Source organism: Bacillus sp. CZDM1 (assembly GCF_055502545.1).
Genome location: NZ_JBUESO010000008.1, coordinates 228918 through 280601, shown reverse-complemented (window position 1 = coordinate 280601; position 51684 = coordinate 228918). Strand labels below are relative to the sequence as shown.

Genomic DNA, 51684 nt, shown 5'->3' with positions numbered 1-51684 from the left:
TTAGTAGAGGATTAATTTGGTAAAAAAGTGTTCAAACTTATCTGGCGGAAACTGTTAATAATAGTTTAGCAGTTACACCTCGGTCATTTAATACCGTAAAGATTCGAAAGGCAGAATCAAAATTAGGAGTTGAAACAACAACAATATAACAAAGAGTTGCAATAACACGAGGGAGAACCTTTATGGTCTGTTCATCCAAGTCATTTAAACAATTTATAAAATGCAATGCATTATCCCGAATGTGCCTTTGACTGTCTGTTTTTACCGGAGTTTCTTTATTAAGTCTTTGAGTTCCTCCTCGTTCTTGAATATATACTTTAAAGAAATAATTATCTTTTTTCCGTAAACAAAGTCGATAAGTATCAGAGGTATTTAGAATCTTTTTTCCTTTTTGAACAATCATTTCTTCAATTTCATCTGCATAATCTTTGCTTAAATAATCCCTTAAGACAGCTAATAATATCGTAACAGTTGTTAACCTTTGTTGACCATCTAATACATCTGAATTTGGACCATCCTTCTTCACTAAAACAATACTTCCAAGAAAATATGGCTCATTTACATTAATAAAATTTTTTTCGTTAATCTCAAAATGGTCTAAATAATTTATTAAATCATTCAGAAGTTCTTCAGCTACATCCGTTGTCCAAGAATAAGGTCTCTGAACTGAAGGAATAGTAAACAAATATTCATCAGAAAACACTTTATGTATTGGTTTCTCCTCTGCTGATAATGTCGATTCCACATTGTCACCCCTATCATCTCTCAATAAAACTATTTTACTATTTTTTTACTTTTTTATATATAATTTCTATTTAATATCCCTTATTGAAGAGTAAAATAGTCCCCACCAAGTTAATTTGGCAGGGACCATTATATGTTAAAATAATTAGTTTTTTACGACAGGCATCTGTCCAAACATGATGAGCATGGAATAAGCTAAACGACACATTGGTAACTTTTTTCTCTTAAAAGCAAAGTTGGAAAACCCGTTTTTATTTGCGTTCTTTTTCTGGCAATGTAGAGGGAACATTATGATGTATATCTAAAACCAAAAAATCTTTCCGTACTATCCTCTGTACGCATTAACTTCGCAATAACTGATTCATTTTTGTAGAGTTCGGTTATAGCAGTATCCTCTAACTCGTCAACGTTAACTGTAATGAAATACTGTCCCTTAGTCATTTCTTTAAGCACTTTATCAACGTATGTTAAAAGTCTATATTTGGCGAATCTATCTGGCTTTGAATAGGAACCATCGTGAATTAAAAATGTTATGTTTTCTCTTTTGTTAAGTCCATCAATAAACCAAGTCAAATCAAACATATTGATTTTTAAATGCAGTCTTCCGTGAGATTTTTCATCATCTATTCTGCAATTTATTTTGATTCGACCTGTAGTATCATTAACGCCAGTATTGTTGTTTAATTCAATATCTAATACACCATTCTCGTCATAAACTTCTAACACAAGTCTATTAAATAACTCTTTAAGATCTCTTACAGAATTCTCATAGGTCTTGAATATATCAAGCTTTATGTCAATTTGCTTTAAAATTTCCTGCTTAATCCTGTTGATTTCAGCAGTTACATCTGTTTTTTCTTGGTACATATGAATTTTCACTCGAATCTGAGCTAATTCTTCATATTTTACACCTTTATCATTCGTTATCTTGGTTAAATCTGTAATGATATCGGTATTCTTAAAAGATTTAGTGTAGTTTTGAAGTCTTGCACTTAATTCATCAAGCTTTTTCTGCTTTTGTTTGATATCATAATCAATTTCATTAATTTTATGATTGAAATATTTCCCTCTGCTTTCAACCATGAAATTATAAAATTTAAAAATTTCTTCTTTATTCTGCTTAACTTTCTCAGGAAAGAAATTAATTAATTGCTCATAAAAAGGTTGAATGTCATTAATCAGTTTAATTTCTTCTAACTTAGCTTCTAGGTCATTAATATTATTTTGATATTGTTTTTTTACATGTTTTAGTTCAAATAGAGAATTTCGCAACTCATTAAATTGAGCTTTGTAGGTCTGATATTCCTCTGCCTCCTTTTCAAATTTCTTTGAAATTTTTATTTTATCAATAATATCATCTAATTCTTGTATTTCCTTGGACAATTTCCTCTCTAGTAACTTTAGGTCACTAACTTCATTCTTTAAAGAGTTAATCAGACTTAACTTCTGGTTTAAATCCTTTTGTTTTTTCTTGTATTTCGAAATTTCTTTTTCAAAGTCATAAGGTAAATTGAATAAGAAAGCTAGATACATAGCTTCATACATTGGGGTTCTGTTTGGAAGACCTATTTTGGTAAAACCCTCTTTTTCATCCCTTATTATATATTCCCTAAGTGCTGAAAAGGATGGTTCTTCAGGTGTAAATCCAAGTAATACATCGTTTACATATTTTTTGAAATCCTTATCTTCCTTATCAATCCAATCTCTTAAATCAAATGATACATTTTCTGCACTCAGGTAGTATCCTTTTTCAGGTTGATTAATGAGCCTTCCTAGGAAAATATTTTGATTTTCAGAAAATACCTCAAGAACTAGTAAGATATCTTTTTCTGCTAGAGCGGGCTTTCCAATAAAGTCTTTTGGACAAGAACCCCCTAACAAAAAGTTCATTGCCTCAACCATTGTGGTCTTACCAACTCCATTAGCTTCTATACCTTCCACCTTTTTTTCACCCAAAAATAACGTTTAGACCACATCGATTAAATATGTATTCCTTTAGAACTTCTTTTGTTTGAAAGCTGTATATAAGCAACCTTTTAAGAATCATTTTATTTCTTCCTCATTACTAAATTGTTTTGTAAAGATATTAAATCGAGTGAATATAAGAATGTTAATGAAAGGTATAGAACTCTTTCAATATTTAAATTCAAAACTATGTTTTGTTTTTGTGCAAATTCAAGAAATAACTGGTCAATGTGTTTCTTTTTATGAAGAAGCTCATACAATATCTTGGAAGAAACTAAGACATTCTCTTCGATTGTTTGATGTTTTGATAAAAGAAAAAAATTCATTGATTTATAGCATCCCTTTGCCTTTTGTCTTCATTATAAATATCACATTCATAAATACTCCAAAAAATTAGTATTCGAATATACGACTTCAACCGATCCTCTGAATAATTGACTTTACTTTTATATTTATTAAATAGATTATTAATCATATGATGTAAAATCAAATCTCCATTGTCATAGCTATAAAGCACATTTAAATACTCAGTTACAATAACATCAGGTATAATAAAACGTTTATCAAAGCTAAAGAAGGAAGTTGTACCCAATATTTTATTTACATTTGGAAAATAAACTGAGCATCTGTCAAATTGGCGTTCCACGGTTGGGGAACAAAGCATATTAACAAATTTTTCAGTGATATCCTTTGGAATAAATTCTTCATCGATGATATTGGATTCCTTATTTACAATTGTATGAAATTCAATCAAAAACATTCGAAACTCGTCTTCATCAATTGCAAGATGAGTATCATCTGTTATTTCAATCTTTTTTTTTAGCCGCTGAATTTCAAATTTATAACTTCCATCTACAACTTTTCTTCCTACTGAGTTATCCTGATGCCAGTATTCACCTCGCTTATTCCAGCTATGGTAAATTACTTCCCCACTAGCAGAATTGGAATCGATAGTTCCAGTAATAATAATCGGGTCAGCATAATCATCAACAAATACTGAACCTGAAGTAAACATAGTGATATTATTATAGTTATCACTATCGTTATGATAAGCAGCTTTATGAACATGACCATTCAAATAAATATCAATTTGACTGTCTGAGAATCTGTGAAGTAAACTCTCCTTTTCATCTTTGTGAATACAATCAATCGTATGATGCCCTATTGCAATGTTTATAGAATCATCCTTTGGCAATAGTTTTAAGGCTTCATACAACTTATTTAACCCAACGAGAATTTTTCCTTCTACTCCTGCTGTTCCGGCAATAAGACAAGTATTTAAATGTACCACATTAAACCCTTCACGTTTCTTTACAAAATGGAGTGAATTCATTGGATAGTCTTCACCCATATATTTCTTATAAAAGTTAAAGAAAGGCTCCTGACTAGATAGTAAAGATTTATAAGTATCAACATCCAAACTGTTGACTTCATTTTTTGCATTTGGAGAACTCAAAATTTGGTCAGTCAATCTATCATTCATTGGGTTTCTTTTAATATCGTGATTACCTGGAACGATAAATACGTTTTTTTTACTAATTTCAATGGCTGTTATAACAGAGTCTAAAAATGACTCCACTTCAGATCCATAGCTACTTCCTTGGTGGGCAATATCTCCTGTTATAAATAATAAATCAATATCACTTTTCTTTTCATTAAGATAATCAATTAATTTATCTCTCATTACAGTTGTATCATAATTATTATATAAGTGATGTATATCCGATAAATGTGCCCATTTAAGTTTCATACTCTATCCCTCTTTTATTTCTTTTGTCCACACTAAAAATTCGACATTAATTTCAATAATCCTTTATATTTGGCATTAATCCACTTAAAAGTAATTTTCTAACTTACTACTAATACCAATTGAATAATAGGATATCCAAACAAGATTTACAGTTTTTCCACAAAGGAGTCATTAATAAAACAAACTCCTGCTAGAATTGGTTCTAGCAGGAGTCTAATCTATACATTCATTGTAAAGAAGAAAATTTTCAAAGTGGGAACGAGAACAAAGGCTCTCAAACAAATATTTAAACATACACCTGGGAATAATAGTATTTGTTTTATTTTTTTCCTCATTATTATAGTCCTATCCCACTTGCTGCATTATCTTCAAATAAGTTTGCCTTTTTAATGTAACGCTGCAAAGAATCGGAGCGCTTATGTCGAGTTTGTTTCATGATTTGGTGTTCAGCTTTCCCTGCTCTTGCTGCTGTAGAACAAAAACCACTTCTTAAACTGTGAGCACCAAACCTTTCTGAATCTAATCCAACTTTTTCACAACAACCCTTTACTATTAAACGAACCGATTGAGGAGTTAACCTCTGTAGTATTTTCCCGTGCCGGTTAATATTTCTAAACAACGGACCTTCTAAGATTCCTGATGCAACTAACCAATCTTCTAAACTGCGAACGGGACATGTTAACGGATTACTTCCGTAAGGCAGTGCTACTTCTTGCCCTTCTCCTTTTTGATCCGTTTTACTTCTACCTAAATGAAGGATTAATCCATCTCTTGATTTGTAAACATTCTCAACATTTAAACTAATTAGTTCACTTCGTCGTAGTGCTCCAGCCCATCCTAGAACCAGCAAAGCCCGGTTTCGTATACCAATTAGCGTATTCTGAGGAATCGCTTCAATGATTAGGCGCAGTTCATGTAGCCAAAGGGCATCCTTCCCCTCTTCCTTAACTCCAATATTTCGTTGAATACCATCCCATACTCCTTTCACAAGTGCAGTTTTGGTTGGGCTTTGATAATCAGCTGTTTCGTGTCGTTGGGAGATAGCTGTCATTTTTCGTTTAATGGAAGATGCTTTAAGTGTCTTCCCTAAAAACGTAATGTAGTACACGATGGTTTCTGGGTCAGCTGGGAGACTTTCTAACCCATTCTTCTGACACCATTCGAAAAATTGTTTCCAGTCAATTCCGTAAGCATTTTTCGTGTTTTCGGATTTGGAGTTTGCTAGGTGTATTTTTGCTTCTTTCTGAAGTTCCAGCATCTCAGTTGAGAGAGTATTCACTTCTCTTAATTTCAATCCCAAATTCATGGATTTTTCTCCCTTCCTAGGTATCGATAAGACGGTTTATGAATAGTTAGATTACTAAAAAAATCGGGAGGAGTTTGTCCCTTTTTAATTTTATAATATGCCTATATGAATTCATGGGTAAATTCAGGTATGTCTCATTAACTCACTTTTTAAGTCCAAATTATTATGGATATGCGTCATAATTCCTATTATATTTACAAATGATACTCTAACATTGCTACTGCATTAAAAACTATCTTTTATGGACACAAATCCCCCTAGCATTTTTGTTATATCCATAATTATCTATATATGTTCTTAAAATAAATATTAAGTGTACTTCCAATTTACTTAATTCAACTTGACTTATCTCGTTTTTCCCAAATGTTAAAAGGGGCTTAAACTCAAAATCATACATTCTTTTTCTATTAAAATCATTTTGCAATTGAGTATTTTGATGATTACCTATAATTAGGTCATACTGGTGCTTCTCTAACCTTTTTCTTATCTCAGTTGATTGTCCAATGTAGAATTTCCTTAGACCATTATTTTTATTTAAAACGATAATGATATAAAGCCCTATATCATAGTGAACCACTTGATTTGATGCATTTATTGGTCCGTTGAATCCGAAATTCTTGTTATATGTTACTAGAGCATGAATTAACTGATTTCTTTTTTCACGAATCTTTTTTGGAGAAGTCCCTTTGGGGAAATTTAATATGGTGGCATATTCCAGCTCATGGTTATGTGCGAATGCAAGGTTCAATCCTTTGCTTTCATGGCTGCCATCTTCGATCCTCCACATGTGATTACGAACCCGGTCATACATATTTTTCCTAGAGCATCCAAAATAAAATTTCTTCGTGTTAAAATCGACAATTCCATATACACCTGCCGAGCTATTAACAATCATTCAATCACCCTTCACAATATATTGTTTATACTTATGATTGTAAGATTCTGGAGACATAAGTATCAATGTTATGTCTTGTATAGATATAATAATGACCTTCAAATATTGTCAATAAAACACTTAAAAATAAGGCTTTATCTGCTTAAATATATTTCTAGTTAACTGTCCTTTTTAACTGTCATTACCTAGTAAAAAATGTGAAAAATCCGCATAGTGAATGAGATATAACACAAAATTTTAATAGCTGCTACAATTTTAAAAATTGTGGGAGTGATTTTGTTTGAAAGCAGGAAAATTCAAAAACTGGTGTATAAAGGAGATTAATCATAATTTCTATGTTTACAGCTGGTGCTATCGACCTAAAGCATTTCGAACACCCAGACGAAAACAAAGGTATTATTGGTGTTATCGCGGGAAGTTTGGCAGCAATGAAGTAAATAACTTTTTAAGAACATTACCAGAGGATGAACAAAAGCAAGTTCATTTGGAATTTGACAGGTTAGTAAAGCAGTCGCTCAAAAGAAATGAGGCTTTACAAGCACTTGAAAAAGAAGAGCCTTTTAATTCTGAAAAAAAAGCCATAATGATGATTTACAATAGTAAAAAACGGCGATTGGCGCTTAAGGATTTCAATAAAAAAATAAAATATGCGATAAGAGAAGTAAATAAAAATCTGACCAAGCCTAATAAATAGTCTTGGTTTTTAGCTATAAAATGATTCATGCTTATTTAATGTGTGTTAAGTAAAGGAAAAAATGATAGGATAGATATGGAGACAGCAGGGTTTACTTTTAATTTGTATTGATTTGAATTATAAAAATATTACAAAGGATTGAAGCACAAATAATGCCAAGTATATCGTTAATGGAATCTAAAATAAAAAGGCTACGATTAGACATAAGTGGATTAGAAGGGAAACGGGCAAGTGCAGTGAAGGACGAAAGTAACTCAATAAAAAAAATAAATAGTGCTAACTCAGCGTTAAAAAGAACGAAGAGCACATCCACAATTTCTTCAAAATTAAAAGAAATAGAGCGTGAAAATAAAAAAATTCAAAAAGCAAAAGAAGACCAGGCAAAATTTATGACTGAATTATCTAAAAAAAATATGGAATTAAATAAAGCATTATCAGAACTAAGTAAGACACAACAAAAAGAAGTCGAAAAAGTATATGCTCAGCAGGAAGATAAGTTTAATGAATTATTCTCCCAACAAAAATCCGACCTGGAAAGACTGACTTCTTTACCTAATTATGAATTAGAAGAATCTAAGGAATATGATGTTTTTATATCCCATTCTACGGATGATAAAGACAGTTATGTTTCGGAATTGGCGGAAAAGTTGAAATCAACTGGTGTTACAATCTGGTATGATACGGACAGCATAGGTTGGGGACAAAGTATAAGAAAAGAAATCGATAAAGGACTTGCTAAATCCAAGTATGGAATAGTAATTATTTCTCCGAGTTTCATAGAGAAGTATTGGACCAATTATGAACTCGACGGATTTTTAAACAAAGAAAGTACAACCGGGAATCAAATGTTACTACCTATTTGGCACAATGTTACAGCAGACCAAGTAAAGAAATACAGTTATTCCTTAGCTGGTAAATTAGCCCTTAACACAGCTTTAAATACAATAGATGATATAGTAGAAAATGTAAAAAAAATTATTAAATAATAATTATCAACTAATTCATAAGGAATTACTTATGGTTAATTTTACTTAACTAAAAAAGAGATGAATAGAAAAACATATTTTTATAATAAGATGTAACATACACGATTGTATTCAAAGCTTGTATATTACGCCTTATTTCTCTAGCCCCTTTGGTTACAGTAACAATCAGCCATTCACTCACTGTTTTGAGGGGGATTAGAGAAACTTCCTACTATGCCCTTGAAATTTTTTGATCAGAAATACCATCATTGTAAACACTATTCTAATGTACTAAATCCTTTTTATTGGCTGTTATTAAATTTGAAACGGAACAAAAAAGAACCCTTTTCTTTGTAGGGTTCAATTTTCCTATATTATCTTTGTTCCAAAGTATTTCTAAACATCCATGCAATTATTTACTTAATCATTATCTTGCTCATCGTCCCTTACCTCATCATCCCACTCAGTCCTGTAAGAATCTCCGTCACCATCATCATATAATTCCTCATACTCACTCATTGTCATGTTTTCTTCAAGACATTCATCACTACAATAGTAAAAAAGCCCATTTTCTATACAGTAGCCTTCATACATTTTTTTCCGCACTCCGAACAGATACGATATTCTCTTTTTGCCAGCATTTCTTCCTCCAAATTAATTTTACTGTAAACTATAGATTTTTAAGTAAAAATGATTTTCCTTGTTTGTTACTTGAATTTTTTAATATAGTATCATCGATTTCATTTAGGTCAATAAAAAGTATTGTAGTTGAAAAATTAACTATATAATCGTTAATTGAAAATTTATTAGTTAGAGGAACTTTAAGACATGAGGTTCATTCATAAAGAGGAAATTAGGGTCATTTCTTAACTTTCAGGTGCCCTTCGATAAAATATCCAATGATACATAAAAATAAAAAAAGGAGCTATTTTCGCCTATGAAAGTAAGATTAAGTCCGAATTCTTTTGATAACCTTATATTTATTTCCTTATATTCATTACCTTTACCACAGTAATCTCAGCCGAATACTAATCATTTTTTCTTTTATTTCGTTTCTTTGCTAAGAACTCTTTGGCTTTTACAATAACGGCTGCATTTCTTTCTTTGAAAAAGTTGTTCCTCTCTTGGAGAATTTTACTCGACGGTTTAATTTTTAAAATCTTTATTTCTGCCCTTACAGATTCAATGACTTCTAATGCTTCATCAAATTGTTCTATGTCACTATCTTTCTTATCTTCAATCATTTGCTCCAACGAACGGTTATCTATCATTGGTCTCAGTTTCTTCTGAAACTCCGCTGATTTTGCTTTTGATTCTTTTCTTTTTGCTACCCGCTCAATTCTGTTCATTTCTACTATTTCCTTGATAGATGGCAATTCATGTTTTTTCATTAATAACAACCTCCTCCTACAATGGTAACAGCATCAACCGAAAAGGAGCCATCTCCACTTCTGTTTCTAAATCCTTCTCAATCATTGAAAATACCTCGTTTTTAAAAAAAGAAAACACTTTTTTCATGCCAATGACTCTCATAAAGTTTTCAGGTTGTTCATATTTGTAAAACTCCGAATGGTATTCACATTGAATTGAAAAGTTTTCAGACATATCAGGTTCTATTAAATTACTTAATTTAAAAATATACTTCTCATGGTCATAATACATTTTAAATCGTATTTGGATAAAAAGAGTACCATCATAAACGAGATGTGCTCTTTCCAATAAAACAAATTTAGCTGGCAATGTCGCTATCATCAGTTCCACAGTAACACTTCCTTTTTCCTCTAATCATACCGAACGTTAGTTCCCTAGCGCAATAAAAATGACTTACAGATTACCACAAAATTCTTAAGCAATAATTTATGAATCGGGAAATGCATATCGTATTTACTACAAAAGACCAGTGGAAACTTATTAACAAGATGGCAGCATTAACTCTCCTTGACCATCAATGATTATTGGTGGTTGTTAACTGTATAATCATCAAGTGACGACTACCATTTTTTAGGTTAAAATTAACATAAAGAATCATATTGAGGTGAATAAAAATGAGAGAAGAACAGTTCATTTCGTTTTTAGAAAAAGATAATAACATTGAGAGTAAAATTAAGGCTGTAAGATCCAGAATAAGTAAAGCAAGAAGAGTAGAAGAGTTATTCCGTGTTAACCTAGATGAAGTTGTTAAAAATGACAAAGCTACTTATGAGTTACTAAAGAAATTAAGGGAATCAATTGATGTAAATACACAGGGCAGTCATGGGAATGCTGTTCGTAAATACTATCAGTTCATTAATCAAAAAAAATTCCCTACACTTGCTCGGTATGAACAAAAAATGAAATTTAGTTCAATAGTCTAATTGGCTGAGGAGAATGTATAATGCAGGGTTACGATAAGCTAACTGCTAAGCAAAAAGAGCTTTTCGAGGAAACATACGAAGCTCATACTTCTACAATGGATGAAGAATGGAAAAAGAGGCACTCCAGAGAAAAAATTATCGAGTTTAAATGGGATAATCATGAAGAACTATTAGAAGTTTATTTTAAATGGAATCACCCCAAAAAAGGATACTTAAAAGTTTATTATGACAATGGCGAATGGTATCACTTAGCTCCCGGCGAAATGTTTAAAATTTAATAAGGTGTAATATAAAAACGACAGAATAACTGTCGTCTTAAAAATTTCTTATTGAACATAAGCACCCGTGAGCTTAAGTACAATTTTTCACAACCTTGCTTTCTTTGATAAAAACTGCTAACCATATTCCACTCTTTTAATAAATGCGGGTGTTTTGTAACAAACTTTTTGCTCCTAATTTCCTGTTTTTTAAACAGATAGAACAATTCGTTGCGTTTTTTTCTCTTGTCCGATTGTAAACAATGGCTTTAAATTCATGCCCTTCTTTACATTTCCACCAAACTTCTTGTGCTGATTTGGTCGTCACTTCCCAAGGGTTAAGAATTCCATTCTTCTCATAATCCCATTCTTCGACTAAGTGTGGATGGGTAAAAGCAATACTTCTACATTTCGGACAGGTGGAAGGATTTTTATTGCTTCTTGTCCGATTATAAATATGGGCTTCCCAATCGTGACCGTTCGGACATTTCCACCATATTTTTTCATGAGAACCAAAAGAATATTGTTCGGGTAATTTGCCAATATTCTTTTTGTAGTTCCATTCATTTGCTAAGTCGGGGTGTGTATGAACAAGTGTATTCTCCCCCAAATCTCTATAACAATCGGGGCATCCAGAGGGATTGATAGACTTTGTTCTATTAGATACAACTGCTTCCCATTCATGTCCTTTCTCACATCGCCACCAAACCGATTGCTTTGCTCCCCTTGGTACTTTAAAAGGAGAAAGACCGTGATTTTTTTCATAATTCCATTCTTTCATCAATTCGGGATGGCATAAAGCTAAACTATTTTCCCAAGTTGTGGTTGAGATCTGACCGTAAATTGCCGTTCTTTCTGAATAAGAATCAATAATTAGAATTGAACAGAGTTTTACACCAAGATTTTTTTGAATGAAGTTAAGAATATACAAAATGGCTAGGTCAAGACTTTGAAAATATTCTTTTGAATAATGCTTATTAAAAGCATGGATAAATGTGTTAGGGTGTTCGGTCTGTGGCATTAAATTTCTTTTTTTCTCAAACTCTAAAATTCTTATCAACTTGATTCCTTGCTCTTTCAGAAACTGATTCTTTTGAAAATCTTTCTGCTTTTTATCTTGGTGATAGACCCTTCCATCATATTCAATTGCTAACTGTAAAGAAGGAATAAAAACATCCACTTCCACTTTTCCATTTACTTTATAACGGCTAACGGTATCGGGAAAGGCTCGTTTTACATACATAAATATAGCTTGCTCAGGAATTGAACTTTGAAACCCTTGTTTACATTTAATACAACCTTGTTGGTCAACTGTACGTGCTTTTACGGGCATTTGCCACTCGTGTCCTCTTTGACATTGCCACCATACTTTTTGTTGTGACCCGTAAGTAACCTCATAAGGAGTTTTTTTATTTTTGGTAGGATGCCATTCAGAAGCAATGTGTTGGTGTGTGACTGCTAAGTTATTATCTTTTCCCACTCTTTTATTACTACATTCGGGGCAACCTTGCCCTCTGTTTCGGTCAGCACATCTAGCTTCCCATTCATGACCTTTTTGGCATTTCCACCAAACTTTTTTATGAGAATTTGGGGGAATATCAAACGGTGTGAGAGAATTATTTCTTCTGGAGTGCCATTCTTGTGCCAATTTTGGATTAACCGCAGCAAGACAGTATTCTTTGCTAACTTTACTAGCCATACCAAAACTTCCTTTTATGTTAAATAGAAAAATTAGAAAACGTGTGAACGTAACCCGTTCACATATTTATCTTACACTATTTACTTTACTTTGGTTTAGGTCTTTATTTCTTTTCCTTATTGTGTTAAAGCACCCGTTAGCTTAAGTACAATATTTCACAATCTTGCTTTCTTGGATAAAAAATATTACTAAAACTTTTATTTAATTTTGTGTAAATATTCTAAATAAGTAAAAAAGCTTACTCAAAGAGTAAGCTTAACCGCTATAAACACTATCACATGTTCCAGCTTTTGGTTCATAAAAACAATGTTCTTTAAATTGACCAGATTGAGGTTGATCGTACCATGTAGGAGGACACCCTGGCGCCGTTGGATTAAAATACCAAAGAGCATATTTCGCTGGATGATCTCTCCAACCATCTATATTTTGTTGTGCTAATCTTCTTTCAGAAGTTCTTGATCTTTGATAAAAAACATTCCCTTTTTGCACTGCTTCAAAAGAATAGTTTCCTCCTTGTATTTGAAATATTACATCATGAATATTGTTTACATCTTTGAAATCTAAGCATTGTGCTACAACACGATTTATTATTACATTTCCAACATATAACATTCCTTGCTTTCCTTCGCCTTCTGCTTCTGCTCTCATCATTCTTGCCATTTCATCTACTTCATGACTTCTAGCTCTTGCTCTTGCCATTTCATCACCTCCCAAATTAATGTATGAAAAAAAGCCTACATTCATGTTATTGTTTATATAATAAGAATGCTTAGTTTTTTTAGCATACAGTTTTTAAGTAAAATGAAAACTATTGCATTCTTTTTATACCTTTATTCAACTATACTGCTTCGTTCGTATTATAAGGTCACCAGATATTTCTGGTTGACCATTTTTTATTTGGTCTTATTATATCAGTAGCCAGGGTAGAACGTAACTGCTCGTGGGGCCTTCGACCCCGTCAACTAAACGGTTCGCCCCCTTACTTGTAGAAACATGATTGAGGCTGGTTGGGACTTGGATCTCGTATAACAAGCGAAGCTGTGACACTGCATGGAGGAATTAGGGGTACTGGCAAATTACTAGTTTAGGAGTGTGATTGAGAATGAATCCAGTCGTTGGTCTGGATATTTCAAAAGGGGAAAGTCAGGTACAAACATTTTTGGATAAAGGCAAACCATATCGTAAGAGTTTTAAAGTTTCTCATACTCTAGAAGGTCTAAGTTTACTTGTAGATTTTCTTGAGGAAGTTAAGAGAGAAACAGGTAAGAAACCACCTGTTGTTTTAGAGGCAACAGGACATTATCACTCCTCTGTTGTTCAATACATAGAGGACCGTGGATATTTAATGATTATTATTAATCCATTGATTTCTTATAAGGCTAAAAGTTCAAGTCTTAGGAAGGTAAAGACAGATGCGGTTGATGCTTATCTTCTCTGCGAACTGTTTTATAAAGAAGAACTAGAGCCATATAAAAAGCGAGGAGTTCAACTTTTAAACCTTCGAAATCTAACAAGACAGCACGAGAATATAACTGGGGTATTAATCCAAACAAAGCTACAATTTCAAGCCATTTTGGACCAGGTCTTTCCTGAATATAGAGGGGTTTTTGGCGACTTATATTCAGTAGTATCACTCTTAACTCTTTCAGAGTTTCCCTCATCTGAAGATGTATTAGAGGCAAGTGTAGAAATCATAGCTGACAAAATCGCTCAATTATGTAAAAGTCGTTCATACAGATGGGCTAATGAAAAGGCTATTCAACTCAAAGCTGCCGCAAACCGAAATCCGTTTGAAAAGACTTTGTATCAGAGTCATATTTTGAGTCTTGGTATGTATATAAACATCATTCTTCAATACAAAGAGCACCTATCCAAGTTAGAGTCAGAGATAGATGCCTTCGCAAAAGAAGTTGAAGAATATAATATTATCAAATCTATCCCAGGTATCGGAGAAAAGATCGCTGCAACGATCATTTCAGAAATTGGGGAGATAGATCGATTTACTGATCCTAAAAAGCTGGTAGCTTTCGCTGGTGTTGACCCTAGTGTATTTGAATCAGGTAAGTTTACAGCTACCAGGAATCGAATCACAAAAAGAGGGTCCAGCAGGCTTCGCCACGCCCTATATATGGCTGTTCGTTGTTCTATACGTGACTGTCGTAAAAGCAAAACAAGTGATGAAATTATTCCTCGTAATAAGAAATTACGAGAGTTCTATGATAAAAAACGTGAAGAAGGAAAACCCTTTAAAGTAGCTGTTATTGCATGTGTTAATAAGCTCTTACATTGGATTTTTGCCCTTTTAAAGAATAAAACGACTTTCCAAGATATAGCTTAAAACCTATATCTAACTAAATAACACAAAACCTTCCAAAATTAGGCTAACGGAAGGTTATTTGGCATGCACATTTTTAGTATAGCATGAGATATTTTAAATTTTTATTGAAAAATATTGACAAACTATTAGCTGGTTTAGTTCAACAAAAGAGTGCAATACTCCAACTGACGTAATGCTTTAAACTATCGCTCACCATATAGTTTTATACAAAATCATAAACAATCCTTATCACCAAAAATGATTTTAGTTTACCGTTATTCATGATACGGTTCTCCGTAATGTATCTAAGTGAGGTTTTTATTCACCCTCTTTACAGTACACAGCTACTAATGCTGTTTCCACACAGTTTTTAGTCCCAGAAATCACTTTCTGTTCAATTACAAATAAACATTCAAAGGTCAATCCTTACTTCTTTGTTAAAACAAGTATAAAATGATGCCTACTTCAAATACTAAAAAAAATCTATTGAAGGATATGTTTCAATTGAAAATCCATCTAAATAAAAATAACTGCCCTAATTATGAAAAAATTAAATACATCCTCAACGAATCACCAGACTTAATGTGTAGAACACTTGAAGTTGGTGGAGATTGTCTCGAAGTTATTTTTATGAAAAATTTAATTAAACATGAGTTTCTAAATGAGTATGTAATTAAATACATTCAACAACTTCCAATAGAATACATAACTTTCTCTTACTTATTGAAAAACATACCAATGGACGAAGTAAAGACAAACTTTGATGAACAAGAGGTTATCTCTTCCCTCTTAAATGGATTCGTTTATATTTACTTATCAGTCGAAAGTAAAGCATTTATGGTAAATTGCACTAACCCTATTGAAAGGTCTATCGAGAAAGCTGAAACAGAATCATTGGTATACGGTCCTAAAATATCATTTACAGAATCATTAACTTCAAATATAAAAATTATAAGACAAAATCTAAAAGATTCTAATTTGTGTACAGATGAACTAGAAATAGGAGAACGTGCTAAAAAGCAAGTAAGAATTATATATATTAAAGATATAGCGGATGATGACATACTTAAAACACTTAAGGAAAGGTTTGAAAAAATAAAAACTGACGATATAAGTGACAGTTCAGTATTAGCACAATGTCTTGAAGATAATCATTACTCGTTTTTTCCACAGTTTATATTAACAGAGTTGCCCGATCGATTCCTCTATTCTATTTTAAACGGAAGGATTGGTGTTCTAATAGATAGAAGTCCCGTTGCCATTATAGGACCTGCTAATTTTTTATCATTTTTTGAATCAACAGAAGATATTTATTTAAGATGGTCCTTAAGTACTTTTATTAGATTTATACGATTATTTGCTATGGTTGGGTCACTCCTCTTTACAGCATTCTATGTTGCAACCATTACCTATCACTTTGAACTTATTCCATCTAAATTGTTAATAATAATTGGTCAATCCCGTTCACAAGTTCCTTTCCCCCCTTTGCTAGAAGCACTTTTATTGGAATTTTTAATTGAATTACTTAGAGAAGCAGGGGCACGCCTTCCTTCAAAAGTTGGTCAAACAATGGGAATTGTTGGAGGGATTGTTATTGGCCAAGCAACTGTGGAGGCGGGCTTGACTAGTAATATTCTAATTATTATTGTGGCATTTAGTGCATTGGGGGCGTTTATGGCTCCTATTTATGAAATGGGGACTGCTATAAGAGTTGCCAGATTTCCTTTCATCATTCTAGCTGGTGTTTGGGGATTAAATGGAATTATTATCGGTGTCTGTGTACTGATGGTCCACTTGTTAAAATTGACATCATTAAACAAACCTTATCTTGCACCTTTATACCCGTTAAGGATCGAGGATTTAAAATATTTCTTAATACGTCTCCCACATCATTTTTATATGAGACGTCCTATTGTCAATCGTCCATTAAATGCAATCCGCACCAGGTGGAAATCTAAAAAAACAGAAAAAGATTTGGATGAATTTTGAGGTGGATAATGAAATCAAATATTAGTTTTGTAAACGCCTATATTGCTTTCTTTATCATACACACTTCGCAAATTGGGATGGGCATCCTTGGTGTTTCTAGAATTATTTATCTTGAAGCTAGGCAAGATGCATGGATGTCCATTTTACTATCTGGTCTATACATTAGTCTTATCACTTGGATTATGATTAGCTTACTAAATAAATATGAAAACTGTAATCTTTATGAAATACACGAAATTTTGTTTGGTCGCTTTCTAGGTAGTATCATCAATACCTTTATTGTCATTTACTTCATTGCAGCCAATTACTCTATCATCATTGGTTATATAGAATTGTCCCTAACATGGGGATATGAAGGATTTTATGAATGGGGAGCCACTTTAGTACTATTATTACTAACCATTTATGCAGTATCAGGTGGATTCAGAGTAATTGCAGGGATATGCTTCTTATCCTTTATAATGACTATATGGCTGGTATTTGTGATGTATCAACCACTAGACTCCATAAAGTTTGCTAGAATTTTACCTATCCTGTCTGCTTCCCCTTCAGAATTGATGAAAGGAGTATTTAAAAGTAGTTATACCATGTTGGGTTTTGAGACTTTATATTTTATTTTTCCCTTTCTAAAGGAGAAAAATAAAATACTTTTTTTCAGTCAATTAGCAGTTTGGTTTACCACCCTCCTTATTTTATTTTCAACTGTTATTTCTATATTATTTTTCAGCCCAAAAGAATTAGAAAGGCATATCTGGCCTATTGTCAGTATGATAAGTTCTGTCCATTTTCCATTTATTGAGCGTTTTGAATTTATAGCCGTTTCATTATGGATAATAGTCATTTTTCCGAATTTATGTATATACCTATTTATTTCTTCAAAAGGAGTTAAACAAATATTTCACTTAAAACAAAAACACGGAATATGGGTAATTTCTATCATCATTTTTATTACCAGTCTTTTTATCACAAAAAGAGTCGACAATAACCTTTTTTTTGATCAAGTTGGTCAGGTTGGCTTTTACCTATGGTTTATCTATCCGATATTCTTATATTTCATTTCAATCATTAAATCTAAAATCTTTTCACGTTCTTAACGGAGTTGAAAAAATGAAAAAATGGTTTATTCTATTGTGTTCCCTTCTCTGCACTGCATGTATGCCCCCTGATAAAATATTAGAAAGGCAAGGGATTTCAACAATTATTGGTTATGACTTACTTGATGAGGATACATACAAAGGCACAATTAGCTTGTTACAATTCGACCCTAAAGAAGAAAAGACAAGTGTAACCATTTCTGCCGTCGGAACGACAAGCAAACAAATAAGACAAAGGTTAGAACAACGGACAAGCCACGACATTACTTCTGGACAACTAAGGACAATATTATTTGATAAAGATATGACTGAAATGTTAGGAATTGCTTCTTTTTTAGATACCATGCAACGTGACACCAGCATTGGGTCTTTAATATTTTTGTCAATTACAAACAATGCTGAGGATACGATTAATAATAATAACTATGAAGAATTCCCTGACATGGGATCATATATTTACCAATTATTAGATAAACACGAAAGGAAGGAAATGTTAATAGACTCCAACTTGCACGATTTTTTCTCCTCACTATATGATATTGGTATCGATCCTACCTTACCTATTATAGCGAATAAGAAGGGTGTAGCCCCCTATATCAATAGTGTTGCATTATTTAAGGATGATAAAATGGTGGGTTCTATCTCTTTGAAAAAAACCTTGTTCATAAAATTATTCACTAAAAGAGATGCTTTTTTGGGAGATATAACATTTAACATTCCTGTTGAGGTTTTAGAAAAAAAGGGAGTAACACTAGTCGAAAAGACAAAAGGAGATAAATTTAATATTACCATTCGCCCAATAAAGTACCGTGGAAAAATTGAATTTTCTAAAGAAGAGGCGGTAAACCTAAACGCCACTATTTCAGTTTCAACTATAGAATTACAGCCTGGTGTGACTTTAAAAAATAAGGAATCCATAAAAAAATTGGAGCAAATACTTGAGGAAGAACTAAACAAAGAATTAGGGGATATTCTTGAGGTGTTTAGGAAATTAGAAATTGATCCAATTGGCATTGGAAGAAAAATAAAAAGTATTCGAAAATATTCCAATACTAATGAAGAAGATTTGAGAGAAAAGTATTCCAGATTAAAGTTCAAACCAAATATAACGTTAGAAATAAAACGAACTGGGGCAGTTGATTAGTAAAGATAATAGATAAAGTCTTATTCTTCCATGTATCAATATGTAAAACCATAATTAACTACAATCCTTGTTCAACAATTGGGCCAGATTGTTGAACAAAGATCAAACAACACTTTCAACTAGTCGAGTAGAAAGGAACCTCTCTACCTTACGGTAGATTGTGTTCCTCCCCCTCACAGAACCGTGCTTGCGCTATTAACGCACACGGCTCCTCCTAGTTACCATTCACAAAACCTTGCTAATCTCTTAGGATCAGATTTTGCTAATTCTGCTATCCTTACTAGTTTTGTCTCCATTTATTATTCCTACCTCTGTGTGTAGTAAATGGGTCCCTAGCAAGGGTGATAACTGGTAGCTAGCCTTTCCTCCATCGGCATTACCCAACTTCATTGGTACTACGCTGCTATCCGACTCCCTACACCGGCATTTGGTTTCCTTACTTTTTATCGCTTGTACACCATACTCTTCTAACAAGAAAAGACTGGTAGGGTCTCCCGAGTTGCCGAATCATATCAATGTGTAACGTGCCAAGGTCTCTGACTCCAGAGAGGTTTTATCCATCTTGCCTTAAACGAAGGAAAAAAAATGTAGCTTTCTGCTGCAGGTAAAGCATCAGCCCTCTCGATTTACTAACATTATGGAGCTCAATCCCTTCAACCATTTGGCTTTCGGCCCGCCACCTAACTGTCTACGCTTAAAGACTAAAGTTACCTTTAGCCCTCCAAGACTCGCTACGAGCGAATGGCTAGTTCTTACTCGACGGGAATCCCACCCGTTATATGATACGACCTAGGCTCGGCCGCACACCTGCCCCGTTAGTTGCACTAAAAAGAGACCGCCATTGACGATCTCATAGTGTGACTAAAGCTATTCATTAGTTGAACAAATAAAGCTGTATGTAGTTTTACAATTCTATTTTATGTATAGATGTATGAGTTCTAACAACATTGTGTTTATCATAATCTTCTTGGAGGATTCCATAAACAGCACAGTCCTTGTATTGATTCTTCGAATTACGAATCATATGCCTTATCGTTCCTTCTTGTAGCATACCAACTTTACTCATAATTTTTCCAGAAGCTCCATTATCTAGGTTATGAGCTGCGGATATCTTATGAATATTCATATGTCTAAAACCAAATTCTACGACGGCTCTTAACGCTTCAGTCCCATATCCCTGATTCCACCATTTGTATCCAATTGAATAACCTACCTCGCAATTTTCAGTTGTATTATCAAAATTAAAGAAGTCAATTGCTCCAATTAGTTCACTGTTAGCTTTAAGTTCTATACCCCAGTAACAAAATTCTTTACTGCCATAGTCACTTACAATCTTAGTCACCCTCTCAATTGTTTCCGAAACTGTCTTATGTGCACCTTTAATTAGGTTATCTGTAACACTTTCGTCTGAAAGCCAATGGTCAAAGACACTTTGGGCATCTGAAAATTCCAATTTTCTAAGGATTAAACGGTCAGTTTCTATTTTGGGTGTTCCTGCAAAGTTAATCATCCTGTCATCCTCTCAAAAAACCTTATATTATAAAACCATTTTCTAAATCCTTTTCTATATTTCATAATATCCTTCTTCCACTAAACTGCCCCGTTAGTGGAACAAGAAAAAAGCCGCCGAAGCAGCTGGTGGTCTTAAACTATCGCACCCGTTCGTAATATAAGGTTCGTAATATAAGGTTAGCCAGATTTTTCTGGTTGACCTTTTTTTATATAGTTTTATTATATCGGTAGTCGGGGGAGGACGTAGCACCCGTGGGACTTTGATCCCGTCAAGTAAACTGTCCACCCCCTACTTGTATAATCATGTTTCAGGCTGGTTGGGACTTTGATCCCGTTTAACAAGCGAACCTATGACATTACAAGGAGCATTAGGGGTTACCGACTAATTTCTATTTCTTGGAGGAGGAGAAAATTAATGAATCCAGTGATTGGTCTGGATGTATCAAAAGGAGAAAGTCAAGTTCAAGCGTTTTTAGATAAAGGTAAACCATATCGTAAGAGTTTTAGTATTACTCACGATCTTAAAGGATTAGGATGTTTATTAGAGTTCCTTCAAGATGTTGAAAAGGCTGCTGGTGGTCATCAACCTTCGGTTGTTTTAGAATCAACTGGTCATTATCATATTCCCGTTATTCAGTTTCTAGAGGAACAAAATTATGTTTATATTATCGTCAATCCTCTTATCTCTCATAGAGCCAAGAGCTCCAGCCTTCGAAAGGTAAAAACTGATGCAATTGATGCTTATCACCTTTGTGAACTGTTTTATAAAGAGGAACTAGAGCCTTACAAGAAGCGTGGTGTCCAACTATTAAACCTTCGTAATCTGACAAGACAACAAGAGAGTATTGCGGAAATATCAGCTAAAACAAAGATACAGCTTCATTCTTTAATTGATCAGGTTTTTCCTGAGTATCGAGGTGTATTTGGAAGCCTATATTCGAAAGTATCATTGCTTACTTTACTAGAGTTCCCTACTTCTAAGGCTGTATTAAGTGTGAGTGAAAAAAAGTTAACGGATAAAATAGCTTCATTATGTATGAGTCGTTCGGAGTCATGGGCAAAGGAAAAGGCACAGAAGTTAAGAGAAGCAGCCCTTCGTGATCCTTTTCAAAACAATCTCTACGATAGTCATATTTTTAACCTTGAAATCTTGGTTAAGATTGTTCTTCAATACCAAGAGCATCTATCCAATATTGCGGATGAAATAGATGCCCTCGCTAGCGAAATTGAAGAATATGAAATCCTTCAATCTATCCCTGGAGTCGGTGAAAAAATCGCTGCAACAATTATTTCTGAAATCGGAGAGATAGATCGGTTTAATGGTGCCAAGAAGTTAGTTGCATTCGCTGGAATAGATCCTAGTGTGTACTCTTCAGGAAAGTTTACTGCATCGGTAAACCGTATAACCAAACGTGGCTCGTGTAGGCTTCGCCACGCCTTGTATATGGCTGTTCAAAGTGGTATTCGGGATTCCCGTAAAAAGAAAACGACTGATGAGATCATTCCACGCAATAGAAGACTACGAGAGTTTTACGATAAGAAACGAGAAGAAGGAAAACCCTTTAGAGTAGCGATTATTGCATGTGTAAACAAACTCTTACATTGGATTTACGCCTTACTAAAAAGCAGAACTTCTTTCCAAGATATAGCATAGGACCTATATCTAACTAAATACAACAAAACCTTCCAATAAGAGAATTCAGGAAGGTTATTTGGCATGAACATTTTTAGTATATCATGAGATTATTAAACTTTTTATTGAAAAATGTTGACAAACTATTAGCTGGTTTACTTTAAGTACACTTTTTCACAATCTCTCTCAGTATCGTAAATTCTTAAAAATCTTTAAAACACTGGCTTATTATTGTTTGCTATAATAAAACATAGAAAATTGTAATCTAAGAGGTGAATCAAAATGTATTGGACTCCATTATTTGAAAACGATGTACCAGTAGCACACTTCTGCTCTTAGTGGAGTGAAGGTGACTACATCTCTCCGTTAGGGGCATTGTCGACCTAATCAAAAAAACGGAGGGTACAAAAAATGAGAAATACCTTAATAGGTTCTTTATATTTAATACTAGCTTCAAGTATTTGGGGCGGAATGTACGTTGTTGTTAAAGTTGTAGTATCGGTTATACCTCCACTGGAACTTGTGTGGATGCGATATGTAGTAGCTATTGTTGCACTTCTCATTATCGGCTTTATAACAAGACAAAAATGGCGAATCGAAAAACGTTATTTCTTAGTTATCATAGCCATTGGAATCATTGGTAATGCCATTTCAATCGTTGCTCAGGAAACTGGTACTATGCTATCCACAGCACAAATGGGAGCCATTATAACTTCTTCAACACCAGCTTTTATGGTTATTTTTGCTCGCTTAATCCTTAAAGAACGGATGACGTTAAGAAAGGGAATCTCCGTTTGTTTAGCGACAATTGGAGTATTTCTCATTGTTGGAATTGGCGATGTGAGTATGTCCGGTACACTTGGAGGTATTGCACTTCTTATTGCAGCTTTAACATGGGCACTCATGTCTGTACTTGTAAAGCTTTTGCCTAGTGATTACTCACAAATTGTAGTAACCACTTATTCTATCTTGGTAGCGTTAATTGTGCTAACTCCTTTTGTTTTGCCCAGGTTACACGAAATTAATATCTCCCAACTGACTCACCCGACCATTTGGGGTGGACTCTTGTATTTGGGTATTGTTTCAACAGCAGGTGGATTTCTACTTTGGAATCGTGGATTACAAATACTTAACGCCTCAAGTGGAGGAATATTTTTCTTTTTTCAACCCGTGGTTGGAACATTACTTGGATGGCTTATACTGGGAGAGAACATAGGTTTAACGTTTTGGATTGGCTCCATCCTAATTCTCACAGGTGTTTTATTCGTTATCAACGAGAAAAAATAGTATTTAGAACCCCTTCAATTGTATTTGAAGGGGTTTTGCTTGTTTATCAGCATTAATCATAAATTTGGCTTATAGAACTAAACTGCCCAGTTAGTACAACAAGAAAAATGGGAATCACCGTAGCGTCCCCTTCTTTAACTATTAATAAAGTAAACAAAGGCTATTATTTACTTGTTAATATTAACTTTCGTGATTTGGCATCATATATTTTATAGCTAATTTCAAACATATGGTCTTTTGTTACTGTCACCTCGCAATAATAAGGGATTGACTTTCCATAAGCATCAAGTTCAGGTATATCATTGAAAGTAAACATCTCACCTGTATCGAGCATTTTAAAGTCCGCTACTGAAGAACGACCTGATGAATCTATTTCGATAACGCATTTCCCACTTACTACATCATATTCCTTTAGAACAACATATTTGAGGCTAGGGAGAGTAATAGCTAAAAACAAAACACCCAATAAAAAGACAACAAGGCTTTTACCTATATTTATTAATCGAAAGTCTTTAGTACCATACATAACAACTAAGGCAAATACTGCTCCTATCACAAATAAGGCTCCAAGTAAGAGTATAAAATAATAAACGAACATTTTATGCACTTCCCATTACTATAAAATGGAAGATAATATTACCACTTCATTCATTAAACTGCCCCGTTAGCCAACCATGAATCAGAGATTCACCACCGAATATGCAAAAAAATTTCGTTCTTACATGGTAGTTCAACAATCAAGTAGTCAATCTACGAAAAATAAACCCATAAAGCGAAAGCACCGATTACAACTGGAACAAGTGATAACAGTATAAGAATTATTTTTGCAATAATGTAGGATTTACTTGCTATTTTGTGAAAAAGAATCATATCCTGTTCTGCCCAAGAAGCATAGGTATCATTTCTTATCCATTTCCACTTCTTAACTTCCTTCCAATGTTCCTCTTCCGTATAGTTTAACAAGACCAATATGAAAAAAATTATTCCTGGAATTAAAAACAACAATCCAACAACTAAAGCATCCATTTTTCTCAATTCCTTCTTATAATTTCACTTTTCTATACGTTTTCCCATTCTATAATGTTTCAACCCTTCTCAAGTAACCTGACCGTTACTTCAATAAGAAATAGGAGCTGCCGGTCGCAACTCCTTGTTCCACACAAGCACCCTATAGTTTAAGTACATTGTTTCACAATGTTAGAGTAAATGTTTTCCAATCCGCTTATGAAGGAAACTGCTTCCTCTACTACTTAATCTTTTTTTGCTTAATTATTACAAATACAATTGGAACACACGTACCCAAAATCGTTATCGGTAAAAACCATTTACCAAACCCATTTTCCCAGCCTAAAGAAATGGAAACTGATTCAAATAAGATTAAAGCAAAGATGATTAGACAAATATTTTTTATTTGATTTACCAGTTTGCGACTTAGTAAATAAAACTTTTCTGCGTTGGATTCATTAAACCGTTTAGGATAATTGTGTACTTCAGGGAATTTTTCTATAAATTGCATTAAAACCATAACAAATGCACCGACAATAGGTATGATGAAAAGTTCCCATTTTGATCCCCAACGATCTACTTCACCCGAGGCATTATAATGTGCAGGAACTTCTTCTGGAAGCATACTCCAAATCATAATCAAAAAGATTATCGAGCCTAAGTAAAATGTGTATCCAATGATATCCCAAGCCCATTCACTTTTTGTTTTTGAAATTTTAATTTTGGGTCGCTCCCAAGAATTTGACATTTCATTCCCCCACCTTCCTATTAAAGCTACGACAGTATGGCTACCCCAATTGCACTCTCCAATGTATTCACACCTAAACGCACCTCATAAAATGCTTCTCAATTATAATCTCTTTCCCTACTGTGTTAATTACGTTTGGTAAATAAAATAGGTTTCACTTAATTTCTTGTTTCACTATCCTGCATCGTTTGTTCAATAAGTAAGTTCCACAAAAAAAGCGTTAATGTTAGCTAACCTGCCTCGTTTGTAGAATAAGTACAACAAAGGTACGACAATCTTCCTGGATCATCGCACCCGTTAATTGAGTAAGACTTAATACCTTACCTCTCCATTTGGTCTGCTAACATTAAAGTAAATACAGTCAAAATATGAAGAACAGCTAATACTGCAAAATGGTATCCCTCAATTCCATTCAAAAATTGATATACAACTGGAAATAATACTGTTTCCATACCAAATAACATAATTACAAACCCGATTCGTCCCGCTAATTTCTTTTCGTTTTTTGGCAGAAACACTTCATTATTACCCGCAATGAATGAAGTTTTACCTTTTCGTTTTATAGAAAAACCGACATATACAATTACTGAACCTAAAGCCATTAACATTAAGGAAATCACCAGCATATTCTACCTCCTAAAAGAAATAGATGTATCTGTATCTTTCACTAACCTTCTTCGATAGCGTAATAAGAGCTTAAACAAAAAAGCACTAATCCTACCGTGGATCAATGCTTCTCATTAATTATTTTTCATTAAATCCGTTGCTCCTTTTTTAACTGTTGAACACTTATCATAAGACCCGTGAGTCCGGCAAAAAGAGATGGAAAAATACTGTATATTAAATAATTCCATTGACCAGTTAGCAAAGAAGTTATTAGAAAAATAACTGGTAACCCGCCTAATACAAATAAAGATACAAATAGTCCAAGCTTAGGATTGTTTTTCATTTAACATCACCTCAGTTTCATATTTATATCCATATTATACCATATACAATAAAAATTTAATTCAACTCCCTCAGTTTGATACGAATATCTCTTGAATGCTCACTTATTCGCAGGATTTCATAACCTCTATAAATAGAATGACGGGTAAATGGAATAAATTCAGATCATTTGGCTTCGTGAAGGCATAGTTAAATAAAGGAGTTAGCTACTACTCCATATTTTACCATATAATGTACATCTCCACGCCGCCCCTGGAGGCTTTCCCTCCCATGTCTCAACGGGTCAATTGCCCTATCATTCCTTCGTCATGCCTATCCAAGGGGTGGAGGCCAGTTATGCTAACCTGATGGGTCACAGTGCCCTTTTGTTGAATAAACCTGGTACTCCGTACATATTTGAAATCCTACGAATAAGACAACATTCAAAATTAAAGTCAATTTTTTAATTGGTATATCTTATAAACTAATGTTTTATTTCTAAGCAGCTAAAGGGATTAATTCTTGAATTTTATTAGGACAGTAAGACTCGTTTCGTCGTGCTATTCCTACAAAAATCCTTGCTAGTTTACCGATCAGTTTCATTATTGATTTCATTTTCTTTATCTTCTTGACCTTCACATTATGGGAATGTAGGGCTTTAAATTCAGGGTTATTCATCACAAGGCTCATAGTTGCTAAGTAGAGGAAGCGTCGTAGTCTTGACCTTCCACGCTTTGAAATCACAATCTGACCTTTCCATTTGCCTGAACTTGCTTCAGCTAGATGTAATCCCGCATGTCGTAATAGAGAGTTTCCGTGAGAGAATCCACTTAGATCTCCTGACTCACCTAGTATCCCAGCTAATGAAATTTCACTTATCCCTTTAATCGTAAGTAGTTTTTTTGCAAATGGTATTTTATAGAGAACTTCTTTAACTTGTTGTTCAACTCTTTCGAGTTGTTTTACAGCGAGGTCATATTCTTCTATTAATTGTTCTAGATGGAATTTATAAGCATCAAGTGCTTGTCCCGTTCCTATAGAAGTTTTTGCTAGATTGATCAGTAATTGAGCTTTTTTAGGTCCTGGTTGTCTTTTCATTAATGACTTCCACCCCCTCTGGACATCTAGTGAATCCATTGAAGATATTTCATCTGGAGTTGGAAACAAACGAAGGGTTGCGATTGCTCCTTTGCACGAAACATCGTTAAACACTTGTCGCAACTCTGGAAAGACAACATCTACCCATCGATTTATTTGATTTATAGACATTACGAGACGTTTAACAATTACATCACGGTTAGACATTAGAACTCTAAGTTTCTCAAATGATTCTGAAGATGGACGAATAAAGGAATAGTAGCCGTTTTTGACCATATCCGCGATAACCAGTGCATCTTTTTTATCACTCTTAGATTGGGTATTATCACGATTCTCTTTATTCGTTTTTACTAAGTGGGGATTGACTGTAACTACCTCAATGTCTTTTGTATATAACCATTTTGATAGGTTAATCCAGTAATGACCTGTAGGCTCCATACCTACTATTGCTGTATCTAAGTTTTTTAGTCTTTTTAAATTTTGGATCCAGTTTAATAGATTAACGAATCCCTCTTCATTATTTTCAAATATAAGAGGATCTCCAACTACAATTCCTCGGAAGTTAACTGCTCTTGCAACGTGTAGTTGTTGAGCAATATCAACACCAACAATAAGGTGTGTATCGGAAATTCTTTCTATTAGTTGATTTTGTTTGTCTTGCATTTTAAAATTCATATTAGGGCTTCCTCCTTAAGAATCTGAGTTAGATTGGACTCTATACTCGTATCTTACTGAGGGGCTCAATTTTTTTCAAACCTGATATTTAACGATCTACAGGAATGCTAACCTGCTCCGATAGCTTAAGTAAAAACTTTCACATTCTCACCTCTATATTTCAACAGTATGAAGTGGTAAACTGTCTGTCATTCATTGATATACTTTTTGTCATTCAGTGGTAAAAACTATGTCAAGGATGGTACATTTCAATGGCTGTAATCATGGGAATTTATTTGGCTCCTCTAAGGAAAAGGTTGTGACTTATTAATAGGGAAAAAAGACTGTAATTTGTAACATGTCGATTAAAAATAATTAGTTCGAGAGGATATAATTTTTAATAAAGATTAATTCAATCCGTCAAGGTCCAAAAAGTTGAAGGTGGGTTATAGGATGACAACTCTATCTCAAAGAAAGTTGATACGATCACTACGAAAAGAAGGGCGTTATGCAAAAACAATTGCTACTATAATGAATTTATCCATAGAAGAGGTGCGTGATGCACTCCAATTTCTAAAAATCCCAAAAAAAAGGGCGATAAAAGGGCAACTCCAAAATAAACAAGTGCTTAAAATTTGTGTTGAATATGATATTTTGCTGGAAAATGGTTATGAGAAAAAATATATTCATGAGGAATTAGCTAAATGGTATAAAGTAAAACCTATAACAATTCAAAATATTGTACTTGGTTTAGCTTATAAGAAGGTAAAAAGAAGAGGATTAGAGCAAAAAAAGTAGAGGAATAAATACTTGATATTATGCGCTGAAAAGGCACTACTAGGTGAATGGTGCTTATAGTCTCGTGCTATGTTCAAATTTTATCCTACTTTTGTGCTGGTATCATCTCTTGAACCTTTATACTTGGTAAAGTAGCAGTAAAGAAGAAAATGCCTCCAAAAGGTTAGAAAACTAATGTAAGAACTTTTTTTATTAAGTTCTTTTTTATCAAAAAGATGATTATTTAACAAGTATGATACTGCTTGCCCAAAAATAATCGCCATTCAAACATTCACCTGTTTTTTATTTTTCTCCGAGAGACTGATGATGTTTTGGTATGTAAAGAATGAGGCTACCCACTCAGACCCGTCATCAAACTTAACCATTACATCTGAAGTATTATCTTCTTCATTTCTATTCTCTTCTGCTCACTGTTCAGTTTCAATCCAAATAGAAAAAGGTTTTCCTTCCCAATAAGCCTCTTTACTAATTTCACCATATAATCACTAGTAATAATGCTAAAAAGCAGTGCGATTTCGGGTAAGAACTCCACCACTTTTATACTTGTTTTTATATATGCTTTTTCCTATACGGGTACTCCAAAAGAGAACGCTTATTCTAATGGTTCATATCTTTTCTTCGTTTTATTCCAAAGAAATACTCCCTCAGCAACAATAGCAACATCCGCAAAAACAGGCAGATACTTAGATTTACCTCTTCTCCTAATCATTTCATTCATTATGTCGCTGACATCCTTAATACTAGCTACAGTATAACCATTTTTTCTCTCTTCTTTAGGAGCCGGTTTTTCTGAAAAACGATAAATATTCCCTTCAATATCTTTGTAGATGAAATAAGTTTCCTTTATCTCATTGTTATTGATTGGGGCGTATAATTCTTTATCCTCTCTCCACCAAAATGCTCCTTCATTTACAATAACAATATCAAATTGAGGAATTAACTTTCCATTATTCTTTGCCCGTATAGATGGTCCCTCTGCCTCAAGATAATTTAAAATTAAATTATAGTTTGCCAGTTCTGTTTCATCATTTCCACCTATTAATCTAATATCCTCCGTGACAAACATAAACAATTTTCTTCATGTTTATTGAAAACCCATGCTACATGCTTTGTGTAGGATTTTATCAATAATGTAAGCGCCCACACGCTTTATCGACTTAAAAAGTAAAAATATTAGGAATATTAAAACTCCCTCTTGTTTTTATAATCAACTATGAAATTTAAAACAAATGTTCTTAAATAATCCACCTTCGCATAAAAATATATTGATGATGATTTTCATTGTTTCACGTCCACGAAAAGAGCCGGTAGTTGCTACTACTGGCTCACTTTTTTATTTATTTTTCTTTCAGCTGCTTTTGCTAGCTCTCCATCTTCCATAGCAAATTCATCTTTATATTCCTCAAATTTGCGACTTAAATACTGATTTTTAGCTTTGGTAGGTCCTATTCCCAGTTCCTCACGCATCCCGTCTATAACGCCCTTCTGAGCTTGCTCCCAAGTGATAGCAGCCCAATCATTATGATTTAGTCCTTTAATAAATGCTTCCTGTCTATCGTCTTCCCTCATTTCGGATAAATAACGCACTATTTCTTTGTTTTTTAAGAATCGTTTGAATTGAATTAATGAATATTCCTCAAATAAGTTTTCTTCTAGTTCTTCTGATACTTTAAATTCTTTCTCAAATTCTTTTAAATCTTCTTCCGTAATATTGCCGTTTTCGAGATGCTTCTTTGCTTTTTCCATTGCAAGTGCTTTTAAATGTTTTTCATCCATAATCATACTGTAAGAACCTAAGCAAATTGTTACATTGTTTCTGCTCATATTTTGATATGTAGTCCCGCTATCTTTACTTGGCTTATGTTTCTTTACATTATTTTTGTAATTAACACTGCTGTAAATTTGGTAGTATAACACGAGGTTCCCCGACCTTTTCACGTCTTTTAATGAAAAAAATCCCATCTTAATTACTCCCTTCTCATTTAAAGCCCTTGATATTGTAATCGTATTTTCAAAAAGAGCAATAAAATTATTGGGATGTTTAAATAACAGCCAACAATTGTTATTTACCAAATAAATTTGATAAACCTTTTCTTATTCTAAGGAATTGTTAACAGCTGGGATGGAATTATTTTAATAAATGACTTGCGTTGGGAGGCCGATCAACTTGTTGCACCTGAAAATACAAAAGGAATTTCAAAATTAAATTCATTAATCACCAAATGATAATAAATAGAAAAAATATAAGAAATATTACAATTTGATGGTATATTTCATTAAAAAAACTACGATAGGAAAAATTAATTACAAATTTTCCGATTTAATACTTCTTTTTGCAATTTAAACCTGATTAATCCTGAATGCATTTTTTTATTATATTAAGAGGATTTTTTTATTTCTCCTACAAATTTAAAGTTGTAAACGTAGCGTTTACTTCAATTAATTAGTATGTTGAAAGGGGAAATAACAATATGAATTATACAATTGGAAGAGCTGCAATTGATATTGGCAACGACAGTCTTAAGGCTCTTTTTAATAACGATAGTGAACAAATGCATATTCCTAATCTCGTAGCAGAAATGGCAAATAACCGAAACATTAAAGAATTTGAAAAGGATGTTCTCGATGGTATCCATGTAGAAATTACTTCAGTTTCTCTGAAACGTAAAAATGGGGTATATGCAGTCGGGAATTTAGCTCGGCAACAACACAATTATTCTGAATTAGCCATCCATTCTAAAAAAAGTGAAAATGACCAGTCAGTTATTCTATTACTTACCTCACTAGCAATACATGCTGCTCAATCGGGGGATTTTCCAAATAAAGATGAAATAATTGAAGCTAAATATAATCTATCTACTGGTTTGCCTATGATGGCAACCTTAGAGGAGAGAAAGTTATTCAGGGATAAACTTCAGAAAAATACCCATGAAATAAAATTTTTACATACACCACTACTTCTTGGAAAAACAGTTAGAATTTCGTTTGAAAAGGTATTCGTCAACTTAGAAGGGCTAGCGTCTTTTATTAATCTCTCGAAGAAAAACGAAGAGTTGACTCAACAGGAATTGATGATTGTGGACATTGGTGCATTAACAACAGATATAGCCGTTATCGGTAAAAAAGCAACTGTCAATAATTCTGTATCTACTGGGTATTCAGAGGGAATCTCTCCTTATCTTGATAGAATCATCAATCGAGTCCGTAGTGAAATTGGTTATCCAATCAAAACAAGAAAAGATATTGTAGAAATTATTACAACTGAAAACACCTTAGATAAAAATCATGTTTATCTCTTCGGTAATCGTACTAGCATTGCACACATCGTTGAAGAAGAACTTACGACTCTGGCACGAAAACAGTATTCCTATATGTTAGATGTATGGAACAAAGTACCAAGCATAAGATTCTGTTATTTTGTGGGTGGTGGTGCAATTGTACTAAAAGATTACATTGAATCTATTATGTACAAAGATAGCGATAACCTTCCCATAAGGTTTCTTAACACAAATGATAGTATTTGGAGTATTTGTGAGTCTTATTTTTCAATACTTGAAACTTGGCTAAATAAGCAACAGAAAGAGCGAATGTATCATGGCAATTAAAAAAGGCGGAGTCATATCTTTCCGCCTTCCACAAGATACTTCAAATGAAATTCTTAATTACTTAAGCCAATTAAAAATTACAACAGGAAGAACATTTTCTTCTCGCATACTTCAGATTTTCCTTAATGGGTTAGCCAAAGAGCTTCAACAACACACTAGGGATGATTACATATTTCTTAATATCCCTAAAGAGTTTCCTTTTGAAAAGAGGAGATGGCTTCAATCTAAAGAAACTCAGCAACACTTATTGTCACTTCTAATGCACCCAATACAAGAGTTACCAGCTACAGATTTGGTTTCAGAAAAATTCATTATTGAACAATCCCAAGTTAAAATTCCTACCGATACAGAAATATTTATCTTAGACAATTTCATTGATTTTAATGATTAGAACTGCTTATAAAAGCAGTTCTTTTTATTGGCACCCATCATTTGTTACAATTATTACTAAATGATCCACACAAAGTGTCATTTTAATTCATCTTATTATGTATAGTTTAAACAGTTCACTTACTCATTAATTTCTTTAAGGTAAGATTTGTACATTTCATCAATAATAAAAGCTTCTATCTCACTTTCAAAATTAAATAACCTGCCTTGAAATTTATATGTCCTAGTGTAATCCTCCTGTAATACTTCAATTAAACCGGCTTTGTATAGGTCTTTAATATTCATTGTTACTTCCTCCACTGTTTTGATTAGGATTCAATTATATTAAATTGAAATCAATAAAACTTAAGATATGCCAAAAACTTTTAATGAAAAGGAGATTTTGTTATTAATTTTAAATAATTTATTTCTATGTTAAATTAGACAAATAAAAAAGGAGAATCACGGCTTGTAGATTCTCCCTTTTTCTTCAATTAAATGAGTTAACTCATCATAAAATCCTTACTTAAATTGATTATAAATATTTTTGAAGAAATTTACGATTTTTGTTGGAGTATTAGCTGGTTTTTCGTGAGAAAACTTTCTTAGTTCATCTGAATACTTGATAAGCTCGGTATTCACTTCTTTCATTGATTTTATTAATTCATCGTATTCTGGGTATTTTTTTTGAATTTCTTGTGGAGTAAGGTTTTTATTTTCTTCCTCATCAACAGCCTTTTCATACCACTTTTTGTATTTACCTTGCCATTCAGTTAAATGAGGTCTCAATCCCTTATTTAATACATCTATTGATAATTGTACTATTTCCTGAGCATTCTCATTATTCTCTAAATCCTTAGCAGAAAATTCCAATAAATACTCTCTAGTTAATTTAAACATGTCATACCAGGATGAGTAAACATCCATAATAATATCGTTATTTTCATCAATAGGAATAGCAGCCTTCCTGGTATTCAACTGTATATAAAGCTTCCAGGCAATATCTAACTCTTTTTGAGAAAGTTCTGCTTTATTAAATGAATAAGTACCTAGGGCAAAAGGAGCATTTATTGTGATTGTTCCTCTATTATATGTACTAAAAAAATGGATAATTATAAATACAAAACCCATGAAAAATAAAATGAGACTTATATTAAGAAAAATCTTTTTCTTCCTCCTTTTCTTATAGTTCCAAATCATTATCCGTTTCTCACCCTTCTTGTTCTCCAATTCCTTATAAGAGAAGGATACTGGCGGTTAAAAAAAGCCTGCTCAATTTTACTATCAAGTTGCCATGAAATGTTTTCCCATTTCATGCTTACAGCATAACCACTATCAAGGTTGTCTTGTAGCCGGGATGGAACAATGGTTGCACTTGGCAACATTATGGCTAATAGACCATTTCTTGTCCTACTGCCATATGAACGTAAAGAAGAATAAATCTCCCAATCTACCCATTTACGTTTATATGATTCACTACCTACAAGAACAATAGTTACTGTAGAGTCTCTTAAATGTCTACTTCTAATAACACTTAAGATATAATCATTATCCTCACTGTCTAAAGCTGATGGAAGAGACCGGTCAATTATAGTGTTGTTTTGACCATAGAACCCCTTTAAGTAATCTGCCTTCGATTGATCATTTCCATGATGATAACTTACAAATACTTTACGCGCCAAAGTTCTTCCCCCTTATCATGAATTCCACTTTAAATATTTATTTAATGGATGAGTAGAACTATAATACTCAACAATATTTGGAGAAGAAACAATTGATTTTTTATACAAAGCTTCTGTCGCAGCTAAATCAGAAAGGTAACTATTTAAACTTTTAATACCGTTTAATATATTTGTAACCTTTAAGTATGATGGTATGTAATCAACATCTTTCATTAATAGTGTTGATATAGTATTGCTTGCATTGCCTACAGTTCTGCCCTGACTTTTAGCAAACCCAACCTCATATGGAACCCACCATGAACGCTTAGTAGCATTCGATACTAAGCATAAAATATCTGTTGAATGAGTTATTCCTTTTTCAATACTTTGGGTGATTTTTTCATCATCTTCTTTGTTTACAGCGTCCTGCAGTCCCCTATCATAAATATCAAGATAGATGTCAAAACCAATTTTGTTATATACTCCCCAATTTCAACGGCGGTTGTTTTATCTATAGAGATATGTGAAATAAAAATGCATCGCTTTTTTAACTCTTGCTTTTCACTAAAAGCATTACGAAGATTAACAGCATTAGCTAAATTTGTTCCTGGAACTCTCACATTAGATCTCCTACCCATCAATTCAGAATTCAAAACATTTGTTCCCTTTTTACAATTTAATACTAGCATATTTTATATCGGATTGGTAAAGAAAAATATATTATGTATTTATTCAAATACCCTACTAAGGCAATGTATATCACACTTATACACTGTATACATCGCGTATATACTCTGTACTTATTGAAAAAGAAGCCCATAAGAGGCTTCTATATTATGTATTGGGAGCACTTAAATTGAAAATACATTGATTTTCCCCTCTATTTTTACTAATGTTCAAAAATGCACCGATATTTTTGTCAGTAATTCAATATAAAACAATGCTTTATTTCTTAAATAACCGAATACCATCGATTATCATAATTAGCGTTTTCAACACGAAGAAGTCCTTGTTTTACTAATTGTTCTAACACCATTGATACGTATGAATAGACCTTTGGTTTTCCTGTACTATAATTTCCTTTAAAGTTTTGGGGAATAATATTTATTTCCTCACAAATCTCAAGAACACTGATTGTTCCGCTATGTTCTAATAGTAGAATGATAAACTGATGCGCATCCTCCCCTAAAGGAGAAACAATCATTGGCTTTCCAGATAGCTTTTTGGGATTTGCACTAGTTAATATACCTACAGGTGCATTAGTAGCAATTCGTTTTGATTTCTGCTTATTATTTATCGTTTCAAGTTCTTGCAAATACTCTTGTTCCCGTCTTTCTGCTTCCTTTCCTCTTACTACTTTTTGTATTCGACAAATTTGTTTATCTAATAAAGGTAAACTAAGACAAATATGCTCTTGTATATCCTCCGGAAGAATTATCTGATACTCATTGGCTTTTGTAACAATACCTTAATCCCAGCCATTTTCAACTTTATAAAGAATCTCATCTAATTCGTAATCAATCCGTTCAAATCCTTTGATTATATCCTTAACAATATGAGAAGGTATTCCTGTATGAAACTCAAAATGATTTTTACCAAACCTTTTGATTTCGCCTGTCGTTAAATTTCTTACTATGTATTGGAAACGAAGTGACATTCCGCATCCACACCGATATGGTCTATTTCCTTCCCCACCATCCAGTAAATCAAGAAATTCCCATTGTTGAATTTCTTTCTCTAGTTCTTGGTCTGAACCGTTATCAGTTCCTTTTCCCCTTGCTAATTCATTAGAGAATACAGTTCTTTTCCCTCGCTTTAGCCTATCCAATAGGTAATTGCATTGCCCTTCTGTTAAAGAATTTAAAATTTCATTTCTTTGATATGTAGAATAAAAATAATTCATCTAAATGACACCCCCTAATGAAATTATAGCGAATAACACATCCATTTCCTTAAGAGATGGATTTTTTTTGTTATTTGTTCTCGCATTAAAAAAATATTATAATCATGTATACGAACATACATTCTTTGCCGAGGTGAGAAGAATGAAGGCAAATATATCTAATGAACTTGAGGATTTAATTATTGAAAAAATATATCTGGAATTAGAAGTCCATATTTTGACAAAACGATTAGAAACAGCGACTCGAAAAAAGGAAAGTAAAGGGATTACCTTTTTTGAGAATACTTTAAAAAGTAAATCGGCGCTTCTTAAAAAGGTTAACGATCTACTAAGACAGGAGAACGTAAAAATACACGAACCAATAAAGAATGGCATATTTGTTCAATATAATTTTTATGTAAAAGTAAAGGGGGGTTATAAAGAGGGGTGTATGCGTTTTTGGAAAGATGCAATAAAATATAAATTAAATCAGCGGTTAAATGGAAAACAGAAATGATTCCAGCATATCTGATATTTTATAAAAATTCCCTCACAGCTGTCATTGGTGGTCCTAGTGGGATAAATACATTTATTAAAATATTATTATATTCTTCAATGACAAAGACAATGTATACATTACATATACACTGTATACATCCTGTATATACGCTGTCCTTATTGAAAAAGAAGCTCATATAAGGCTTCTTTAGATTATGTATTGGTGACATCCAACGGCAATTAACATTGATTTTTCTATTATTTTTAATGTTTCCTCACAAACCCTTGCAATCGGTTGAGAAAGAATCCTATGTTTAGAAATACTACGAATTTGTTCGCAAAGGATTACTGAAGACTCGATTGCTGCTTTCCTTTGCTCTAAATCATTCTCATCAATATGTACATGGGTAGGTAATTTCCTTTGTTTTGATTTATAGCTACTTGTTATTGGACAAGCAATAATTACTGGACTATATATGTTTGCAAGTTGATTAGAAACAATAACAACAGGTCTTTTTCCACATTGCTCACTTTTAATACCATCCAATTCACAATATACTATATCTCCACGTTTCAATTCCATTTGTTATCACCTTTTCTTTGATTTTTCATATTTTACAACCAATCTAGGAAAAATCAATAAATAAAATAATTTATTTAGTAGATATATGATTAAGCAGATTCCGAACTTTGTATTACTTTAGACTAGAAATCATGTGAAAAGAACAATATTTTTAACTGTTTTATAAACAACAGGGTTCTCAGTGGATGAGTGTGAGGGAGATAAACTACCCCTTATAAAAGGGGCAGAAAACGGATACTAATTTATACTCAAATTTGAGTGCTCGGTCGTTTTTTTCATGATATGCTGCTCGCAGTGTAGCACTACAAACAAATCCTCCAGGTCCATCGTTACGGATTAATCCACCACAGATACACATCATGCTACCTCGCTAACGCGAATGGGACGGTAAACATCTGGAAAAAATAATACCCATCTAACGGGTTACACAACGATGGTAAGTCGTTGCCGGGGTAGACGGGATACCCAACGGAAAAAGCTTAACGTCAATATACAACAACATGCTTGCCTTCCAATCATGCCGAGGTGCGCTTCGCAACATTCTCAATTGTCTAATTAAGATTTTTAGTAAAAATAGATTTGATTAAAACCTATGATCGTTATTTTTCAGTAATAATATTAAATCCTACTTGAATTTTTTTGTTTTTAAGTTTTCTTTAAATTAGAAAGCCTTATGGTATAACAGCCAATAATTGAAATATTATACCGATTAATAAATAATCCCTATAGGAAAAAGCGCCAAAAGGATGCTACCATCCATTATTTACACATGGTTCACTGCCAAATTTATTTTGTCTCATCTAGATAAGAAGCGAAATCAATACTGCTGAATCACTGACCGCCTTTTTTTATTAATGATTAATCATAAGGGTAGGATTCTTCAACTTAAATGTCGAACATTAAAGAACATACGTTTGCTCAAGGAGGAAAGAAAAATGGATAGAATTAGCAGTTTAGCCTATTTGCTGTACCACTTTAACGATGAGAAGAATATCAAAGATTCAGCTATTATGCTATTGAATGGTGATGTTGATTTGAAACAACTAAAGAAAAATAAGAAGATGCTCCCTTACCTTACAGAAGCGGAGCATTACTTAAAGGAATATGAGATAAATACTAGCAATGTTGCAGCCTTTATCGAGGAGTTTTTGTTAGTCGAAATTTAATAATAAAAACGCAGTATTTTCACTGCGTTTTCTTATTGTTTTCTTTGAACTTTTCCGATTTAATCTTCTCAATAATTTGTTTAATAATTACCTGTGCTGATTCGGTGTCATTCTTATTGATTATTGCTAATTCTTTAAGCGATTTGATTAATTTGGAACGTGTCGGTTCTTCGAGATTATCAATCATATCAATAACAATGCTGGTGTCAATTTCTTCAGTGCCCAAAAGAGTTTTACTACTTTCTATTTCAAGTCCCTGTCTCTTTTTATTCTTGTTATAGTGTTCAATCATTGATTCTTCCGGTTTTAACTCAATCAATTTTATCTTCAGGAAGGTCCAGCCTTTTATCATATTTCTTAGCTAAAGATTCATCTTCTGGAAGGTCCTTTTTCTTCCTTATTGTTCCATCGGGATACTCATACACGATGTCACCTTCATCGTCCTTGTAAACAATATACGTACCATTCTTACGTGCTTCCTCCATCGCTACATCACCCATATTTCTAATTAATCCCTCAAATTTATCTTCTTTAGAATTAAAAGTAGCTTCAAGCATTTCTTCCGGCATAGAATGCGTATCCCAGAATACACCAGTTTCTTCTTCCGTCATCCCTTGTGGAATTTCACTTAGGTTATTGATGATAATTCTGCCTTTTTCATCTTTCCTTTTTTTCATTACTCTCATCTTCTTTCAAGGCTTTTTCCAATCTTTTACTCAGTTCCTCAACTCTATTCAGGATTTCTTTGGTCTTTCTGTTACTTTCCGTTTGCTGAAAATTTATCATACCTTCCAAATCCAACTTATCGAAAATAGATGTGACTTTTTTATTTTTAATCACCAATCCACCATTTCGCCTGACCTTTTTCTAAGAGTTCCTCAACTTTAAGACCTATTTCAATAACTTCCCAGGGTTAATAAATTTCCTCTGCCCATAACATTCCTTGTTTGTTTCCGACTGTTTCCAGCATAAGTAAATGAGGTTGGTCATCTGGTTCATAAATTTCTTCAAGCAGCTTGTATTCTTCCTCAGTAACGCCTTCAGGAAGCTTATTTGTAATTGTTACTTTAACATTTCTTCCTGATCTTTTCTTTTCGGTCATACAAATCAACCTTCTTCTTTTCTTATTTTTACATTATACCTTGTTCTAAGATAGAGCACTCTTTGTTGAGGTAAAATACATAAAAATCCCTGCCGCAACAGGGATTACTTGATTATATATTTCTGCATTTCTCTGATGTACTCCTCCTCCGATATTTTACCTTCCATTCTGTCTTTTAGTGGCGGTGGTAACATTTCCAGTAGGAACTGGTAAGCAGCTTTAATTCCTACGGCATCAGCAAGCTCGAAATAATGGATTTCATCCACATCATCATCCACAAATGCCAACATGAGTTTATATTTTTCCCATAATTCACCATTATTCTCTTTAATATATTTTAGATTAAATGAGTACAAAGATTTCTCCATCTCCATCTCCAAGCCCCTTCCACTTCCATTAGGACTTTTAGTTTATTCTCTTCCATAATAGTAAACCATAATGCGCTACATATATTGATATATAGGTATTTTTTGATGATTTAAGTCACTTCACTTAATAGGATTCAGTAAAGGGTTGATTAATTCATTCTTTCATCGTGATGATGACATTTTTTCTCACCCATTCCATCGCTTCTTCCATCGTCATTTTTCCATCTTCGAGAGCCTTGATGTGCGGATTCATTTCTAGGAAAAATTCATGAGCTGTTGACCTTGATATTTGAGCCAGTTCATTTTGGTATACTACCTCCGTGTCAAAAAATACAAATAGCATTTTGAATCTCTCGTATAACCCAGGTTGATTCTGCTGTAAAAATTTTATGTTATAGCCGATTCCTGTTCTTAGCATGTTTCTTTCTGAATCCGTCATAATATCAACTCCTAAATTTTTCAGATTGTACCACGATTATAGAAAGCAAGATTAAACATCTTCAACTATTGGCTGTTATTATTCGCAATGTAAAACATAATTTTATTTTTTATGGATTAAAAAAAGGATTTCCTCTTTTTCTTTGCAAATAGAAAGTTACTAAAGAACAAGGAGGAATTCATAATTATGGAAGATATGAATGTAGGATACGTTAAAATTCTTAATGATTATTATGACAAAATTTTAGGTATGTGGGTTAAAGAATTTATGTTTAAATTGACGAGTGAAGATATGGGATATTATGTTCGTATTAAATCTTTAGATAATAAATACAAATATTTGGACTATGTAGCTGGAGATGATATCGATTTTTCTGACCATAAATTGCTGAGGAAATTATATTTAGATTTCTGTTTTTTTCTTAAAACAGGTGAACAGGAAAAGTGCAATTCTATTTATGAAATTTTAGATAGACTTGGTGATGTGAGGGAAAACATTGATTACCTAATTCCACTTTTATTAAAAATGACAGAAGATAATGATGAAGCAAATAGTTGCTGATGATAACGTTAATTATATCAATTTGAAGAGGATCACCTCTTCCATTTTTTTGTTTTCTAACTGTTATAACAAAAATAAGAATTCAATAAAGGCTTTATTTATTTTTATCACAAATTATAGTGGACAAAGCACAAGGAGGAATTTTTCTTATGGGAGATAGAAATATTGAACTTTTAAAAGTAAAAGATAAATATTATGATAAGGATATGTGTAAATGGGTCAAAAATTTTATCATAAAGCTTGACAGTGATGTCAATGAATATTATATACGCCTAACATCTCTAGACAATAAAGTTTGGTATCTAGATAAAGGCACGGATATCGGTTTCGCTGACCAAAGTTTGAAAATGAAACTTTACAATGATTGTCATGCAGCTCTTGAAGTTGATGATATGGCAAAGATTGATTCCATTTTTAAGATATTGGATAGACAAAATAAGATTAGGAATAATATTAACCATTTTATCCCTCAGTTATTAGCAATGACAGAAGATAAGGCAAAAAGTTGATGATGATTTGATAATAATTAAGGGAAGAGACTAGCACTCTTCCCTTTCGCTTTCTTTAGATTAATAATTTGTAATCACTAATTCGCTAACTTTACCGCGTCGACTTGGATTTGAATTGATGCTTCGATTAGCTTCAATTCTGTTAATATTAAATGACCGATAGTTCCGGTCAAAGAAGTCATCGTCAGTATTCAGGCTTGTTGGGTCAGAATTAGTTAACATTAGCATAGAACCTTTCTTATTCATTTCATTAAAAAAGCCAGCTAGCTTAATTTGTTCTTCCTCATTAAATCCAGCAGCCTGATACTTGGTGAAGTTTTTAGCTGCATCCAGTGGACGATAAGGTGGATCAAGCAGGCAGAATGTATCATCATCGAACCATTTGCCGCTTTCTTCATAGCTTTGATTATAAATCTCCACCTGCTGCAAGACAGTAGAACATAATCTCAAGTTTTCCTCATCACATATAACCGGTTTTATGTATCTTCCAATCGGGACATTGAATTCCCCTTTTTTATTCTCGCGATAAAGCCCATTGAAGCATGTCTTATTCAGAAAGATAAGCAGAGCAGCTTTTTCAATATTAACCGTATTTTTTTTATTAAAGCTTTCCCTCATTTGATAGTAAAAGTCTTCTTTCTCTGTTTCTGATAATGAATAATATTGAACTTGTAGTTCTTGTAATCTATTAATAAGTTCCTCAACGTTTTGTTGAACTGTTTGATATGTAGTAATTAAATTTACGTTGGTGTCAGAAATGATTGCTCTTTCAATAGGATATTTTTGTAGGATATGAAATAACAATGATCCTCCGCCAACAAAATTTTCAATATAGGTTTTACATTTTCCCTCTTTTAATTCAACAGGGAAGTATTGCTCCAACTGGGATATTACTCTCTGTTTTCCGCCAGCCCACTTAATAAATGGTTTTGCAATTGTTTGTTTCATGATGAACCCTTGCTTTTTAATAGAGCAAGGTCTATCCTCCTCACAAATTCGTACTCTGCTTTAGCAGGTACATGTTATTTGCAAGGATTTTTGGCTAATCCTAGTTCAATATAAAATATTATTAATAAATTTTTTTGATAATTTGAGCAGTTCCACTTTAGAGGTAAATAGTCATCTAACCCTTAATCAAAAAATTCAAATCCTTTATCTTATCAAAAAAATGGAGTCAAATGTAGAGAAACACAAATAACTTACTTCCAGAAATACTTTTTATCTGTTTTTGAAAATAAAATTTAAAAATCAACATAAAAATTTTATCAACCTGCTATTATTCATTCATAAGATCACTTCAAACAAGGATGTCGTAATATGGACTACATACATGGCTCCTTTTTGAAAAAACAAATAATAAGAAATGAGGAAATTAATATGCCAAATTGGTGTGAAGGTACATTAAAAGTAAGAGGTACAAAAGAGAATATTAAGCGGTTTTTACTAGAATGTTTAAATCCAGTTAAAATGAATCACAAAAGGAAGTTAAAGAGAATAAACGGAAACTTGAAATACGTTCTGACCATTGCTTTCATATTGTAGGAACTAATAGAAACTTGATTACGAGCAACATCGTTTTCTATTTTGATAATGATGAAGAGATAGAAATCTGTGTTATCGAAGATTACAAAACGGCTTGGTCCATTGACACAGAACCACTAGCACAAATATCTCTATAGTACGATATAGATTTTAAGATATATGCTTTTGAAGCTGGCACGGAATTCAACCATGATATTGAAATTCATAAGGGCGAAATTATCATAGATGACACAATTGAGTTTGATGATTACAACTGTGAATGTATTAATCCATGTCTAGGCGGATGATGAATAACACTAATAATATTGTAGAAAAAACACTGCAATTCAAGTTGAATAACGTAAGACGAAAATCAAAATTACATACTTCTTGCTCATAAGAAATTATTCCCAAAAATAAAAAACTCAAAATTGATAAAAAAAGTTTTTGAATTTGATATTATTGGGACACATCAAATAAGGAGGTCATTAACAATGGCTAATAACTGTCACCAAACATTAATTATTAAAGGAAATCAAATAAATATACAATGGATTATTTCACGCCTAACTGAGGATAATGAATACATTCGTTTTAGCAACATAATCCCAATTCCATCTGATGAAAAGTTAAAGGAATTACAACTTTCTAAATCAGAATGGTGCGAAAAGAAGTACGAACCAGATTGTGACTTTGGAATACTACATGGAACTGAAATCACAGAAAATCAAGGAATACTTGAATTTCACACTAGAAATTCACCATGTCGTCAATTTGTTTTTCAATTATGCCAAATTTTTAAATATGAAAATTTTTATTTATCGTTCAATGAACCATACGGTGGTTTTCGAGGTCACATAGAATGTGAAAATGGAGAAGTATTAGAAGAAGAATATTTTGATAAAGATTTTGAAAGAGAATTGAGCCTAGAAGAAATTGATATACTCCATGATGAGTTAAAAGGAACAAATTTCTATCATTATCTAACTTTATCCGGCGACACCAATACTCTAAAAGAAATTTCATCTCGCATAGAGTATAATGACCAAATCGTTAAATTTAGCAGCCTAATTCCAACACCATCTATAGAAGAATTAGCAGGATTAAAAATTTCTTTAAGTAATTGGTTTGAAATGAACTACGGTTCAAAAAGGGATTACGGATTGCTGTTTTCTAGAATAGAGCTTTCTGATAACCTCATCTCCATTAACTTTTATACAGAAGATTCTCCTTGTCGTGAATTACTTTTTAAATTGAGTCAGGTATTTAAAAATGTGGAATTTCACACCAATTTCGGGGAAGTTTCAGGGAAAATTGGTGGAACATTCAGATGCAAAAATGGAAAGGTAATTTATAGCGGTATTGAAGATGAATGCGGATATGCAATTAAAGAACAGACCCCATCATTTCTTGAACCTTTTGGTAATTTTTTAGACTACGTGGACAACAAAAATGGGGACATTCTTGAAAATTCACAACCTGATGTCCCAAGCGAAGAGGCTAAAAAAAAGATGGTTGATGATATTGAAGCCTTTATGTCATTTTTTCTATAAATCCTTGGGGACATTAACTCTATTTATATATAGGAGCTGTGAAAGTGCTACCAGCGTGAACCGTCTTACAGTATAATACTAATTTCATTGTAAAAATACATATTCAAACCTCTAAAAGGTTCTTAAGATTACATAATAAAAAGTCATTTTGGGGCCGGATCAACTGAAGATGAATTACATTTATCTAATGTGTCCTTCCCCATTACAACTAAGCAGTGGATTACCCCAACCTTCCATAAAAGCAATCACGAGCACAAAGAGAAATAAATAATACAGTTGAGAAGTGATAGTTGAAAAACCTAATAATACGATAGAAATTAATAAAGCCTTAATAATTTGAAGGGAAACTAAAAGTTTAGAAAAACGAAATCTATAAAGTAATAAAGGAGCTGTGAACCCTGCTGCAATTCGTGCTAAAGCATTGAGTAAAGGAAAAATGGATGCGATGAATGCTGAACCTGTATTTTGATAAATAAACGTAGTTAAAACCATTATATAAACAACATCAGCTAATGAAATACTGGTTTTAGCAATCCAGAAGTAATAAAAGGGTCTCTTTTTCATAAAATCTCCATTCAGAAAATATTACTCTTATAAACTCATATGTAAAATAAATAATTCTCCTTTTCTCCCCATCACTCTTATCCCTTTATCCTCAAATCCACCCTTCTCATATACATATTGGGCTACCCTATTCGAATGATTTACTGCTAGAATTATTTCATTTTTACTAGGAAAATGTTTTTTTACAAATGAAGGTAACTCAAATAGTGACTTTTTAGCTATTCCTTTTCCTTGATAGCTGGAATGAACAGAATAAGCTCTCAATAGAATGGCATCTCTATTGTCACTATATGCTTTAACTCCCTCCCACCCGTGAAGCACAAAAAATCCAGCTGTCTTGTTATTGTTGAGAATAACGATGGGATAACGTTCATCCTCTTTTTCACATTTCTCGATAGCATCCAATGGTAATGAAGTATATTTTAATTGTTCTTGTGGCAATTCATAGTTTTTCAACTGCGATTTATACTCTGGTTCATAAAAATCTAGAACTACACTGTTTTTTTGTGTTGTATGACTATTCATTAGGTTCACCCTGCCTTATGTATTTATTAAAAAATAGAACAAATTTTTGTAATTGTGTATTTTATTATGATTGTTTCACTGCATTTCTTCAACTATTCTGCCCTTTAGTTCCTTAACAAAAAAAAAGCGAACTGCAAAAGCAGAACGCTGTCTTAGTCAACAAAAGCTCATTCGTTAGTTGGAAAAATTTATTGTTTAAACAAGTATCTGATTCAGTAGTAAAACTACCTTTAAACAAGTTAACTATTTGAAAGTTAGTTTATTGATTTCAGCATATTAACTCCCGCAATTCAAAATCCGAGTGCCTCGTATAGTCTTCGAGTCCCTGCATTATTCCCAAAGACGTGTAGTTTAAAGTAATGAACCTCTTTTTGTTTTAACCATTCTTCAATATGATTCATAACTTCTGTTCCGAATCCCTTTTCTCTGTGTTCTTCAAAAATATAAATTTCATAGAGGAACGCACTTTTCTTTTCTATTTCAACTTTTAACCAAACAAATCCTAATTTATAGTCATCTTTATAGATGTTAAAAAGATAATGATTAGGTGTTTCATTTCCTTGTGGGAGTAAATTATTTAACTGTTTGAGTGCCTTTAACGATGGCTCTTCACCTTCTTCATTCACATTTTGTGATAAGACATCCGAATATCTTTCAATCTTATTCTCGAAGTAAAGTCTAAACTCTTCATCAGTCATTTTTCTAAGTGAAATATTTCTCATAAGCCCTCCTTTTTTCATTATGTCTTTTTAAAAATAATAACATTTCTTGTTCAACTAAACTGCTTTGTTACTGGAACAAGAAAAGGGATTGCCGCAGCAGTCCCTATCTTTAACTCTAGCACCCCTTAGCTCAATAAGAAATAGGATCTGCCACAGCAACTCCATTGTTCAACTTAAGCACCCAATAGCTCAATGAGAACCCTATATACTCTTACCCGAAAATTTGGGCAGCAATCCCAAGTAACGTGTTGTTTCTAAGTGGCATATTCACAGAATTGATTACCATTAATGGCGGTTGACCCGCTTTAACAAAACCACTTTTCTCCAAAAACAACATAAACTCTTCGTTACCTGTTGGCACGTCAATTCTTAATTTCCCTTGATGCTTTGAAGATAATTTATCTATTAAAAATGATGCTGTTTGGAAGTCTGGTGCTACAATAGGACCCAATATGAGATTTATTGGTCCTAAAATGGAAAGTCCATAACCCACAATCGTTCCATTATTGTCTTTTACGACTAAACATTTTTCAGCTTGTTTTATTCTATTCATAAGAAAATGCCTTCTTCTATCTCCGAAGGCATTCTCATCCAACTTAAGAATTTCAGTAAAATCACCTTCACTGAAATTTTCAATGTTAACATCACTGTTATTCAATAATTTAGCATCTGCTATATAGTTATCAGCAAGATATTTATGAACACTATCAACAGTATTAAAGCCCATACTTTCATATAGCGGTTTTCCTTCTTCAGTTGCAATTAGCATAATAGAAGTGTCTTTAGAAACACTGTCTATACATTTCTGAGTAGCTTCTTTTCCTAATCCCAAACCTCTATATTCTTTATTAACAATGACCATACCAATTGAAGCTAAATTAGTATCATAAGGGATTATTGCAGCACTAGACACAATTTTCCCCTCAGCATTTTTTTGTCCGAATATTTTTCCAGTTGACAAAACAGTTCCAATTTCCTGTTCATCATAATCCCAGCCAACTGAGGCGGACAGCTCAATTAACCCTATGACATCACATTTATCAAATTGGACTAATTCCAATATGGTTTTTTTGTATGTAACCATTAAGATTTCTCCTTCTTTAGAACGTCATTTTTTAATCGACTTATGTAAAATTATACAATAAAATTTAACTTGCTATTGAAGTAACCTGAACCGTTAGAACAATAGTTTAACAAAAAGAAGCGTTAATCCTTCTTGGATCAAAGCAACCTTTTGTTGAAGAACAATATGTCATTTATTTGACTTGACTTCCCATTAAAATATCCTTTAACTGCTCAACGCTTTTTACAATATTAGTAGGATTAGAATGACTTAATTCTTCAAATGAACCATATCCATAGGTTACTCCAATAGAAGCAATGCCATTATTATTCGCACCAATAATATCGTGCTCACGGTCACCAATCATAATAAAGTCAACTAGCTTATGCTCTTTGTACTTATCTAGTATGTATTGAATAATTTCAGTTTTTGATGTTCTTGTTCCATCTAGATTACTTCCAACAACAAGGTCAAAATAATGGTCAATATTAAAAAACTTTAAAATTTGATTAGAAAATACCGTAGGCTTTGAAGTTGCAACCACTAAAGTATATTGTTGTTCTTTTAATAATTTTAATAGTAATGGAATATTTGGATATAACTCATTCTCAAACATACCCTTTTCCTTAAATCTTTCCCTATAAAAATCAATTGCTCTGTGTGTTTTTTCCTCATTAAACCCATAATAGTCAGTAAATGAAGCCTGAATTGGTGGACCAATAAAACATTCAAGTTTATCAATATCAGGCTCAACAATGTCCATTTTCTGTAATGCATATTGAACCGATGTAGTTATACCTATTTTTGGGTCTGAAAGTGTGCCGTCTAAATCAAATAAAATAATTTTGTATTTGTCCATATTAAACTCCTTTTCGTGTGTCTATCGCCAACCTTTAATATCATAAGAATTATAACTCTTCTTCAACTATTCTGCTTACGTTAGCACAAAAAGAAAAGCTGCCACCACTGTGACAGCTCCGATCTTTAACTAAAAACTGGTTAACCTTATAATACGAAGCACCCGTTAGTTTAAGTGTAATTCTTCACAAAACCAGAATAAAATGTTAGTGTATTCTATTATTCCTCATCATAAAAATCAATCAACACTCCAACAACCTCTTTAAAAATGTTATATTTTACTTTCACTTCGTACACTCCGTCGCCATAACCAGACATTGAAACCGTACCACCTGGAATAACTCCACCCTGAGCGTCTGAAGCAACCATATCACAACATGCAACATAATATTTTAATCCCACTTCATCAATCTCTATGTCATTGACATTTTTCACTTCAAATTGGATGGCATCGTCTCTACCAAATACTTTAAGGTCGAAAATTCCAGCTTGTGCTGAGTCCACTCCGATAAGTTTATCGCAAACATGCCATTTTCCACTTGGTTTCTTTTCTCCATAATATACGGTTAAACTTTCAACGACTTCGTCAGGTGTGTAAGATATGGATGCTGTCCATTTCCCATTTTTCACATTTGAAAGTATGATTTGCAGTTCTCCTTCTTCATCTACCTGATAACATGGGTCAGTAACAATTAGCTTTCCACTTTCTACTGTAAAAGTACCTACTGTTTTGGGCTTATTAGTATTCACTTTTGGCACATACCAATCAATAAATTGGCTCAGTGTTGATGCTTTACAATCGCTTATCCCAGTTTTATCATTCCAAAGAAAGATTAATTCCTGCATAAATCTTTTTCTAATGCGGTAGCAAAGTTTATCACCATTGATATTTTCACCAATACAAATCATATCACTCGGCATATTTTTAGGTCTGTAATTCCGACTTTGTTTTACAATATCAATTGTAAATGATGATTGTTCATTAGTTTGAAGAGGGAACAAAGTCCAATCACCAAATTTTGCTCCATTCGTTTCTAAAAAAAGTTCTTTGAATTCATCTGGAAACATAGCACCAAGTGCTTTTTCTGTTTTTTTCAATTCAAGTAACGACACTCCAGCCACTTTTGAACTTGGATTAATCATGTTTATTACTTTCTTCATCTCTTCCTCCATGATACTTTCGGATTGGATTACTTTGTATTACTACATTCAAATTAACTATGAGTGTTTTCGATATTTATTAGTAAAAACCTCTATTTATACAATAAAAATGCATTTCTTCTTCAACTAACCTGCTTCGTTAGCTGAACAAGAAAAAAGGGCTGCCGCAAAGACAACCATTTCTTGAACTCAAGCTCCCGTTAGCACAATAACGAATAGCCTAACCTTTACCTTTTAAGCCACCGTATTGGTCGACGATAGTTTTTAATTGTTGTAAGGTGGAAACCAAATAACTCTGTTCGCTTTCAAATTCAAATTGTAATATATTTTCCTCGGATGGTATTTCCTTAAAATGTCCCTCAATACTTATCTGACCAAACCTGTTAAAGTTAAGGTCAATTTTAAGAGCATTCTCCGATTCAGAAAATGTGGCACCGCCTTTTAAATGGTTATAACATTTTTGCATTTCCAAAAAGAACTTATATACTTGACCTGTTGAAAACCATAGTTCAGCATCTTTAACATAATAATTGCCACTCTTGATTTCGATTTTCCCTTGAACATCATACCCACCCAAATAACTTGTCTGATTAGGGAAACCAAAGACTTCATTTAATTCAATGCGTACGAATCCCTGTTTACCTGCAATCGTAAACTCATTCACTTGACTCAGCTCTTTTCGTTCATCAACATTAAACTAAGGATACCAAAATCCCCCATATATTAACAGTTACTTCTTGGACTAAACTGCCCCTTTACTTCAATAAGCGAAGGAGCTACCATCACGAAAAATCCTTCTATCGTTCTAGCACCGGTTTGTTAAAAGTGTTAAGAAATATTATAATGAACATATTTTATCAAAATCACTTAATTGTCTACGGTAACATGCATGACTTAATGAAATTTGAAGCACTCATGTCCTCATATGACTATCGAATACTTCATAGCAAATTTGCCTATCAAGAACTTATTGATGCAAAAGACGAAGGAAATATCTCGGTATGCAATATATATTTCTCTAAATCATTTAATAATAAAAAGAAACGAGAAGAGCACTATAAACTTATTTATAACCCAGGCATGGTTCATGATATTGAATTCAAGAATACTGGTAGTATTAGTTACGATTTCTCCACTAAATATGCACCTTGTTATGGAACATATATATTATTAAGCAAAAAGTTTCCTAAATTGTGGTTTACTCTAATATTCAAAAACTCTTTTACGGGACATGAAGAAAGCTGTGAATTTTCAGGTGGAGCCCAAGGAAATTTGATGGTGGACTCTGATGCAGAGGAACCATATGGATATGAATATGAAGACAAAGAAAGGAAAATAAGAAATAAGAACAACATAATTCATATAGACAATTTTATTTTCCAAAGAGATAATGGATGTCATTCCCAAATTAATGCATGATTATCTCATTATTATTCAAGTGCATTAAACTTGCTCATCTTATTATTCAAAAATAGCTACCGCATTAGACGGTAGCTATTCTTGTAATTCTATAATGTTTACCACTTCAATCTTTATTTAAAAATTCCTTCAACTTATCCATTTCTTCTTTGTTCAAAGTAACACCCTTCCCCATTTTCTCATGGTTTGGTGCCCATTCTCGAATGTCATACTTTGGTTCGCGACCATTCCAACTGATAAGATTTATTTCCTTTGTCCAACCTTTAGGTGATTCAGAAAGGACAGCAATCTGTTCTATAATTTCGTATTTTATTTCTGACATTAATCTACACCCCCTTTATTTATTGAGCTTAGAATAGTCAGTCTTTAATTAGTTGAATTATAATGTTAGTATAAATTAATCTTCACTTCTAAGGTCTTTATAAGCCTCTTTTGCAACAACTTCCATGACAGCTTGATAAAAGGTCGAATCATGGAATAGCTTTTCAAATGAATTCATTGATTTTTCGTAGTTATCTAATGCACTTTTGTGGAAAAAGTCCGGAAAAATACTTCTCTCAAAAATTTGGGAATCATTATTTTTAGCAGATATCTTTAATTTTTTATCTCTTTTTGCTGCTTTATATAAAGTTTCTACTATTACTCGATCACCATCGTTAAAATCCCCTTGAAATTTATCATTTATTTTTTTGATGATGATTTCAAGAAGCTCATCTTCTT

62 protein-coding genes (1 of these 62 cut by a window edge) are annotated in these 51684 nt (G+C 33.0%); 19 read left to right on the top strand and 43 right to left on the bottom strand.

All coding sequences use genetic code 11. From position 1 onward, the window contains the following. Positions 1–37: 37 nt before the first annotated feature. From ACY3XC_RS19500 to ACY3XC_RS19480, 5 genes are all read right to left on the bottom strand, one after another. Positions 38–745, bottom strand: coding sequence for a DUF262 domain-containing protein (locus ACY3XC_RS19500; protein ID WP_464870001.1), 708 nt, complete (start codon positions 743–745; stop codon positions 38–40). Positions 746–1032: 287 nt separating this feature from the next. Further along, positions 1033–2685 (bottom strand): DUF2326 domain-containing protein, encoded by a 1653-nt coding sequence (locus ACY3XC_RS19495; RefSeq protein ID WP_464870000.1) that lies wholly within the window; start codon positions 2683–2685, stop codon positions 1033–1035. A gap of 346 nt (positions 2686–3031) precedes the next feature. Further along, positions 3032–4459, bottom strand: a complete 1428-nt coding sequence (locus tag ACY3XC_RS19490) for a metallophosphoesterase family protein (protein ID WP_464869999.1) — start codon at positions 4457–4459, stop codon at positions 3032–3034. Between the two features lie 337 nt (positions 4460–4796). Beyond that, on the bottom strand, positions 4797–5765 hold the full coding sequence (locus ACY3XC_RS19485; RefSeq protein WP_464869998.1) for a site-specific integrase: 969 nt from the start codon (positions 5763–5765) through the stop codon (positions 4797–4799). 232 nt (positions 5766–5997) lie between these two features. Beyond that, positions 5998–6660 carry a GIY-YIG nuclease family protein gene (locus ACY3XC_RS19480; protein WP_464869997.1) on the bottom strand — a complete coding sequence of 221 codons (663 nt, stop codon included), beginning with the start codon at positions 6658–6660 and terminating at the stop codon, positions 5998–6000. Positions 6661–6940: 280 nt separating this feature from the next. On the opposite strand from ACY3XC_RS19480, the gene ACY3XC_RS19475 reads away from it, so the two are divergent. Then, positions 6941–7354 (top strand): hypothetical protein, encoded by a 414-nt coding sequence (locus tag ACY3XC_RS19475; RefSeq protein ID WP_464869996.1) that lies wholly within the window; start codon positions 6941–6943, stop codon positions 7352–7354. Between the two features lie 152 nt (positions 7355–7506). Then, the gene (locus ACY3XC_RS19470; RefSeq protein ID WP_464869995.1) at positions 7507–8340 is read left to right on the top strand and encodes a toll/interleukin-1 receptor domain-containing protein; all 834 of its coding nucleotides are present in this window, start codon (positions 7507–7509) and stop codon (positions 8338–8340) included. 399 nt (positions 8341–8739) lie between these two features. On the opposite strand, the gene ACY3XC_RS19465 is transcribed toward ACY3XC_RS19470, so the two are convergent. From ACY3XC_RS19465 to ACY3XC_RS19455, 3 genes are all read right to left on the bottom strand, one after another. Next, on the bottom strand, positions 8740–8913 hold the full coding sequence (locus tag ACY3XC_RS19465; protein ID WP_464869994.1) for a hypothetical protein: 174 nt from the start codon (positions 8911–8913) through the stop codon (positions 8740–8742). Positions 8914–9347: 434 nt separating this feature from the next. After that, the gene (locus ACY3XC_RS19460) at positions 9348–9710 is read right to left on the bottom strand and encodes a hypothetical protein (protein WP_464869993.1); all 363 of its coding nucleotides are present in this window, start codon (positions 9708–9710) and stop codon (positions 9348–9350) included. Between the two features lie 16 nt (positions 9711–9726). Beyond that, the gene (locus ACY3XC_RS19455; protein ID WP_464869992.1) at positions 9727–10080 is read right to left on the bottom strand and encodes a hypothetical protein; all 354 of its coding nucleotides are present in this window, start codon (positions 10078–10080) and stop codon (positions 9727–9729) included. 284 nt (positions 10081–10364) lie between these two features. On the opposite strand from ACY3XC_RS19455, the gene ACY3XC_RS19450 reads away from it, so the two are divergent. Together ACY3XC_RS19450 and ACY3XC_RS19445 are read left to right on the top strand one after the other, a co-directional pair. After that, the gene (locus tag ACY3XC_RS19450) at positions 10365–10673 is read left to right on the top strand and encodes a hypothetical protein (RefSeq protein ID WP_464869991.1); all 309 of its coding nucleotides are present in this window, start codon (positions 10365–10367) and stop codon (positions 10671–10673) included. A 20-nt stretch (positions 10674–10693) separates the two neighbouring features. Beyond that, the gene (locus tag ACY3XC_RS19445) at positions 10694–10951 is read left to right on the top strand and encodes a hypothetical protein (RefSeq protein ID WP_464869990.1); all 258 of its coding nucleotides are present in this window, start codon (positions 10694–10696) and stop codon (positions 10949–10951) included. Positions 10952–11087: 136 nt separating this feature from the next. Here the strand turns inward: ACY3XC_RS19445 and ACY3XC_RS19440 are convergent, their stop codons facing one another. After that, complete coding sequence (locus tag ACY3XC_RS19440; protein WP_464869989.1) at positions 11088–12629, bottom strand: zinc-ribbon domain-containing protein; 1542 nt, start codon at positions 12627–12629, stop codon at positions 11088–11090. Between the two features lie 255 nt (positions 12630–12884). Beyond that, a complete protein-coding gene (locus tag ACY3XC_RS19435; RefSeq protein WP_283953780.1) occupies positions 12885–13328 on the bottom strand; it encodes a cell wall hydrolase in 444 nt (147 codons plus the stop codon). Between the two features lie 403 nt (positions 13329–13731). Here ACY3XC_RS19435 and ACY3XC_RS19430 point away from each other — a divergent pair, with 403 nt between their 5' ends. From ACY3XC_RS19430 to ACY3XC_RS19415, 4 genes are all read left to right on the top strand, one after another. Then, positions 13732–14967, top strand: coding sequence for an IS110 family RNA-guided transposase (locus ACY3XC_RS19430; RefSeq protein WP_464869988.1), 1236 nt, complete (start codon positions 13732–13734; stop codon positions 14965–14967). Between the two features lie 432 nt (positions 14968–15399). Beyond that, positions 15400–16935, top strand: coding sequence for a spore germination protein (locus ACY3XC_RS19425; RefSeq protein ID WP_464869987.1), 1536 nt, complete (start codon positions 15400–15402; stop codon positions 16933–16935). An 8-nt stretch (positions 16936–16943) separates the two neighbouring features. Next, the gene (locus tag ACY3XC_RS19420) at positions 16944–18029 is read left to right on the top strand and encodes a GerAB/ArcD/ProY family transporter (RefSeq protein ID WP_464869986.1); all 1086 of its coding nucleotides are present in this window, start codon (positions 16944–16946) and stop codon (positions 18027–18029) included. 13 nt (positions 18030–18042) lie between these two features. After that, positions 18043–19173 carry a Ger(x)C family spore germination protein gene (locus ACY3XC_RS19415; RefSeq protein ID WP_464869985.1) on the top strand — a complete coding sequence of 377 codons (1131 nt, stop codon included), beginning with the start codon at positions 18043–18045 and terminating at the stop codon, positions 19171–19173. A 904-nt stretch (positions 19174–20077) separates the two neighbouring features. On the opposite strand, the gene ACY3XC_RS19410 is transcribed toward ACY3XC_RS19415, so the two are convergent. Continuing rightward, positions 20078–20683 (bottom strand): GNAT family N-acetyltransferase, encoded by a 606-nt coding sequence (locus tag ACY3XC_RS19410; RefSeq protein WP_133372130.1) that lies wholly within the window; start codon positions 20681–20683, stop codon positions 20078–20080. A gap of 417 nt (positions 20684–21100) precedes the next feature. Between ACY3XC_RS19410 and ACY3XC_RS19405 the strand changes: the two genes are divergently transcribed. Then, positions 21101–22339, top strand: a complete 1239-nt coding sequence (locus tag ACY3XC_RS19405) for an IS110 family RNA-guided transposase (protein WP_464869984.1) — start codon at positions 21101–21103, stop codon at positions 22337–22339. Between the two features lie 390 nt (positions 22340–22729). Beyond that, complete coding sequence (locus ACY3XC_RS19400; protein WP_464869983.1) at positions 22730–23605, top strand: DMT family transporter; 876 nt, start codon at positions 22730–22732, stop codon at positions 23603–23605. A gap of 163 nt (positions 23606–23768) precedes the next feature. Here the strand turns inward: ACY3XC_RS19400 and ACY3XC_RS19395 are convergent, their stop codons facing one another. From ACY3XC_RS19395 to ACY3XC_RS19370, 6 genes are all read right to left on the bottom strand, one after another. Further along, positions 23769–24161 carry a hypothetical protein gene (locus ACY3XC_RS19395; RefSeq protein WP_464869982.1) on the bottom strand — a complete coding sequence of 131 codons (393 nt, stop codon included), beginning with the start codon at positions 24159–24161 and terminating at the stop codon, positions 23769–23771. A 194-nt stretch (positions 24162–24355) separates the two neighbouring features. Beyond that, positions 24356–24631, bottom strand: a complete 276-nt coding sequence (locus ACY3XC_RS19390; protein ID WP_464869981.1) for a hypothetical protein — start codon at positions 24629–24631, stop codon at positions 24356–24358. A 220-nt stretch (positions 24632–24851) separates the two neighbouring features. Further along, entirely contained in the window at positions 24852–25358 is a 507-nt protein-coding gene (locus ACY3XC_RS19385) for a DUF1648 domain-containing protein (RefSeq protein WP_464869980.1), read from the bottom strand. A gap of 320 nt (positions 25359–25678) precedes the next feature. Beyond that, the gene (locus ACY3XC_RS19380) at positions 25679–25984 is read right to left on the bottom strand and encodes a hypothetical protein (protein WP_464869979.1); all 306 of its coding nucleotides are present in this window, start codon (positions 25982–25984) and stop codon (positions 25679–25681) included. Between the two features lie 128 nt (positions 25985–26112). Further along, positions 26113–26307: a hypothetical protein gene (locus ACY3XC_RS19375; RefSeq protein ID WP_464869978.1), complete on the bottom strand. Its 195-nt coding sequence runs from the start codon at positions 26305–26307 to the stop codon at positions 26113–26115. 476 nt (positions 26308–26783) lie between these two features. After that, on the bottom strand, positions 26784–28058 hold the full coding sequence (locus ACY3XC_RS19370; protein WP_464869977.1) for an IS110 family RNA-guided transposase: 1275 nt from the start codon (positions 28056–28058) through the stop codon (positions 26784–26786). A gap of 432 nt (positions 28059–28490) precedes the next feature. On the opposite strand from ACY3XC_RS19370, the gene ACY3XC_RS19365 reads away from it, so the two are divergent. Beyond that, on the top strand, positions 28491–28835 hold the full coding sequence (locus ACY3XC_RS19365) for a hypothetical protein (protein WP_464869976.1): 345 nt from the start codon (positions 28491–28493) through the stop codon (positions 28833–28835). A gap of 592 nt (positions 28836–29427) precedes the next feature. Here the strand turns inward: ACY3XC_RS19365 and ACY3XC_RS19360 are convergent. Further along, complete coding sequence (locus tag ACY3XC_RS19360; RefSeq protein ID WP_464869975.1) at positions 29428–29901, bottom strand: hypothetical protein; 474 nt, start codon at positions 29899–29901, stop codon at positions 29428–29430. Positions 29902–30152: 251 nt separating this feature from the next. Continuing rightward, positions 30153–30752 carry a hypothetical protein gene (locus ACY3XC_RS19355; protein ID WP_464869974.1) on the bottom strand — a complete coding sequence of 200 codons (600 nt, stop codon included), beginning with the start codon at positions 30750–30752 and terminating at the stop codon, positions 30153–30155. 554 nt (positions 30753–31306) lie between these two features. Here ACY3XC_RS19355 and ACY3XC_RS19350 point away from each other — a divergent pair. Continuing rightward, positions 31307–32440, top strand: a complete 1134-nt coding sequence (locus ACY3XC_RS19350) for an Alp7A family actin-like protein (protein WP_464869973.1) — start codon at positions 31307–31309, stop codon at positions 32438–32440. Beyond that, entirely contained in the window at positions 32430–32831 is a 402-nt protein-coding gene (locus ACY3XC_RS19345; protein ID WP_464869972.1) for a hypothetical protein, read from the top strand. The genes ACY3XC_RS19350 and ACY3XC_RS19345 overlap by 11 nt, the downstream gene beginning before the upstream one ends. Positions 32832–32950: 119 nt before the next feature. On the opposite strand, the gene ACY3XC_RS19340 is transcribed toward ACY3XC_RS19345, so the two are convergent. The 7 genes from ACY3XC_RS19340 to ACY3XC_RS19310 form a co-directional block, all read right to left on the bottom strand. Continuing rightward, positions 32951–33115, bottom strand: coding sequence for a hypothetical protein (locus tag ACY3XC_RS19340; RefSeq protein ID WP_464869971.1), 165 nt, complete (start codon positions 33113–33115; stop codon positions 32951–32953). 216 nt (positions 33116–33331) lie between these two features. Next, on the bottom strand, positions 33332–34009 hold the full coding sequence (locus ACY3XC_RS19335) for a hypothetical protein (protein WP_464869970.1): 678 nt from the start codon (positions 34007–34009) through the stop codon (positions 33332–33334). Next, positions 34009–34491, bottom strand: a complete 483-nt coding sequence (locus tag ACY3XC_RS19330) for a TIR domain-containing protein (RefSeq protein ID WP_464869969.1) — start codon at positions 34489–34491, stop codon at positions 34009–34011. The genes ACY3XC_RS19335 and ACY3XC_RS19330 overlap by 1 nt, the downstream gene beginning before the upstream one ends. A 15-nt stretch (positions 34492–34506) precedes the next feature. Further along, on the bottom strand, positions 34507–34902 hold the full coding sequence (locus ACY3XC_RS19325) for a TIR domain-containing protein (RefSeq protein ID WP_464870010.1): 396 nt from the start codon (positions 34900–34902) through the stop codon (positions 34507–34509). Then, complete coding sequence (locus ACY3XC_RS19320) at positions 34887–35090, bottom strand: hypothetical protein (RefSeq protein ID WP_464869968.1); 204 nt, start codon at positions 35088–35090, stop codon at positions 34887–34889. The genes ACY3XC_RS19325 and ACY3XC_RS19320 overlap by 16 nt, the downstream gene beginning before the upstream one ends. A gap of 332 nt (positions 35091–35422) precedes the next feature. Further along, the gene (locus ACY3XC_RS19315; protein WP_464869967.1) at positions 35423–35785 is read right to left on the bottom strand and encodes a DUF3895 domain-containing protein; all 363 of its coding nucleotides are present in this window, start codon (positions 35783–35785) and stop codon (positions 35423–35425) included. A 153-nt stretch (positions 35786–35938) separates the two neighbouring features. Then, positions 35939–36373 (bottom strand): hypothetical protein, encoded by a 435-nt coding sequence (locus tag ACY3XC_RS19310; RefSeq protein WP_464869966.1) that lies wholly within the window; start codon positions 36371–36373, stop codon positions 35939–35941. 142 nt (positions 36374–36515) lie between these two features. On the opposite strand from ACY3XC_RS19310, the gene ACY3XC_RS19305 reads away from it, so the two are divergent. Next, a complete protein-coding gene (locus ACY3XC_RS19305; RefSeq protein WP_464869965.1) occupies positions 36516–36869 on the top strand; it encodes a hypothetical protein in 354 nt (117 codons plus the stop codon). A 189-nt stretch (positions 36870–37058) separates the two neighbouring features. On the opposite strand, the gene ACY3XC_RS19300 is transcribed toward ACY3XC_RS19305, so the two are convergent. Then, positions 37059–37433 carry a type II toxin-antitoxin system PemK/MazF family toxin gene (locus ACY3XC_RS19300; RefSeq protein ID WP_464869964.1) on the bottom strand — a complete coding sequence of 125 codons (375 nt, stop codon included), beginning with the start codon at positions 37431–37433 and terminating at the stop codon, positions 37059–37061. 935 nt (positions 37434–38368) lie between these two features. On the opposite strand from ACY3XC_RS19300, the gene ACY3XC_RS19295 reads away from it, so the two are divergent. Continuing rightward, on the top strand, positions 38369–38599 hold the full coding sequence (locus ACY3XC_RS19295) for a hypothetical protein (RefSeq protein WP_464869963.1): 231 nt from the start codon (positions 38369–38371) through the stop codon (positions 38597–38599). A gap of 19 nt (positions 38600–38618) precedes the next feature. Here the strand turns inward: ACY3XC_RS19295 and ACY3XC_RS19290 are convergent, their stop codons facing one another. The 6 genes from ACY3XC_RS19290 to ACY3XC_RS19265 form a co-directional block, all read right to left on the bottom strand. Beyond that, positions 38619–38891 (bottom strand): hypothetical protein, encoded by a 273-nt coding sequence (locus ACY3XC_RS19290; protein ID WP_464869962.1) that lies wholly within the window; start codon positions 38889–38891, stop codon positions 38619–38621. A gap of 19 nt (positions 38892–38910) precedes the next feature. Beyond that, the gene (locus ACY3XC_RS19285; RefSeq protein WP_464869961.1) at positions 38911–39276 is read right to left on the bottom strand and encodes a hypothetical protein; all 366 of its coding nucleotides are present in this window, start codon (positions 39274–39276) and stop codon (positions 38911–38913) included. After that, a complete protein-coding gene (locus ACY3XC_RS19280) occupies positions 39257–39439 on the bottom strand; it encodes a hypothetical protein (protein WP_464869960.1) in 183 nt (60 codons plus the stop codon). The genes ACY3XC_RS19285 and ACY3XC_RS19280 overlap by 20 nt, the downstream gene beginning before the upstream one ends. 73 nt (positions 39440–39512) lie before the next feature. After that, entirely contained in the window at positions 39513–39701 is a 189-nt protein-coding gene (locus ACY3XC_RS19275; RefSeq protein WP_464869959.1) for a hypothetical protein, read from the bottom strand. 104 nt (positions 39702–39805) lie between these two features. Next, positions 39806–40075, bottom strand: a complete 270-nt coding sequence (locus ACY3XC_RS19270; protein WP_464869958.1) for a hypothetical protein — start codon at positions 40073–40075, stop codon at positions 39806–39808. A gap of 148 nt (positions 40076–40223) precedes the next feature. Beyond that, a complete protein-coding gene (locus tag ACY3XC_RS19265; protein WP_464869957.1) occupies positions 40224–40508 on the bottom strand; it encodes a hypothetical protein in 285 nt (94 codons plus the stop codon). Positions 40509–40694: 186 nt separating this feature from the next. On the opposite strand from ACY3XC_RS19265, the gene ACY3XC_RS19260 reads away from it, so the two are divergent. After that, positions 40695–41069, top strand: coding sequence for a hypothetical protein (locus tag ACY3XC_RS19260; protein ID WP_464869956.1), 375 nt, complete (start codon positions 40695–40697; stop codon positions 41067–41069). Positions 41070–41218: 149 nt separating this feature from the next. Continuing rightward, a complete protein-coding gene (locus ACY3XC_RS19255) occupies positions 41219–41578 on the top strand; it encodes a hypothetical protein (protein ID WP_464869955.1) in 360 nt (119 codons plus the stop codon). Between the two features lie 60 nt (positions 41579–41638). On the opposite strand, the gene ACY3XC_RS19250 is transcribed toward ACY3XC_RS19255, so the two are convergent. Next, positions 41639–42526, bottom strand: coding sequence for a DNA adenine methylase (locus tag ACY3XC_RS19250; RefSeq protein ID WP_464869954.1), 888 nt, complete (start codon positions 42524–42526; stop codon positions 41639–41641). 1067 nt (positions 42527–43593) lie between these two features. Between ACY3XC_RS19250 and ACY3XC_RS19245 the strand changes: the two genes are divergently transcribed. Continuing rightward, on the top strand, positions 43594–44652 hold the full coding sequence (locus tag ACY3XC_RS19245; protein WP_464869953.1) for a hypothetical protein: 1059 nt from the start codon (positions 43594–43596) through the stop codon (positions 44650–44652). A gap of 180 nt (positions 44653–44832) precedes the next feature. Here ACY3XC_RS19245 and ACY3XC_RS19240 read toward each other — a convergent pair whose 3' ends face one another. From ACY3XC_RS19240 to ACY3XC_RS19210, 7 genes are all read right to left on the bottom strand, one after another. Continuing rightward, complete coding sequence (locus tag ACY3XC_RS19240) at positions 44833–45216, bottom strand: hypothetical protein (RefSeq protein WP_464869952.1); 384 nt, start codon at positions 45214–45216, stop codon at positions 44833–44835. 27 nt (positions 45217–45243) lie between these two features. Beyond that, positions 45244–45741 (bottom strand): GNAT family N-acetyltransferase, encoded by a 498-nt coding sequence (locus ACY3XC_RS19235; protein WP_464869951.1) that lies wholly within the window; start codon positions 45739–45741, stop codon positions 45244–45246. A 290-nt stretch (positions 45742–46031) separates the two neighbouring features. Continuing rightward, positions 46032–46463 carry a GNAT family N-acetyltransferase gene (locus tag ACY3XC_RS19230; RefSeq protein ID WP_464869950.1) on the bottom strand — a complete coding sequence of 144 codons (432 nt, stop codon included), beginning with the start codon at positions 46461–46463 and terminating at the stop codon, positions 46032–46034. A 211-nt stretch (positions 46464–46674) separates the two neighbouring features. After that, complete coding sequence (locus tag ACY3XC_RS19225) at positions 46675–47547, bottom strand: GNAT family N-acetyltransferase (protein WP_464869949.1); 873 nt, start codon at positions 47545–47547, stop codon at positions 46675–46677. A 172-nt stretch (positions 47548–47719) separates the two neighbouring features. Then, the gene (locus tag ACY3XC_RS19220; RefSeq protein ID WP_464869948.1) at positions 47720–48385 is read right to left on the bottom strand and encodes an HAD family hydrolase; all 666 of its coding nucleotides are present in this window, start codon (positions 48383–48385) and stop codon (positions 47720–47722) included. A gap of 218 nt (positions 48386–48603) precedes the next feature. Further along, on the bottom strand, positions 48604–49545 hold the full coding sequence (locus tag ACY3XC_RS19215) for an SMI1/KNR4 family protein (protein WP_464869947.1): 942 nt from the start codon (positions 49543–49545) through the stop codon (positions 48604–48606). Positions 49546–49765: 220 nt separating this feature from the next. Next, positions 49766–50209: a WapI family immunity protein gene (locus ACY3XC_RS19210; RefSeq protein ID WP_464869946.1), complete on the bottom strand. Its 444-nt coding sequence runs from the start codon at positions 50207–50209 to the stop codon at positions 49766–49768. A gap of 233 nt (positions 50210–50442) precedes the next feature. Between ACY3XC_RS19210 and ACY3XC_RS19205 the strand changes: the two genes are divergently transcribed. Continuing rightward, a complete protein-coding gene (locus ACY3XC_RS19205) occupies positions 50443–50964 on the top strand; it encodes a hypothetical protein (RefSeq protein ID WP_464869945.1) in 522 nt (173 codons plus the stop codon). 106 nt (positions 50965–51070) lie between these two features. Here the strand turns inward: ACY3XC_RS19205 and ACY3XC_RS19200 are convergent, their stop codons facing one another. After that, a complete protein-coding gene (locus ACY3XC_RS19200) occupies positions 51071–51286 on the bottom strand; it encodes a YdbC family protein (protein ID WP_464869944.1) in 216 nt (71 codons plus the stop codon). A gap of 75 nt (positions 51287–51361) precedes the next feature. After that, on the bottom strand, positions 51362–51684 hold the 3' portion of the coding sequence (locus ACY3XC_RS19195; protein WP_464869943.1) for a type I restriction endonuclease subunit R. The gene runs 2683 nt beyond the window's last position; the window shows 323 of its 3006 coding nt (coding positions 2684–3006); the start codon falls outside the window, past its right edge; it ends in the stop codon at positions 51362–51364.

What these genes read in the sequence shown, in the direction of transcription:
- ACY3XC_RS19490 (WP_464869999.1), bottom strand. Translation starts at nt 4,459, where the DNA reads ATGAAACTTAAATGGGCACATTTATCGGATATACATCACTTATATAAT.
- ACY3XC_RS19485 (WP_464869998.1), bottom strand. Translation starts at nt 5,765, where the DNA reads ATGAATTTGGGATTGAAATTAAGAGAAGTGAATACTCTCTCAACTGAG.
- ACY3XC_RS19480 (WP_464869997.1), bottom strand. Translation starts at nt 6,660, where the DNA reads ATGATTGTTAATAGCTCGGCAGGTGTATATGGAATTGTCGATTTTAAC.
- ACY3XC_RS19470 (WP_464869995.1), top strand. Translation starts at nt 7,507, where the DNA reads ATGCCAAGTATATCGTTAATGGAATCTAAAATAAAAAGGCTACGATTA.
- ACY3XC_RS19465 (WP_464869994.1), bottom strand. Translation starts at nt 8,913, where the DNA reads ATGTATGAAGGCTACTGTATAGAAAATGGGCTTTTTTACTATTGTAGT.
- ACY3XC_RS19460 (WP_464869993.1), bottom strand. Translation starts at nt 9,710, where the DNA reads ATGAAAAAACATGAATTGCCATCTATCAAGGAAATAGTAGAAATGAAC.
- ACY3XC_RS19450 (WP_464869991.1), top strand. Translation starts at nt 10,365, where the DNA reads ATGAGAGAAGAACAGTTCATTTCGTTTTTAGAAAAAGATAATAACATT.
- ACY3XC_RS19445 (WP_464869990.1), top strand. Translation starts at nt 10,694, where the DNA reads ATGCAGGGTTACGATAAGCTAACTGCTAAGCAAAAAGAGCTTTTCGAG.
- ACY3XC_RS19440 (WP_464869989.1), bottom strand. Translation starts at nt 12,629, where the DNA reads ATGGCTAGTAAAGTTAGCAAAGAATACTGTCTTGCTGCGGTTAATCCA.
- ACY3XC_RS19435 (WP_283953780.1), bottom strand. Translation starts at nt 13,328, where the DNA reads ATGGCAAGAGCAAGAGCTAGAAGTCATGAAGTAGATGAAATGGCAAGA.
- ACY3XC_RS19430 (WP_464869988.1), top strand. Translation starts at nt 13,732, where the DNA reads ATGAATCCAGTCGTTGGTCTGGATATTTCAAAAGGGGAAAGTCAGGTA.
- ACY3XC_RS19425 (WP_464869987.1), top strand. Translation starts at nt 15,400, where the DNA reads ATGATGCCTACTTCAAATACTAAAAAAAATCTATTGAAGGATATGTTT.
- ACY3XC_RS19420 (WP_464869986.1), top strand. Translation starts at nt 16,944, where the DNA reads ATGAAATCAAATATTAGTTTTGTAAACGCCTATATTGCTTTCTTTATC.
- ACY3XC_RS19415 (WP_464869985.1), top strand. Translation starts at nt 18,043, where the DNA reads ATGAAAAAATGGTTTATTCTATTGTGTTCCCTTCTCTGCACTGCATGT.
- ACY3XC_RS19410 (WP_133372130.1), bottom strand. Translation starts at nt 20,683, where the DNA reads ATGATTAACTTTGCAGGAACACCCAAAATAGAAACTGACCGTTTAATC.
- ACY3XC_RS19405 (WP_464869984.1), top strand. Translation starts at nt 21,101, where the DNA reads ATGAATCCAGTGATTGGTCTGGATGTATCAAAAGGAGAAAGTCAAGTT.
- ACY3XC_RS19400 (WP_464869983.1), top strand. Translation starts at nt 22,730, where the DNA reads ATGAGAAATACCTTAATAGGTTCTTTATATTTAATACTAGCTTCAAGT.
- ACY3XC_RS19390 (WP_464869981.1), bottom strand. Translation starts at nt 24,631, where the DNA reads ATGGATGCTTTAGTTGTTGGATTGTTGTTTTTAATTCCAGGAATAATT.
- ACY3XC_RS19385 (WP_464869980.1), bottom strand. Translation starts at nt 25,358, where the DNA reads ATGTCAAATTCTTGGGAGCGACCCAAAATTAAAATTTCAAAAACAAAA.
- ACY3XC_RS19380 (WP_464869979.1), bottom strand. Translation starts at nt 25,984, where the DNA reads ATGCTGGTGATTTCCTTAATGTTAATGGCTTTAGGTTCAGTAATTGTA.
- ACY3XC_RS19375 (WP_464869978.1), bottom strand. Translation starts at nt 26,307, where the DNA reads ATGAAAAACAATCCTAAGCTTGGACTATTTGTATCTTTATTTGTATTA.
- ACY3XC_RS19370 (WP_464869977.1), bottom strand. Translation starts at nt 28,058, where the DNA reads ATGAATTTTAAAATGCAAGACAAACAAAATCAACTAATAGAAAGAATT.
- ACY3XC_RS19365 (WP_464869976.1), top strand. Translation starts at nt 28,491, where the DNA reads ATGACAACTCTATCTCAAAGAAAGTTGATACGATCACTACGAAAAGAA.
- ACY3XC_RS19360 (WP_464869975.1), bottom strand. Translation starts at nt 29,901, where the DNA reads ATGTTTGTCACGGAGGATATTAGATTAATAGGTGGAAATGATGAAACA.
- ACY3XC_RS19350 (WP_464869973.1), top strand. Translation starts at nt 31,307, where the DNA reads ATGAATTATACAATTGGAAGAGCTGCAATTGATATTGGCAACGACAGT.
- ACY3XC_RS19345 (WP_464869972.1), top strand. Translation starts at nt 32,430, where the DNA reads ATGGCAATTAAAAAAGGCGGAGTCATATCTTTCCGCCTTCCACAAGAT.
- ACY3XC_RS19340 (WP_464869971.1), bottom strand. Translation starts at nt 33,115, where the DNA reads ATGAATATTAAAGACCTATACAAAGCCGGTTTAATTGAAGTATTACAG.
- ACY3XC_RS19335 (WP_464869970.1), bottom strand. Translation starts at nt 34,009, where the DNA reads ATGATTTGGAACTATAAGAAAAGGAGGAAGAAAAAGATTTTTCTTAAT.
- ACY3XC_RS19310 (WP_464869966.1), bottom strand. Translation starts at nt 36,373, where the DNA reads ATGAATTATTTTTATTCTACATATCAAAGAAATGAAATTTTAAATTCT.
- ACY3XC_RS19305 (WP_464869965.1), top strand. Translation starts at nt 36,516, where the DNA reads ATGAAGGCAAATATATCTAATGAACTTGAGGATTTAATTATTGAAAAA.
- ACY3XC_RS19300 (WP_464869964.1), bottom strand. Translation starts at nt 37,433, where the DNA reads ATGGAATTGAAACGTGGAGATATAGTATATTGTGAATTGGATGGTATT.
- ACY3XC_RS19295 (WP_464869963.1), top strand. Translation starts at nt 38,369, where the DNA reads ATGGATAGAATTAGCAGTTTAGCCTATTTGCTGTACCACTTTAACGAT.
- ACY3XC_RS19290 (WP_464869962.1), bottom strand. Translation starts at nt 38,891, where the DNA reads ATGATTGAACACTATAACAAGAATAAAAAGAGACAGGGACTTGAAATA.
- ACY3XC_RS19285 (WP_464869961.1), bottom strand. Translation starts at nt 39,276, where the DNA reads ATGAAAAAAAGGAAAGATGAAAAAGGCAGAATTATCATCAATAACCTA.
- ACY3XC_RS19275 (WP_464869959.1), bottom strand. Translation starts at nt 39,701, where the DNA reads ATGACCGAAAAGAAAAGATCAGGAAGAAATGTTAAAGTAACAATTACA.
- ACY3XC_RS19270 (WP_464869958.1), bottom strand. Translation starts at nt 40,075, where the DNA reads ATGGAGATGGAGAAATCTTTGTACTCATTTAATCTAAAATATATTAAA.
- ACY3XC_RS19265 (WP_464869957.1), bottom strand. Translation starts at nt 40,508, where the DNA reads ATGACGGATTCAGAAAGAAACATGCTAAGAACAGGAATCGGCTATAAC.
- ACY3XC_RS19260 (WP_464869956.1), top strand. Translation starts at nt 40,695, where the DNA reads ATGGAAGATATGAATGTAGGATACGTTAAAATTCTTAATGATTATTAT.
- ACY3XC_RS19255 (WP_464869955.1), top strand. Translation starts at nt 41,219, where the DNA reads ATGGGAGATAGAAATATTGAACTTTTAAAAGTAAAAGATAAATATTAT.
- ACY3XC_RS19250 (WP_464869954.1), bottom strand. Translation starts at nt 42,526, where the DNA reads ATGAAACAAACAATTGCAAAACCATTTATTAAGTGGGCTGGCGGAAAA.
- ACY3XC_RS19245 (WP_464869953.1), top strand. Translation starts at nt 43,594, where the DNA reads ATGGCTAATAACTGTCACCAAACATTAATTATTAAAGGAAATCAAATA.
- ACY3XC_RS19240 (WP_464869952.1), bottom strand. Translation starts at nt 45,216, where the DNA reads ATGAAAAAGAGACCCTTTTATTACTTCTGGATTGCTAAAACCAGTATT.
- ACY3XC_RS19235 (WP_464869951.1), bottom strand. Translation starts at nt 45,741, where the DNA reads ATGAATAGTCATACAACACAAAAAAACAGTGTAGTTCTAGATTTTTAT.
- ACY3XC_RS19230 (WP_464869950.1), bottom strand. Translation starts at nt 46,463, where the DNA reads ATGAGAAATATTTCACTTAGAAAAATGACTGATGAAGAGTTTAGACTT.
- ACY3XC_RS19225 (WP_464869949.1), bottom strand. Translation starts at nt 47,547, where the DNA reads ATGGTTACATACAAAAAAACCATATTGGAATTAGTCCAATTTGATAAA.
- ACY3XC_RS19220 (WP_464869948.1), bottom strand. Translation starts at nt 48,385, where the DNA reads ATGGACAAATACAAAATTATTTTATTTGATTTAGACGGCACACTTTCA.
- ACY3XC_RS19215 (WP_464869947.1), bottom strand. Translation starts at nt 49,545, where the DNA reads ATGAAGAAAGTAATAAACATGATTAATCCAAGTTCAAAAGTGGCTGGA.
- ACY3XC_RS19205 (WP_464869945.1), top strand. Translation starts at nt 50,443, where the DNA reads ATGAAATTTGAAGCACTCATGTCCTCATATGACTATCGAATACTTCAT.
- ACY3XC_RS19200 (WP_464869944.1), bottom strand. Translation starts at nt 51,286, where the DNA reads ATGTCAGAAATAAAATACGAAATTATAGAACAGATTGCTGTCCTTTCT.